General features: G+C 64.5%; 41 protein-coding genes, 2 tRNA genes and 2 pseudogenes. 28 read left to right on the forward strand and 17 right to left on the reverse strand.

What is annotated here, in order from left to right:
• Positions 1 to 527: 527 nt before the first annotated feature.
• From FEI13_RS19210 to FEI13_RS19525, 4 genes and pseudogenes are all read left to right on the forward strand, one after another.
• Positions 528 to 1,175: a hypothetical protein gene (locus FEI13_RS19210; protein ID WP_193555749.1), complete on the forward strand. Its 648-nt coding sequence runs from the start codon at positions 528 to 530 to the stop codon at positions 1,173 to 1,175.
• A 33-nt stretch (positions 1,176 to 1,208) separates the two neighbouring features.
• The gene (locus FEI13_RS16050; RefSeq protein ID WP_240036548.1) at positions 1,209 to 1,727 is read left to right on the forward strand and encodes a hypothetical protein; all 519 of its coding nucleotides are present in this window, start codon (positions 1,209 to 1,211) and stop codon (positions 1,725 to 1,727) included.
• A gap of 61 nt (positions 1,728 to 1,788) precedes the next feature.
• Positions 1,789 to 1,959, forward strand: a complete 171-nt coding sequence (locus FEI13_RS19115; RefSeq protein ID WP_158294557.1) for a hypothetical protein — start codon at positions 1,789 to 1,791, stop codon at positions 1,957 to 1,959.
• A 532-nt stretch (positions 1,960 to 2,491) separates the two neighbouring features.
• Positions 2,492 to 2,836 (forward strand): annotated as a pseudogene (locus FEI13_RS19525) (transposase); the annotation flags it as partial.
• A gap of 227 nt (positions 2,837 to 3,063) precedes the next feature.
• On the opposite strand, the pseudogene FEI13_RS16060 reads toward FEI13_RS19525, so the two are convergent.
• Positions 3,064 to 3,411 (reverse strand): annotated as a pseudogene (locus FEI13_RS16060) (helix-turn-helix domain-containing protein); the annotation flags it as partial.
• 206 nt (positions 3,412 to 3,617) lie between these two features.
• Between FEI13_RS16060 and nhaC the strand changes: the two are divergent.
• Positions 3,618 to 5,132 carry a Na+/H+ antiporter NhaC gene (gene nhaC, locus FEI13_RS16065; RefSeq protein WP_138182528.1) on the forward strand — a complete coding sequence of 505 codons (1,515 nt, stop codon included), beginning with the start codon at positions 3,618 to 3,620 and terminating at the stop codon, positions 5,130 to 5,132.
• Between the two features lie 282 nt (positions 5,133 to 5,414).
• The gene (locus FEI13_RS16070) at positions 5,415 to 5,753 is read left to right on the forward strand and encodes a transposase (protein WP_138182529.1); all 339 of its coding nucleotides are present in this window, start codon (positions 5,415 to 5,417) and stop codon (positions 5,751 to 5,753) included.
• 32 nt (positions 5,754 to 5,785) lie between these two features.
• Here the strand turns inward: FEI13_RS16070 and FEI13_RS16075 are convergent, their stop codons facing one another.
• Positions 5,786 to 6,487, reverse strand: coding sequence for a M48 family metallopeptidase (locus FEI13_RS16075; RefSeq protein ID WP_138182530.1), 702 nt, complete (start codon positions 6,485 to 6,487; stop codon positions 5,786 to 5,788).
• Entirely contained in the window at positions 6,484 to 9,852 is a 3,369-nt protein-coding gene (locus FEI13_RS16080; protein WP_138182531.1) for a type I restriction endonuclease subunit R, read from the reverse strand. The genes FEI13_RS16075 and FEI13_RS16080 overlap by 4 nt, the downstream gene beginning before the upstream one ends.
• A 163-nt stretch (positions 9,853 to 10,015) precedes the next feature.
• Here FEI13_RS16080 and FEI13_RS16085 point away from each other — a divergent pair, with 163 nt between their 5' ends.
• On the forward strand, positions 10,016 to 10,468 hold the full coding sequence (locus FEI13_RS16085) for a helix-turn-helix domain-containing protein (RefSeq protein ID WP_138182532.1): 453 nt from the start codon (positions 10,016 to 10,018) through the stop codon (positions 10,466 to 10,468).
• A gap of 32 nt (positions 10,469 to 10,500) precedes the next feature.
• On the opposite strand, the gene FEI13_RS16090 is transcribed toward FEI13_RS16085, so the two are convergent.
• From FEI13_RS16090 to FEI13_RS16110, 6 genes are all read right to left on the reverse strand, one after another.
• Positions 10,501 to 11,427 carry a hypothetical protein gene (locus FEI13_RS16090; RefSeq protein ID WP_138182533.1) on the reverse strand — a complete coding sequence of 309 codons (927 nt, stop codon included), beginning with the start codon at positions 11,425 to 11,427 and terminating at the stop codon, positions 10,501 to 10,503.
• Positions 11,424 to 12,014, reverse strand: coding sequence for a DUF6932 family protein (locus tag FEI13_RS16095; protein WP_138182534.1), 591 nt, complete (start codon positions 12,012 to 12,014; stop codon positions 11,424 to 11,426). The genes FEI13_RS16090 and FEI13_RS16095 overlap by 4 nt, the downstream gene beginning before the upstream one ends.
• Complete coding sequence (locus FEI13_RS19120) at positions 12,011 to 12,172, reverse strand: hypothetical protein (protein ID WP_158294558.1); 162 nt, start codon at positions 12,170 to 12,172, stop codon at positions 12,011 to 12,013. The genes FEI13_RS16095 and FEI13_RS19120 overlap by 4 nt, the downstream gene beginning before the upstream one ends.
• Before the next feature lie 46 nt (positions 12,173 to 12,218).
• Positions 12,219 to 13,505 carry a restriction endonuclease subunit S gene (locus tag FEI13_RS16100; protein ID WP_138182535.1) on the reverse strand — a complete coding sequence of 429 codons (1,287 nt, stop codon included), beginning with the start codon at positions 13,503 to 13,505 and terminating at the stop codon, positions 12,219 to 12,221.
• The gene (locus FEI13_RS16105) at positions 13,498 to 15,921 is read right to left on the reverse strand and encodes a type I restriction-modification system subunit M (protein ID WP_138182536.1); all 2,424 of its coding nucleotides are present in this window, start codon (positions 15,919 to 15,921) and stop codon (positions 13,498 to 13,500) included. The genes FEI13_RS16100 and FEI13_RS16105 overlap by 8 nt, the downstream gene beginning before the upstream one ends.
• A 490-nt stretch (positions 15,922 to 16,411) precedes the next feature.
• Positions 16,412 to 16,489: transfer RNA gene (locus tag FEI13_RS16110), tRNA-Arg, on the reverse strand.
• Positions 16,490 to 16,613: 124 nt separating this feature from the next.
• Here FEI13_RS16110 and FEI13_RS16115 point away from each other — a divergent pair.
• Complete coding sequence (locus tag FEI13_RS16115) at positions 16,614 to 17,945, forward strand: tyrosine-type recombinase/integrase (RefSeq protein WP_138182537.1); 1,332 nt, start codon at positions 16,614 to 16,616, stop codon at positions 17,943 to 17,945.
• A 36-nt stretch (positions 17,946 to 17,981) separates the two neighbouring features.
• Positions 17,982 to 18,167 (forward strand): helix-turn-helix transcriptional regulator, encoded by a 186-nt coding sequence (locus tag FEI13_RS16120; protein WP_240036550.1) that lies wholly within the window; start codon positions 17,982 to 17,984, stop codon positions 18,165 to 18,167.
• Positions 18,168 to 18,361: 194 nt separating this feature from the next.
• On the opposite strand, the gene FEI13_RS16125 is transcribed toward FEI13_RS16120, so the two are convergent.
• Together FEI13_RS16125 and FEI13_RS16130 are read right to left on the reverse strand one after the other, a co-directional pair.
• On the reverse strand, positions 18,362 to 19,168 hold the full coding sequence (locus FEI13_RS16125; protein ID WP_158294559.1) for a hypothetical protein: 807 nt from the start codon (positions 19,166 to 19,168) through the stop codon (positions 18,362 to 18,364).
• A 405-nt stretch (positions 19,169 to 19,573) separates the two neighbouring features.
• Positions 19,574 to 19,650 (reverse strand) — tRNA-Arg (locus tag FEI13_RS16130).
• Between the two features lie 130 nt (positions 19,651 to 19,780).
• Here FEI13_RS16130 and FEI13_RS16135 point away from each other — a divergent pair.
• Complete coding sequence (locus FEI13_RS16135; protein WP_138182540.1) at positions 19,781 to 20,590, forward strand: methyltransferase domain-containing protein; 810 nt, start codon at positions 19,781 to 19,783, stop codon at positions 20,588 to 20,590.
• Entirely contained in the window at positions 20,587 to 21,624 is a 1,038-nt protein-coding gene (locus FEI13_RS16140) for a methyltransferase (protein ID WP_138182541.1), read from the forward strand. Before FEI13_RS16135 ends, FEI13_RS16140 begins: the two co-directional genes overlap by 4 nt.
• A 59-nt stretch (positions 21,625 to 21,683) precedes the next feature.
• Here the strand turns inward: FEI13_RS16140 and FEI13_RS16145 are convergent, their stop codons facing one another.
• Both FEI13_RS16145 and greB read right to left on the reverse strand, forming a co-directional pair.
• Positions 21,684 to 21,977: an EF-hand domain-containing protein gene (locus tag FEI13_RS16145; RefSeq protein WP_138182542.1), complete on the reverse strand. Its 294-nt coding sequence runs from the start codon at positions 21,975 to 21,977 to the stop codon at positions 21,684 to 21,686.
• A gap of 308 nt (positions 21,978 to 22,285) precedes the next feature.
• On the reverse strand, positions 22,286 to 22,819 hold the full coding sequence (gene greB / locus FEI13_RS16150) for a transcription elongation factor GreB (RefSeq protein ID WP_138182543.1): 534 nt from the start codon (positions 22,817 to 22,819) through the stop codon (positions 22,286 to 22,288).
• 320 nt (positions 22,820 to 23,139) lie between these two features.
• On the opposite strand from greB, the gene FEI13_RS16155 reads away from it, so the two are divergent.
• The 9 genes from FEI13_RS16155 to FEI13_RS16195 all read left to right on the forward strand — a co-directional run bounded on the left by FEI13_RS16155 (position 23,140) and on the right by FEI13_RS16195 (position 30,531).
• The gene (locus tag FEI13_RS16155; protein WP_138182544.1) at positions 23,140 to 23,790 is read left to right on the forward strand and encodes an NUDIX domain-containing protein; all 651 of its coding nucleotides are present in this window, start codon (positions 23,140 to 23,142) and stop codon (positions 23,788 to 23,790) included.
• Between the two features lies 1 nt (position 23,791).
• Positions 23,792 to 24,235: a DUF1249 domain-containing protein gene (locus FEI13_RS16160; RefSeq protein WP_138182545.1), complete on the forward strand. Its 444-nt coding sequence runs from the start codon at positions 23,792 to 23,794 to the stop codon at positions 24,233 to 24,235.
• A gap of 79 nt (positions 24,236 to 24,314) precedes the next feature.
• Positions 24,315 to 25,049 carry a phosphodiesterase gene (locus FEI13_RS16165; protein WP_138182546.1) on the forward strand — a complete coding sequence of 245 codons (735 nt, stop codon included), beginning with the start codon at positions 24,315 to 24,317 and terminating at the stop codon, positions 25,047 to 25,049.
• 156 nt (positions 25,050 to 25,205) lie between these two features.
• Positions 25,206 to 26,177, forward strand: coding sequence for a sulfate adenylyltransferase subunit CysD (gene cysD, locus FEI13_RS16170; RefSeq protein ID WP_240036549.1), 972 nt, complete (start codon positions 25,206 to 25,208; stop codon positions 26,175 to 26,177).
• Positions 26,178 to 26,379: 202 nt separating this feature from the next.
• On the forward strand, positions 26,380 to 27,804 hold the full coding sequence (cysN, locus tag FEI13_RS16175; protein ID WP_138182547.1) for a sulfate adenylyltransferase subunit CysN: 1,425 nt from the start codon (positions 26,380 to 26,382) through the stop codon (positions 27,802 to 27,804).
• Between the two features lie 134 nt (positions 27,805 to 27,938).
• Entirely contained in the window at positions 27,939 to 28,613 is a 675-nt protein-coding gene (locus tag FEI13_RS16180; protein ID WP_138182548.1) for a zinc metallopeptidase, read from the forward strand.
• A 222-nt stretch (positions 28,614 to 28,835) separates the two neighbouring features.
• Complete coding sequence (locus FEI13_RS16185) at positions 28,836 to 29,270, forward strand: hypothetical protein (RefSeq protein ID WP_138182549.1); 435 nt, start codon at positions 28,836 to 28,838, stop codon at positions 29,268 to 29,270.
• Entirely contained in the window at positions 29,267 to 29,800 is a 534-nt protein-coding gene (locus FEI13_RS16190) for a plastocyanin/azurin family copper-binding protein (protein WP_138182550.1), read from the forward strand. The genes FEI13_RS16185 and FEI13_RS16190 overlap by 4 nt, the downstream gene beginning before the upstream one ends.
• Positions 29,797 to 30,531 (forward strand): RNA polymerase sigma factor, encoded by a 735-nt coding sequence (locus FEI13_RS16195; protein ID WP_138182551.1) that lies wholly within the window; start codon positions 29,797 to 29,799, stop codon positions 30,529 to 30,531. The genes FEI13_RS16190 and FEI13_RS16195 overlap by 4 nt, the downstream gene beginning before the upstream one ends.
• Here the strand turns inward: FEI13_RS16195 and cmoB are convergent.
• Together cmoB and cmoA are read right to left on the reverse strand one after the other, a co-directional pair.
• Positions 30,509 to 31,501, reverse strand: a complete 993-nt coding sequence (gene cmoB, locus FEI13_RS16200) for a tRNA 5-methoxyuridine(34)/uridine 5-oxyacetic acid(34) synthase CmoB (protein ID WP_138182552.1) — start codon at positions 31,499 to 31,501, stop codon at positions 30,509 to 30,511. The two genes, FEI13_RS16195 and cmoB, sit on opposite strands and share 23 nt — an antisense overlap.
• 12 nt (positions 31,502 to 31,513) lie before the next feature.
• Positions 31,514 to 32,260 carry a carboxy-S-adenosyl-L-methionine synthase CmoA gene (gene cmoA / locus FEI13_RS16205; protein ID WP_138182553.1) on the reverse strand — a complete coding sequence of 249 codons (747 nt, stop codon included), beginning with the start codon at positions 32,258 to 32,260 and terminating at the stop codon, positions 31,514 to 31,516.
• Between the two features lie 85 nt (positions 32,261 to 32,345).
• On the opposite strand from cmoA, the gene pgi reads away from it, so the two are divergent.
• The 7 genes from pgi to leuA all read left to right on the forward strand — a co-directional run bounded on the left by pgi (position 32,346) and on the right by leuA (position 43,310).
• Positions 32,346 to 34,025 carry a glucose-6-phosphate isomerase gene (gene pgi / locus FEI13_RS16210; RefSeq protein ID WP_138182554.1) on the forward strand — a complete coding sequence of 560 codons (1,680 nt, stop codon included), beginning with the start codon at positions 32,346 to 32,348 and terminating at the stop codon, positions 34,023 to 34,025.
• Between the two features lie 31 nt (positions 34,026 to 34,056).
• On the forward strand, positions 34,057 to 34,728 hold the full coding sequence (locus FEI13_RS16215; protein WP_138182555.1) for a YqiA/YcfP family alpha/beta fold hydrolase: 672 nt from the start codon (positions 34,057 to 34,059) through the stop codon (positions 34,726 to 34,728).
• 3 nt (positions 34,729 to 34,731) lie between these two features.
• Positions 34,732 to 36,612: a DNA topoisomerase IV subunit B gene (parE, locus tag FEI13_RS16220; protein WP_138182556.1), complete on the forward strand. Its 1,881-nt coding sequence runs from the start codon at positions 34,732 to 34,734 to the stop codon at positions 36,610 to 36,612.
• A 192-nt stretch (positions 36,613 to 36,804) separates the two neighbouring features.
• Positions 36,805 to 39,066, forward strand: a complete 2,262-nt coding sequence (gene parC, locus FEI13_RS16225) for a DNA topoisomerase IV subunit A (RefSeq protein ID WP_138182557.1) — start codon at positions 36,805 to 36,807, stop codon at positions 39,064 to 39,066.
• Between the two features lie 105 nt (positions 39,067 to 39,171).
• Positions 39,172 to 40,386, forward strand: a complete 1,215-nt coding sequence (gene serB, locus FEI13_RS16230; protein WP_138182558.1) for a phosphoserine phosphatase SerB — start codon at positions 39,172 to 39,174, stop codon at positions 40,384 to 40,386.
• Positions 40,383 to 41,240 carry an ion transporter gene (locus FEI13_RS16235; RefSeq protein WP_138182559.1) on the forward strand — a complete coding sequence of 286 codons (858 nt, stop codon included), beginning with the start codon at positions 40,383 to 40,385 and terminating at the stop codon, positions 41,238 to 41,240. Before serB ends, FEI13_RS16235 begins: the two co-directional genes overlap by 4 nt.
• A gap of 363 nt (positions 41,241 to 41,603) precedes the next feature.
• Positions 41,604 to 43,310, forward strand: coding sequence for a 2-isopropylmalate synthase (gene leuA / locus FEI13_RS16240; RefSeq protein WP_138182565.1), 1,707 nt, complete (start codon positions 41,604 to 41,606; stop codon positions 43,308 to 43,310).
• 158 nt (positions 43,311 to 43,468) lie between these two features.
• Here leuA and epmB read toward each other — a convergent pair whose 3' ends face one another.
• Entirely contained in the window at positions 43,469 to 44,506 is a 1,038-nt protein-coding gene (epmB, locus tag FEI13_RS16245; protein ID WP_138182560.1) for an EF-P beta-lysylation protein EpmB, read from the reverse strand.
• A 108-nt stretch (positions 44,507 to 44,614) separates the two neighbouring features.
• Here epmB and efp point away from each other — a divergent pair, with 108 nt between their 5' ends.
• A complete protein-coding gene (gene efp, locus FEI13_RS16250; RefSeq protein WP_138182561.1) occupies positions 44,615 to 45,181 on the forward strand; it encodes an elongation factor P in 567 nt (188 codons plus the stop codon).
• 17 nt (positions 45,182 to 45,198) lie between these two features.
• Here the strand turns inward: efp and FEI13_RS16255 are convergent.
• Positions 45,199 to 45,415 (reverse strand): hypothetical protein (locus FEI13_RS16255; protein ID WP_158294560.1); only part of this gene is annotated, 217 nt, incomplete at its 5' end.

A 45,415-nucleotide genomic window follows, 5' to 3' on the forward strand; every position in this document is an offset into this window, starting at 1 on the left:
CTACGGCGCCCGCGCTACCTGGGCGGCCCCATCCTTCCCCGCACTCAAAGTACGGGGCATGTCGCGCATTTTGGTCAGGATAGGTCAATCGGCCCTGATGATGGCTCTTTCTGAACCACTTCATTAGGAGGCTTATCGGGGTGTCCGCTCCAATTGGACCACTTCAGAAGCCTCGTCGTCCCCCATCTGATCAGCACCTCCTGGCCTCGTCCGTCGGTGCCCCACGGAGACGCTGTCGCTCACGGTCTGTAAGTGAAGGTTAAATCAAATCCGTTTTGATGGCTGTGAGCCTGCTCACGCTGGTGATACCCTAAGCGGGTTGGGTGACTGCATAAGGCAACAAATGGACTTAGCGGCTCGTGCGTATGATGCGCGCAATGCGACACGAGGCTTAGCGACAGGGTATGTCGGACCTGCCTGCCTACCTCTTCGGTAAAACGTCTCGCATCACGGCGGCTCCGAGCTTCCGGGCTTCCGGGGCAGAGTCGGTCGCTATAAAGGGAACGGTAGCAGCTCAGGAGGTTGGTATGCAGGGTATGCCGGCCCGGGGTATGCAGGCCAGGTACGCCCGCACCTCTGAGCTGGAAGCCGCCCGGTTCGCCGAGCTGGCCGAGGCCGAGGGTTCACAGGCGTTCCTCAACGAACGCCATAACGCCCTACGTTCCGACTACGCCTGCCGCCAGGCGCTGGTGGAGATTGACGTTCGTGTTGCTCAGGCCCTGGGTCTCACCCTGGAAGGGCTGCTCACCATCTACCGCGCGCAGTTCCCGGTGATGCGCCAGTACGAAGCCGACACCAGGTACGACCAGAACGGCCGCATCCTCTTCACCCCCGGCATGGGCCTCGTCGGCGTCGGTCTGCCTCGCCAGGCCAAGCCCGTCGAGCTGAAGGAGGGCACCCACTACTCCATCGAATTCTCGAGCGCACGAAATACGGCATCGCCCTGGGCTGGGAAGACATTCTGTACCTGGAAAGCGGCGTGGTGTGCAAGACGTATCAGGACGACACCCTCCTCGGCGGCCCCTACAAGACCACGGTGGAGTACCAGGCGCTCTTCACCCGCCCGGATAGGGAGGAAGGTTGTCGGGTCGCATGGGAGATTTTTGAGAATGAAAAGAATTTGGCATGAAGCCAAATACGTGGCCGCAAGAGCCACAGAATGGACGGCGACATGATGTCGCCAATCAACGCAAAGGAAAGAAGGGAACATGAAAATGAAAATGCTCAAGCTGACTGCTGCTATCGCTACCCTGTCTCTGATGACTGGCTGTGCCTCCATCGTCGGTGAAAAGGAGCAGACGGTGACGATCAACAGCAGCCCGAGCAACGCCAATGTGCTGATTACCGACGAGCGCAGCATGGAAGTGCACTCGGACACCACGCCGACCACCGTGCAGCTGCGCAAGGCGGATGGCAGCTACTTCGGTGGTAAGACTTACACCGTCGAGCTGTCGAAAGATGGTTATGAAAACCGCACCATGATGATCAGCTCCAACCCTAACGGCTGGTACGTCGGCGGCAACCTAATCTTCGGTGGCCTGATCGGCTGGCTGATCGTCGACCCGCTGACCGGCTCCATGTACAACCTCTCTCCGGACACCATCAATGCGTCTCTGGGGGAGAGTGTGGCTACCGCAGAAGATGGCAACTCCGAAATCACCCTGGTACTGGTCGAGGACGTGCCTTTGCATATGCTCGACAAGATGCAGTACCTCGGCAAGATCTGATCTTTCTCTGGCACCGCCTTCGGGTGGTGCCATTCTAGAAGCGTGATGAGGAGAAGCTAGCATGACAACACGCGGAACACTCGCTTTCGCCGCTATCGGTCTGGCTACTATTGGCCTGACCGGTTGCGGCTCCGTTGGCGTTCAGCCTGTTTCCATAGGGAAGGCCAAGCCACCCAACTGCCAGCTCGATAGATATGTCAACGAGCGCGATATCGAACGCACCTATTCATAGAGGCGGTCAACCCTGTCTCTTCCCTGAATCCGTGAGACTGGCCCCCTGAAGCGCTTCTAACCCACTGACCTGCATGGCAATATAGCTGATATCGCCATTCACCCAGACAGTGCCATGTCCAACGTCAAGTTCCGCGCCAGTCGCCGCACCCTCACCAGCCACGCCGGGCTATCCATCATCGGGCAGTGCTTCGAGATCGCCGGCGTCGACAGCATCGACAGCCGCTTCCCCACCACGCTGGGCATGCGCACCAGCGACGTGACCAAGAGCTACCTGGGCCTGCTGTGTCTGGGCATGAGCGACTATGACGCCATCGAAAACTTCCGCCGCGACAAGCCCTTCCAACAACTGCTGACCCTGCAGAAGGTGCCGAGCACGGCGACGCTGCGACAGCGGCTTGAGAAACTCGCCGCCAACGACCTGCAAGCGCGCACCGCCATCTGGTCCACTACTACCCTGCTGTCACTGGCGGAGGCACCGATCACCGCCGAGACGACGCACGTCTGCCTGGACATCGACACCTTCGTCATGGACAACAGAGCAATTCCACAGCGAGATCAAGACCGATCTCGATCTGGAGCGGCTGCCGTCGGGCAAGTTCGCCACCAACGACCTGATCCTGCATCTCGCCCAACTGGCCTACAACATCTTGCGGCTGATGGGCCAGCTAGGCATGACTGGAGAGCTGAGCCCGGTCCGCCATCCGGCCAAGCGGCGCCGGCTGCGTACCGTGTTGCAGGAACTGGTCCATCGTGCCGCCGTGGTGATCCATAAGGCGCGCCAGATCATCCTCGACTTCGGGCAGGACATCGGGCGCATGACGGTGTTGAACACCCTGCGAAGCCGCCTGCGCTATCCGCGAGGAACGCCATGCTGATCACCTGTCGGACAACGCCGCCAAGCAGAGGGCTGATGGTCACCAGCAGCCAGCATCATCGTGCCCGGCGGGTAGAAATGCATGACAAAACGGGGCATCGTCGCCGGCCGACGCAGCAATGGTCGGCCATAGCAGGCATGCGCTCGGCGATTGAGACGGGATCGGAGGTCAAAAAATGCTCGCTGGCGGTGATAGGGAAAGTGTCGGCGCCGGCTTCACGGCTTCAGGTCTTCTTGAAAGCGAGCCTGCAAGGATCGAATTTGATGAGGTTGCTCGGCGACCAGTTCCTGCAGTCGCTGGTGGTCGTTTCCATCCAGGATCGGCGTGCGACCACTACGAGGCTTGCCGACCAGACCATCGAGGCCTGATGTCTCCCACTGCTTCAGCCATCGCGATACGGCATATCGGCGAACCTGCAGTATCTCACTGCTCTGGTTGATCGTATGGCCTTGATCACTCAGCAGAATGGCATGAGCGCGTCTGCGTAGGGCTGGCTTCTCACCGTGGTGATAAGCCGAGGTCAGCGTCTGCTGTTCAGCTTCAGTGCGAGAGGAAACGAAGCGGCGCCTTGCCATGGGTTCATCCGTGTCAGTGATCCAAACACTGACAATCAACGAAAACTTTGGATCGGGAACTTAGGTCGAATGCTCGTTTTGTTCTAGGATAATGTCGCATATATTCAATCCGCTCGTCTATCTCTTGGTGTTTGATGACCGATGGTGGGGCCAGCATGTTGCTCTAGGCTTGCCCCCAACAAGAACAACCACTCGGAGAAGTCGAGATGTTGGACAAGACCAAGCCCCGGATCGGGCTGCAATTGGCTGTGCTGCCAATTCTTTTGACCTTCATTGTTCTCGGTATCCAGCTATTCATGTTCGATACCTTCACTCCACATGTCCCCCTGATCATGGGTATCGGGATTGCGGCCCTAGTCGGTCGCTGGAATGGCACTTCCTGGAAGGACATGGAGGAAGGCATGCTGCACGTGGTAAGTGTTGGCCTGCCTGCTATTGGCATCCTGATCCTTGTCGGGATGTTGACCGGTGTGTGGATCGCCAGCGGTACGGTGCCGACGCTGATCTATTTCGGTCTTGAATTGATCAGCCCGCAGCTATTCCTGGCGGCCGCGGCGCTGATGTGCGCCGTCGTGTCGGTGTCACTTGGCACCTCCTGGGGAACTGTCGGCACGGTTGGTCTGGCCCTGATGGGAATTGGAGCAGGCTTCGAAATTCCGGTGTACTGGACCGCAGGTGCCGTGGTATCGGGTGCCTTCTTCGGTGACAAGGTGTCTCCGCTCTCGGACACTACCAATCTGGCTCCTGCCGTCACTGGCGTGGACCTCTTCGACCATATCCGTAACCTTGTGCCGACCACTCTGCCGGCCATGCTGATTGCATTGGTGATCTATCTGGTGGCTGGCTTCAGTCTGGTGGGTGACGAGTCTTCCTCTCTCGCCAGGATTGCCTCCATCAACAATGGGCTGACAGAACACTTCATGCTGTCCTGGTGGACGGTGCTGCCAGTGGTACTGGTCATCGGCCTGGCGGTCATGCGCATGCCAGCGATGCCGGTACTGTTTACCGGTGTTCTCCTGGGCGGGTTGGCCGCTCTGGTCTTCCAGGGTGAAAATATCAAGAACCTCTTCGTCTACGCTTTCTCTGGTTACGAGATTGCGACGGGGGTAGCCGCAATCGATGGCCTCCTCAATCGCGGTGGCATCCAGTCCATGACCTGGGTCATCACGCTGCTGCTGATTGCGCTTTCCTTCGGCGGAATTCTTGAGAGTACTGGATCCATGCGGGCGATTCTCGATGCAGTCGTGAAGCGCATCAAAGGGTTCGGGTCCCTGCAGACGTCGGCGATCGGCAGTTCGATGGTGACGAATATCGTCGCCGGCGATCCCTACCTCTCGATCGCCCTGACGGGCCGCATGTTCGGTCCGGCCTATCGTGGCATGGGGTATTCGATGCTCAACCTCTCCCGCGCCACTGAGGAAGGGGGCACACTGGTCTCTCCCCTGGTGCCGTGGAATGCCGGTGGGGCCGTTGTCATCACTTCCCTGGGGCTTGGGGTCTACAGCGGATCACCCATTGATCTGCTCTATATTCCACTGGCCTTTGCCTGCTGGCTCTCACCGCTGATCGGTATTCTCTACGCGTGGACTGGGTGGTTCTCTCCGCTCGCCAGCGATGAGGAGAAGAACGTCTGGGAAGCCCAAGGGGAGGAAGTCATGGAATTCGACACTTGGGGAGATGAAAGCGTGCGTTTCAACAGGGACGTCTACCGCGTGAACTGAGTCGGTTTTCCAGGTAACAAGTTCTCACTTCCTTGCTATGACCGGCATCCACATGGATGCCGGTTGAAGTTTGTTCCAAACACACCGCGCACGGCATCAGGCTGATTGCCGCGCTACTCGCCACGGCTGCCGCCCCGGCTACGTTGCCAGAATGGTGATGAGTAGGCTACGACCATGTTTCGTGTAGAAGGACTCGCCCGCCGGGTTTGCCGTGCGGTGGCATTCGTTAAGAGCGCTTTTCAAAACCTTGATTCGCGCCCATGACAACCCCAGCTTGTCGGTATGGCCAAGAAGATCGTATCCGACGAGCTTTGGGAGATCGTGGAGCCACTTCTGCCGCTGCAACGTCCACGCAAGCTGCATGCAGACAAGGCCTTCGATGCACGACGTTGCCGCCGGGCCTGTCGCATCCGGCACATCCGTCCCCGAATTGTCCGCCGTGGCATCGAAGATGGCCAGAAGCTCGGTCGTCACCGCTGGGTGGTGGAACGTACCTTCGCCTGGATGGAGCGGATGAGGCGCCTGGCCACACGTGACGAACGCCGTGCCGACATCCACGAGGCGTTCACTCTGCTGGGCTGCTCGATGATCTGCTTCAAACGGCTCATGAAAGCGTTTTGAAATAAGCTCTTAACCCCTGTTCTATAGGAGGCTCAAACCCCCTCCACCTCGATCCCGTGTCGGGCGAGCCACCCCTTGCGCTGCTCGTAGTCGGGCATGGCGCGCTCGAGGCGGCGCCAGAAGGCAGGGGTGTGGTGGGGCTCGTGCAGGTGAACCAGCTCGTGGACGACCACGTACTCGGCGATATGCCGGGGCAGCAGGATGGTCTTCCAGTGGAAGTAGACCCGGTTGCCCTTGCCGCAGGAGCCCCAGCGGTAGCCAAGATCCTGCACCTTTACCCCGGCGGGCTCGACACCCATGCGCCTGGCGTGCTCCTTCACCTTGGCGGTGAGCCAGTCGCTGGCGCGGGCGCTGTACCAGCGGACGAAGTGCTCCCGGGCGTCGGGCAGGGCGTCCTCGCGTAGCTGGAAGCGCCCGGCGACGAGCTTGAGCGGGGCGTCCTGGGCATCGCTGGCCACCCGCTTCAGCCGGTAGCTGCGCCCCAGATAGAGGAAGCCCTCGCCGTTGACGTACTCCTTGCGCGGCAGCCGGCGCCGGCGCTCGGCCTTCTCGGCCAGTTTCCGGTAGATCCACAGCCGCTTCTCGAGCACGAAGTCGCGCAGGTGCTGTTCGTCGGTGCCGGTGGGCGCGGCGATGACCAGCTCGCCGTCGCGGTCCACGGTGATCTCCAGCGTCTTGCGGCGCGCGCTCTCGCGCACCTCGAAGGTGAGGTCGTCCACGGCCAACTGCGTCATGCGTTCACCAGCTTGTGGTGGTTGCTGCGCGCCAGGTCGAAGAGCCGCTCGGCGGTGGCTTCGGCCTGGTTCATCGGCACCAGGCCACCCATCATCAGCTGGCTGAACAGGTGCTGCTTGAGGCGCTCCTGGTCGGGGATGTGGGAGGGTTTCCAGAAGTCGGGGATGGCGATCTCCTGCTGGATCGTGGCCACCACTTCTTCGGTGGCGTCGAGCAGCGTTTGGGCGGTGGCGGCGTCCATCTGCTCGACTTCCAGGCCGGCGCTGGCCACCAGCTCACGCCAGAAAGGCTCGGCGTGAGCGGGCATCTCGGGGATCGCCTCGCCATCGACGCTGGCGCCGTCGCGCAGCTGTTGGATCAGCGTCTGGAGTGCCTCCACCTGCTCGGCCCACTGGCCATCGAGCGCCTGGAGCAGCTCTTCCAGACGCTCGCTGAGGCGGCCGTACTTCACCGGGTCCTCATCCAGGTGCTTGCGCACGTGGGAGCGCACCGCGTGTTCCATCTCCGAGGCCTTGGCGCGCTCGCCGACCTGGCGGCCGATATGCGCGTCGAACTCGGCGTCGGTGAGCTGCACCGGCGGGATGCGCGGGTCGATGCCGAGCGAGATCACGTAGTCGTCGATCAGCTTGCGCACCTTGTTGCCGATGTCGCGGCCGAGCTCCGGGGTGTCCTTGTAGCGATTGCGCGCCAGGGCGTGGATGTAGGCGAGCCGCTTGGCGTCGTTGACGAACTCGAGCCCCTCGGGGCGCGGCAGCACGTCGTCCAGGCCGCGGTTGAACTCCTTGAGCTTGACCACGAACTCGGCGCGCACCCGCTCGTCGGCCAGCGCCTGCACCCCCTCCTCGGCGTCGTCCAGGTCGTCCACGCCCTGGGCGCGCAGCACGTCGATTACCCGCAGGTGACGGTCGCGCAGCAGCGGGATCTCGTCCTTGAGGCTCTGCAGGGCGCCCTCGATGTCTTCCTCGCTGTAGGCGGCCAGTGCCTCCTTGAGGTGGTTGGCCACGCCGAAGTAATCCACCACGATGCCGTGGCTCTTGCCGTGGCCGGTACGGTTGACCCGCGCGATGGCCTGCAGCAGCTCCGCCTCGCGCAGCGAGCGGTCCAGGTACATCACCCCCTCGATGGGGGCGTCGAAGCCGGTGAGCAGCATGCTCTTGACGATCAGGAAGGCCAGCGGGTCGTGCTTGGCGAGGTCCTTGGGGATTGCCCCATCCAGCGGCGGCAGCGGCTTCTTGAAGCGCTTGATGTGGTTCTCGACGGCGGCGCGCTCGCTCCACCTGGCCCAGGTGGGGTCGTCGTTGTTGCCGCTGCTGAACACCACCGCGAACTCCAGCTCGCGCAACACGTGGCGATAGCGCCAGGCCTGGATCGCCGCCTTGACCCGGGGTGGGCGCAGCAGCAGCTCGCTATCCTCCAGCGCCTTGTCCTCGGGGGAGAGCGCCATGGCCTCCTCCAGCAGCTCGGCCTTGGCCTGTTCGAGGGCCTCGAAGTAGCGCAGCGCCGCCCGGCGGCTGTAGGCCACCAGCTGGGCCTTGTAGCCGTTGGGGAGGATATGGGTGACGTAGTGGCGCAGGATGTCCTGGGCCTTCTCCTGGATCAGCTGCGGCGCCTCGAAGATCTGCCCCTTGGTGGCGTACTTCTTCTTGATCGCCTCCAGCTCTTCCTTGCTGTGGTCGCGGAACAGGTCCTCGAACAGGCCGTCGAGGCTGGCGCCGTCCTTGATCGCCCCCTTGGCGGTGCGTCCCTCGTAGAGGATCGGCACCGTGGCGCCGTCCTGCTCGGCCTCCTTGATGGTGTAGCGGTCGATGTACTCGCCGAAGATGTCGTGGGTGCGCTTCTTGTCGCCCATGATGATGGGCGTGCCGGTGAAGCCGATGCGGGCGGCGTTGGGCAGGGCGCGCATCATGTTGGCGTGGAGGTCGCCGGCTTGGGTACGGTGGGCCTCGTCCACCAGGATCAAGATGTCCTCGCTGGTATTGAGAACCTCGAAGGGCTCGCTCAGCGTCGGCTTCTTCGGTGTGCCGCTGCCACCCGAGGCACCAGGCTCGGCGGCATCGCGTCGGCCGCTGTCCAGCCCGCCGGCGTGTGCCTCATCCGGCTCTGCCTCGCTCTCGTCCTCGGCATCCGGGTCGCGATACTTCTGGATGGTGCCGAATACCAGGCCGGGGCCATCGCGACCCAGCAGCTTCTTGAGCTGGGCGGTGTTGCCGGCCTTCTCGACGCTCTCGCCGGTGAGCTCGGCAGTGGCGGAGAGCTGGGCCTGCAGGTCCTTGCGGTCGGTGATGACCACTACCTTGAAGCGGCGCAGCGCCGGGTCGGTGCGCAGCTTGCGCACCAGGAAGACCATGGAGAGGCTCTTGCCGCTGCCCTGGGTGTGCCAGACGATGCCGCCGCGGCGATCGCTCTCGCCGTCCTGGCGGCGCGTCTTGCCGAGCTTCAGGCGCTCCACGGCCCGGGTGACACCGCGGAACTGCTGGTAGCGGCAGACCAGCTTGATCTCCTGGCCGCCGATATTCATGAACAGGGTGTAGTGGCGCACGATGTCGAGCAGGTTGGCCCGGGTGAGCATGCCGGCGACCAGGCGCTGCTGGGCGGAGAGATCCGCCACGCCGAGATCGATGGCCACCTCCGCCTCGCGCATCGGCGCTACCGTCTTCCAGCTCAGGTAGTGGGCGAAGCGGGCGCCAATGGTGCCCACGCGCGCCTCGTCGAAGTTGCTGGCCACCAGGAACTGGCTGGTAGCGAACAGCGCCGGCGCCCCCTCGTGCTCTTCGACCTCGTTCTCCAGGAAGCGCTGGTCGTGGTACCGGCGCAGCTGATCCACCGCCTGGCTGAGGCCCTCCGGCACCGTCCGGCTCTTGCACTCCACCACCACCAGCGGGATGCCGTTGACGAACAGCACCAGGTCCGGGATCACGTGCCCCTTGGCCGAGTCGTGGCCGGGCGGGCACTTTACCTTGAACTGGTTGACTACGGTGAAGACGTTGTTGGCGGGCTCGTCCCAGTCGATGTAGCGCAGTGTCTGGCCGCGACCGCCGTCCCAGCCCTCGAGCCCCTCGACGGGCAGGCCATTCACCAGCAGCTCGGTGGCCTGCTTGTTGGCCTCCAGTACCTTGCTCGCCGGCAGCCGGGTGATGGCCGCCACCGCCTGGTCCAGGCGCGCCTCATCGAGCCAGGGCTCGCCCTTGCGCAGGTTGAGCTTGCGCAGCCGCTCACGCAGCACGGGCTCCATCACCACCTGGGCGAAGCTCTCGCGGTGGGTCACGGCGGGATCGTCCACCGAGCCGGCCAGGTACTCCCAGCCCTGACCCACCAGCTGGTCGATGAAGGGCTTTTCGACGTCCGTGTACTCGGGACCTGCCATGCCGTGGCTCCCTGCTTGTATTCACTTGCCCGAGCATACCAGCCCGGAGGCCAATAGCTCGTTTCGGATATTGCGACTTTTGTTTATTTCGAATAGCCTGGCCAGTAACGATGGAACACGAGACGGCAGCCAGCAGTAGCCGGGGTTGCCTGGAGGTCATGCCATGAACCATAACGCCCGGGATACAGTGCCCCACGATGCCGAGCTCACCCGCTTGGCCAGGGCCAGCGCCACCGAGCTCAGCCAGCTGCTCCGTGAGCGGCCCGAGAGCGACCGTGCGCACATCAAGCTGGATGGTGCTGACCTGGTGCTGCCCCGTCAGGCGCTGGTGCTGCTGCGTGACCTGCTGACCGAGATGGCCCAGGGCAATGCCGTGACCATCCTCCCCACCCATGCCGAGGTGACGACCCAGGAAGCCGCCAACATGCTCAATGTCTCGCGGCCCCATCTGGTCAAGCTGTTGGAAGAGGGCGCGATTCCCTTCACCCGAGTCGGCACGCATCGCCGGATTCGCCTGCAGGATCTTCTGGCCTACAAGCGCCAGCAGGAGGAGGCCTCCGAGGCAGCTCTACAGGAGCTGGCCGACCAGGCTCAGGACCTGGACATGGGCTACTGAGTGTCATCTTGCCGCACTCATAGAGAACCCACTCATTCTCTTGCTTTACCCAGCGGCCAGGCGGGTAGTTCCAGCAGTTTGTAACGAGGTCTGCCGCGCCCGGCCTGGGTCACCAGCATCTTTACCTGGACCACCTGGCCGCGATGGTCATTGATGGAGTCGGGAGCTTCAACGCCCGGCCCTATCTTGGCCGTCAGCCACTCCTTGTTACCTTCAATCTGGAATTCGCAGCTGCCCTTATGAGGCATTGCGCCTCCAAATACTACCGAGAGCGCTTGTTCGCTCTCGGATAGATACTCCGTGCTCAGTCGTTCGAGGCTGCGTTTGACTTGGCTAGAATCCTTGAAGTGAAATGACTTGTCGGCATATTTGAAGGTGCAGAACGCTTCGTTCTCATTGAGGACGACAACGAAGTCACGGATCTTGTTCAAGGCCCGATGATCCATATCAGCGGCGGCTTCTGCTAGCTCCTCATCGTCGATGCCGACACTGCCGTCCAATAGGTTTCGGGTCGCCTCCAGGGCTCGGGAAACCGTACTGTTATCGTCTAACTCCAGCTGCGCCGACGACTCCTGAAGCTGGAAACCAAAGGAGCCTCGTGCCGTGCCGGTGATCATCATCTGGTACTGCTGACGATTTGGAACTGGTCCGGTGGGGGCCAATGTGGCATGTAGGGAGGCGCCGACCGCGGTGATTGCTTCAGAAAAAGCGGACAGTGCCTTGGTAGCAAAATCGGCAATAACTCCCTCCGATCCTGCTACCGGACGCCCGCTGAATGTCAGCACGGCTCGAGCAAGTTCTCGCTCTTGAGGAACCACTTCCTCAAGTTGTTCCTTCACAACATTCAAGCGAGTTTCTACGCTGGCCCGATCCAGGACATCCTCGGGTGGAATTTTGTCCAACATTTTCTGGAGGCTGCTGACTTCCGCCTTGAGGGTAAAAAGCTCTTTCTGATTCATTGAGAGCCCTCCTGGTCTTTAAGCCTTTCAAGGTGCTCTCTGGCGGCTTGATCTGGCAATAATGAAACCTGAAGAAACCCTTTCCATGAGTCATCTCGGCGATGTGACCACATGCTGTACCAATAAGATGAGCGCTCGACCAACCTTTCAGGAGGAATGACGTTGATGGGCACGAAATAAGCATCAACATGGTAGTTTTTCTTTATCTTAAGTTGTGCATCGGGAAGAATTCCAACGATCTCATTGAGATTGTTCAGCACTTCCTGCTGGTTTGTTCCGTCAGGAAAATTAATAAAGCTGACTACGTCGATGTCGTTGGGAGGCCGTTTTTCAAGTGCCTCGACGTGCTCCATGTAGCTTCCATCCAGCCACTGAAACCCGTTGGTCAGCCCGGCATCATGCAGACCCTGCCGGTAGCGGAGAAAACCATCGAGTATTCTGATACGCTCCTTCGAAGTGCCGAAGCGCTGGACGAGATCGACCAGCGACACCTCATAGGGAGAGCGAGTCGGCGATGTCGGGTTGTTGGCATCCACCGGCGGCAGTATGCCTTCTGCTGTCCATTCAGGAATCGGCACGTAGATCATGGGGCTTCCCTGCGCTTCTTCATTTGACTCGTTACTCTTAGTTTAGTTGCCCGCTCGAAAGCCCGCCATGCGCCACCTGACCCCTCGGGGGTCTTGCCGTTGGTGATGTCCTTGAGCAGCTCGGGCAGCGAGCGCTTGGTGCTGTCGAAGGTGGTCATGGCGGTTCCCTGTGCGATGAGGTTCTTTTGTTGTGGAAGCCCCGGTCTATGCCGGGGTGGTGATCTGGGCCTGGTCGAGAAGCGGGGTGACGCGGACGCGACCGATAAGGAGGTCGTCCATAAGACCCTGTTTTTGATTGCTCAGCTTACTCAGCTTCAGTTTTTCATCTGCCACCCGTCTCTCAAGTGAAAGAATTCTCTCTGATGCTTTTTTCTGTTCGTCAATGCTCGGCACAGGGCATGGAAGAGATCCAACTCCATCCTGCGATATAGTTGTCATGGTCACCTGCTTAGCATTACCCATAAAGTGCAAGCGGGCATTGCTCGACAGGCACCATGCGACCAAGAATCTGGGATCAACTTTAGATGATGGTCTAACCCGAATAATATGACACTCGAAGACTGCCGGCTTGTCGGCGATTTTCAGCCAGTTGCAATGAGCAATCCCTTCTAGTTTTAATGAGCTTCTAGTAAAGAACACATCCCCGGGAAGGGCGTCATACTTACCTACCTCTACTTCGTTGGCATCGAAGCGCTCGCAAGTCCCCAGATTTATATCATCCCCTTTATAAAGGTCTGCAACATTAATCAGAGGTGTCCCGATGCCTGCTCTGGATACCTCCTTGAAGACACCATTTATCATTCCATTGCTGGAAAGGTCTTTTAACTTTTCGACGCCCCACTCCTTCGGAATCAACCCCAGCGGCGACTCCTTGTAGAGCTCCGGGGCCTGCTCGGGGCTGGAGCGGAGCCGGCCATTTTCGTCGATGCCGCGGGTCAGAAGGTCGTGGAGCATGCCCTCCTTGACCTTCTCCAGCTTGGCGATCAGCGCCTCGGTCTTCTGGATCTGGGTGTCGAGGGTATCGAGGACCCTGCCGATTTTCTCCTGTTCCTTTCTGCTGTTCGGAAACAGAAGCTCATAGCGCTTCAGCTCACTTCTTTTGATGTGCTTCATGGTGCTTCCATGAGCACTTTTGTCCATCTCCGCAACAGCGTGAAAAAGAACATGATATAGGAGGCGGTGGCTTACCCCCTCTGCCGGCTTGACCTTAAAAAGGTGCTGATTAAGCCAGGCTGGACCTCCATTCCACTGCACCACGCAAAGGGTGCCACTCCATGAAAAAATGATTTCGCCGTTGTCGATTTTGAAATCTTCACTCAGGCGACCTTGATAATAGTCACAGTCGGCGCTGGAACCAGTAATCTGTGCAATCCGAACGATGGGGAGCCCATGCTCAGACCAGTCCTCGGGCTTGAAAGCGTAGCCATTGATGTAGGCGGCCAGGTCGGTGAGGTTGACACGGCTCCAGCTTGGCAAAGCGTGCTCAGACATACCCCAGCCCCTCCAGATACTGCTGCAGCTCCCTGGCGGCGGCATCCCGCTCGGCCTCGATATCGGCCAGCGTCACCCGGTACTTGTCCCACCAGGTCTCGAAAGCGGCGATTAACTGCTGGCGCTGCTGGCGGATATAGCGCTCCAGGATGCCCTTGAGGTCGTTGTGCAGGATGGTGCCGACGAGCACGGCAGCGGCGGGCTCGTCCAGGGCGTCCACGGCGGCGTTGAGGTGTTCCTCGAAGCTAGCGACCTTAGCCTTGTGGGCCTTGCGCACCTGGGTGCGCTGGCTCTTCCAGGCCTTGATCTCGGCCGGGGTGGGGGCGTCGTCCTCCTCGCCGTCGCCCGATTCTACTTCGTCGCCGTCATCGCCCTCTGGCTTGGCCTCGGCGGCCTTGATCTGCGCGTCCAGCTCGGCCTTGCGGGCGGCGAGTTCCTCCAGATCTGCCACGTACTCCTCGAGCAGGAAGTGGACCAGGCGGTGGTCGAGGGGGTTGGCCTTGCTCTGCTCGTCCTCCAAGAGGCTCACGATGCTGGTGCGCCAGGCGTCCACCACGCCCAGGCAGCCGCGGGCCTGCAGGGTGCGGAACTCGTTCTTGTTGTCGAACCAGAAGCCCGCGATGATGCCGCGCACCGCGAAGCGGTCGAGCATCGCGGTGGGCTCCAGGGCTGCGGTGAAGCTGCCCAGCAGCTCGTCACGCAGCCGAGTAAGACGACCGCCGTTGCCGGTCAGACCGGTGATGCTGCCGCCGTGCTCGGCCCACCAGGCCTCGAAGGCAGCCATCACGCTGGCCTCCTTCTGCTGCAGGCCGGTGTCGGCCTCGATGGCGGGCTTGAGCTCGCGCTTCTCGCTCAGGTGCTCGGCGAAGTCCACGTAGTCGGGATCGCTTGCCCGGGGTAGGAAGAGCGCCATGGGGTCGAGGCCCTGGGCATCGAACAGCGGTTGCCTGGCGCCGATCTCGGCCACCGGAACGCCGCCCTTCAGATGGGCGCGCACGTCCTGGGGCTCCGGCAGCGGGGTGTTATCGGCGTAGCGGCGGATGTTGAGGTTGTAGTCGTTGTCGCGCAGCTCCGCGAGGGGCACCACCCGGGCGAAGCCGGGCTCGTCGGTGAAGGCCTCATAGGTGCTGGCGATCTTCTCGATATGCTCCGGCAGCAGGTAGTTCTGGGCGCGTCCCTCGTAATACTCACGGTCGGCGTTGATGAAAAGCACCTTGCCCTTGCGCTCGTCAGGCTTGGCGCCCTTGGCGCGCAGCACCAGGATGCTGGCCGGGATGCCGGTGCCGTAGAAAAGGTTGGTGGCCAGGCCGATCACGGCCTCTACCAGGTCGTCCTCGAGCAGGCCGGCGCGGATGCGCTTCTCGTCGCCACCGCGGAACAGCACACCGTGGGGCATGACGGTGGCCAGGCGGCCGTCGGACTTGAGGCAGGCGACCATGTGCTGCAGGAACATCAGGTCGGCCTTCTTGGCGCCCTCCGGCACGCTGCCGTAGTGGAAGCGCTCAGGGAAGTTCTGGCTCGGCGTGTAGCCGATGGAGAAGGGCGGATTGGTGAGGATGCGGTCGAAGCGCACCAGCTCGCCGCCCTCGACGTGCTGCGGGTCGGTGAGGGTATCGTCGTTGCGCAGGTCGGCGCTGCTCACCCCGTGCAGCAGCATGTTCATCTTGGCGATGGCCCACACCGAGCCGGAAGCCTCCTGGCCGAACAGATTGAGCCGGCGCGGATCGCCGCCTTGTTCCTCCAGGTACTCCTTGGCGAGGATCAGCATACCGCCCGAGCCCATACAGGGGTCGTAGACGCTGTGGCCCTCCTGGGGATCCATCAGCCGCACCATCATGCGGACCACCGGGCGCGGGGTGTAGAACTCGCCGCCCTTCTTGCCGGCGGAGTCGGCGAAGTCGCGGATCAGGTACTCGTAGGCGGCGCCGAGCAGGTCGGGGAACTCGAAGTCCTCGTTGCGCAGGCGGTACTCGCTGAAGTGGACGATGAGGTCGCGGAGCTTCTTGTCCGGCAGGGTAGTGGAGCCCACCTTGCGCGTGAAGTCGATGTGCTCCAGCACCCCGGCGAGGCTGGGGTTGTGCTCCTCCAGGCCGGCCAGCGCCTTGTTCAGTGCATTACCGACGCCCTGGTGGGCCTCCTTCAGCAGGTAGCCCCAGCGCGCCTGCTCCGGCACGTAGAAGGTAGCCTTGTACCAGCTTGGCATCTCGATCACTTGGGCGATGTCGATCTCGCTCTTGCCGGCCTGCCTCAGCTGGCCGCGGACCTCCTCCTGGCGCTGCTCGAAGACGTCCGAGCAGCGCTTCAGGAACAGCATGCCGAAGATGTACTCCTTGAACTCCGAGGCGTCCATCCGGCCACGCAGGATGTCGGCCGCCTTGAACAGGTGCCGTTCGAGTTGGTTGAGGGTGAGGATCATGTACAGCGGTTCCCTGTGTTCGATGAGTCGGCCGCTTCGTGCGGCCGTGGTGACTGGTACCTATCTCATCAAACTTGGGGGCGGAAGGCCACGCGCGATTGGTGGAAGCAGGATAGGCAGCTGCCGGACAGGCCGCGATGGTGGACGAGGTGGACAGGGTGTATGGGTAAGATTGGTAGCGGCTGCTACTCTGGCTGTTGAGGAAGGCGCCCCTCTAGCCCTTAGTTGGCGGGAAATTTCGCAAAATTTTTTTTGGGGCACGGGGGTAGTACAAACAATAGGCCGGGGGAGGGGGCCCCTGCCCCTGGGGGGCTTGCTGGCTGGTCGTGAGGTGGCCGGAATCCAGACGGTGTGAGGCGGTCCCTGCCACTTCGCTATGAGGGTGCGCGCCACATCCTGCCGGCTGTCACCCATATGTCACCTGAAGCGAAAGGCAACGAAAAACCGCTACTCGGCACTGTCCGTAAGTAGCGGTTTTTACATTCTATTTTGGCGCCCCCATCAGGATTCGAACCTGAGACCTTCCCCTTAGGAGGGGGACGCTTAGATCCAATGGAGCAGGAGGGGCGTAAGGCGCAATTCATCTTTCCCCCTTAAAATCAGAAAGTTGTTCTTTGGTCGTGCCGCTTTGCGCTGCGCATGATCTTGCCCTATATTGATCAAAACTAGGGGGCAAGGTAGGGGGCGGAGCGATGACTAAGACACCTGGTCGAAAGCCTATAACCACTCCGGTGGAGGTTGCGGCGTTCCGGCCGCCGAAGGGGCGAAACAAGGCAAGGCGTCTGGTTCGCTCGAAGCACGGAAACGGTTTGGCGCTTGAGGCGAGAGCTGACAGAGAGGCCAAAAGCTGGCTCTATCGCTTCAACATCGGTGGCAAGCAGTTCGAAATGACCTTGGGTGCCTATCCGGCGATGGGGCTGCGAGAAGCCCGCGATGCGCACGGTGAGGCGGCGAAGCTGGTGGCGAAGGGAATCGACCCTCGTAAACACCGCAAGGCAGAGAAGGCGCGCAACATCTCTGCCTGGACGATGGACCAGGCTTTTGATCGGTGGATCGAGTTCTATGCGGCCTCGCCTGGACGCCGAGGTGGAATTCCCTCACCGCGGACAGTGATGAAGCAGCGTGGACGGTGGCGCGTTCATCTCCAGAAGCATCTTGGTGGTGCCTATGTTCGAGACATCACCCGCCGAGACCTCATCGATATTATTGAGCGTGTCGCCTCAAGGGCTCGAGAGGAAGCGCGTCAGTGCTTAAGTCTCTTGCGACAACTTCTTGATTATTGTGAGGAGCGCGAGCAGATCGACAGCAACCCGGCAGCAGGGCTTGAGCCCAGCAAGGTAAAGGCTAGGCCGAGTCGTCCTCGCGAGCGCTACCTCAAATTCAAGGAACTCCAGGAGCTATGGCTTGCGCTCGGTCAAGCGGCTGTTCGGGGGGGGGAGGGCGATCGCCAACGCCTTACTGCGTCAGTCTCGAATGCAGTGAAGTTGCTCATCTTGACGGGGGCGCGCCGATCCGAGGTGGCGAAGATGCGCTGGTGTGAGGTAGATGCCGACGCGTGGGTGATACCGTCTTCACGGATGAAAGCTGGCGTCGAACATCGAATCCATCTGTCTAAACCTGCCCAAATGATCTTGGAAGCGCAGAAGGATCAGGTATCAGGTGAGTATGTCTTCGAGTCGAATCGCCTGGAGGGAAGGCCAATCCACCCGGATAGCATCACGACCGCTGTCGCACGTCTGCAGGGTAGGGAGCTGAAGGAGCTTGATTCTGATGCGCCGCTCTTTCATCTGGAGCATTTCACTACGCATGACCTCAGGCGCAGTGTGGCAACGCTTTGGACTGATGTCTTTCAAGCAGACCCCCTACTTGTCGATGCCATGCTTGCGCACGCCCCGCCCAAGCTCCTTGGGACCTACAACAAGGGTAAGCGTTACCGGATGCAGGTTAATGTCTGGAATCGCTGGGGCGCACTCATCGATGGAAACGAAGTGCCAGGGGGGAATGTGGTTCCGCTTCGGGGCTGAACAATGACTTTTGGGAGAACTAGTATGAATATGCCAATGCAGCCGCGCTATCTGTCGGTTCGTCAGACCGCGGCGAGATTCAGCGTCAGCGTTCCGACGATCTGGCGCTGGGTGAAGGAGAAGAGGTTCCCTGTTCCTGTAAAGCTGGGTCCGAGTTGCACGCGGTGGTCTGTTGATGATCTCGAAAAGTGGGAGTCGTCTTGTCGTCGTCATTCGCCCTAAAGCGTTACAGTATATCTGTAGGCCTAAGGCCGCTTCGGTGGGCTGCTTCCACCTGCCATTAGGCACTATGCATATCTGCGTGAGCACTACTGTCAGGAGGCACTCCGGGCGCTGAATGGGATGGCCCCTGATATTGAGTCTTGATCCCCGTGTAAGCAACTTGGCGGCCTGTTCTCGGGCCACCATTTCAGTAGTTACAGTAGAATGTGTGGAAGCCACTGATAGGCTGCCGCGATTGCTGCTGGAATAATCGCCATGCCGAAAATTACAGACAGGCATCCTTGACGCTGGCCAGGTGTTTTAATTGAAGGTCTGGGTGGTGGCGTTTCTCTAGGGCTGGCTTGCTTATCGTGTTTTGGTTTGTCTCCGCGAGTAGAGCTCTCAGGTGCACTTTTCGCTTCTGTTTTTTTTCTTACTAGTTGAGCTGCGGCCTTATAGGCTTTTGTTCTTCGCCGATCTACGTTTTGCCGCTGTGCCGATGAGATGATTGAGGCATCATTTTCAAGTTCACTTGCGATTTCGCTGAAAACAGGGTCGTCAAGTTGACGGTTTTGGCTATTTCGTGATCCAGTTATATCAAGGTAAGTATTGTAAGCCAGCCAGGTCAGAAGCTCCCTTTCTTTTCCTGCTCGAGAAAGGTGGTGCCATATTGTTTCGGTGGCGTTTTTTTCCCCTGTGTATTGCGTTAGCTCAATTCCAAATCTGCTAGCTGCTTCTCGTGTCAGAGGAGTGGCCAGCGAGTCGTCGTCCTGAGCGAGCGAGATGAGGTCGCTAATTTCATTTTTTGTAACGTCGGCTGGTATTGTTAATCCAAGGCTGATGGCGTATTCCATCTGCCTTTCGGTTGGGGGTTCGGGCGGGAGTTCGGTTACTGCTTCTACAGTGGTTCCGTCTTTCTCGGCAGCAGCACTTGCGGCATTTTCGTCAATGGCTGAGTATTTTTTTCTTCTTTTACGTCCGCTGTCTTTGCCGACTCCGGTAACTTCGTATCTCGGCATCATGGCCTCCTTCTCGCGTGCAGCCCCATTTCAGAATCGTGATGGCGCTCTCCCCTTATGAACTGATCAGCTTAGTCTAATGTAATAATCTTGGCCAGTTATGGCTCATATTGCATTAGTTTTTGTTTATGTTATGGTGGGTGTTTTGATACCCAGGTGTCCCGAGGAGGGCTTCACTTGTCCGGTGCAGGAGCTACGACGAACAGGCTGGATGCCTTGGTCGGGCAATCTGGCTCGGGTATTCAAAAGCCCTCAACTTGATGCGTATCAGTGGCAGGGTTCGCTTGGATACGTCCTGCGTTGTGGGACGCTCTTTGCCAAGGATTACTAATCTAGGGGGCGAGGCAGGGGGCGCAAGGATAGTCCAAGGCGAGTTGGAGGTGTCTTGCGTTGTAAGTCTTTGAAAATTGGTGCCCCCATCAGGATTCGAACCTGAGACCTTCCCCTTAGGAGGGGGACGCTCTATCCAGCTGAGCTATGGGGGCGCAACGGGGCGCATTATAAGCGCCTGACCCGACGAGATAAACCCGCACCCGCCCGGGGAGGTACCGCGGGCCATGAGTCCGGCGCGATTCCCGGGTAGAATGCCTCCCATCTTCGCTTCCGGTGGCCGGCATGATCGAACCCGTCTCTCCTCTCTCGCCTGCTGGCGATCGTCACTTCGACGGCCTGGCCGACAAGTTTTCCGCGAGCCTCTATGGTGGCACCCGGGGCGAGCTGCGCCTGGCGCTGCTCGATCGCCTGCTGCCCGAGATGCTCGAGCTCGAGGGGCAGCCGCTGCTCGATGTCGGCGGCGGCCTTGGCCAACTGGCCGGCTGGTTCGCCGAGCGCGGTCACGCGGTGACCCTGGCCGAGCCCTCCGGCGAGATGCTCGTGCGGGCTCGAGAGCATCTGGCGGGGCACGACGTGAGCTTCCTCCAGGTACCGCTGCAGGCCCTGCCCGAGCAGGCGCCCGGCCCCTGGGCGCTGATCGCCTGCCATGCCGTGCTCGAGTGGCTGGCCGATCCGCGTGGGGCCCTGGCCACCCTGGCCGGCCTGCTCGCACCGGGTGGCCAGCTCTCGCTGATGGTGTTCAATCGCGATGCGCTCAGGCTCTCCAACGTCGTCAAGGGCAACCTGGAGAAGGCCGTGGCGGATCGCCTGGAGGGCAAGGGGCTGCGCAAGCGGTTGACGCCGATCTCGCCGCTGACCCACGGGCAGGTGGAGGCCTGGAGTGCCGAGAACGACCTCGTGATCCGCGAGGTAGCGGGCATCCGGGTGTTCGCCGACTATCTGCGCCAGCCGCCGGAGAGCGAGGCCGACCGGGAGCGCCTGCTGGCGCTCGAGCACCGTTACTGCCGGGTCGACCCCCATTGGCGGCTCGGCCGCTATCTGCTCTACACCCTGGAGCGCCCGATGCATGCACCACAGGAGGCTACCCCATGAGTGCCGAGACCCCCGTCTGCCAGCTGCTGGAGCGACAGGCGTTCGACTATCGCGGCTGGCTCTGGGTGGCGCCGCCAAGAGACGCCTGGCTGGAGGCGGGGCAGGGCAGCCTGCTCAGCGCCGACATGGCGCTGAGCACGGCCTGGCAGGCCCGGGGGCTCCCGACGGCCTCGCCCTTCGAGGCCGTCGACGTGGCACCCCCCGGGGCGGTGCTGTTCTGGCCCAAGAGCCATGCGCTGGGCGAATGGTGGCTGCTGTGGCTCTGCGCCCACCTGCCGCCGGGCACCCCGCTGCAGCTGGTCGGTGAGAATCAGGGCGGCATCAAGCGTGTGCTCAAGGTGCTGGCGGCGCTGGGGCTGGGCTGTCGCAAGCTCGACAGCGCCCGACGCTGCGGGCTCTACGCGACGCGCCTGGACCGGGTGGGCATCGACCCCGACGCGGCCTGGACGAGTTTCGAGGCCGAGGGTATGCGGCTAGCCAGCCATCCCGGGGTGTTCGGCCACGGCAAGCTCGACGAGGGCACCCGACTGCTGCTGGGCACGCTGCCCGAGGCGCTGGGGCTGGGCGAGGCCCCTGCGGCGGCCGATATCCTGGACCTCGGCTGCGGCGACGGCATCCTCGCCGCCTGGCTGGCGCGCCGCGGCGCCCGGGTCACCGCGACGGACGTCAACGGCTTCGCGGTGGAGGCGACCCGGCGCACGCTCGAGGCCAACGGCCTGGCCGGCGAGGCGCTGGCCAGCGACGTCTACGCGGCGCTCGGCGCCCGGCGCTTCGATGCCATCGTCAGTAACCCGCCCTTCCACCAGGAGCGGGCCATCGACTACGGCCCGGCGGGGCGGCTGATCCGCGAGGCGCCCAAGCACCTGAAGCCGGGTGGCCAGCTGTTGCTGGTGGCCAACGCCTTCCTGCCCTACCCGGACCTGCTGGAGGCTGCCTTCGGCGGCTTCGAGATTCTCGCCGACGATCGCCGTTTCCGGGTCTATGCCGCCAGCGTCTGTGAGGCCTCGCCGGCCGTCACGGCCTATAAGCGTTGAGACATGCAAGGAGGCAGCCGGAGGAACCGGCTGCCGGGTGGGGAGGTGGGGAAAGGTGATTAGTAGGTCTTTTCGCCTTCCATGCCCTCTGCGCTGCCTTCACCTTTCATGCCTTCTCCTTTCCAGTCTTTCTGGGCCGTCTTGAACTCCTCTTGGCTCAAGGAGCCATTCCCGTCCGAGTCGGCGGACTCGAACTCCAGCCCTTCAACGCCGGAGACTTCTTCCTGGCTCAGTGAACCATCCTGGTTGGCATCCAGCTCGGTAAACTTGTCTGTGCCTTCGGCGATGGCCACACCGCTACCGAACAGCAGGGCGACGGCCAGCAACATCGATTTCAGGGGTAGTGTCTTCATGGTGCTTCTCCTGAGATTTCAGTGAACACTCTTGATCGACCACGAGCCGGGTGGCTCGCTTGTCCTGCATGAAGCCATCTTTATGCCAGTTGGAGAGAAATTGATTGAAAAACAGAAGGATGGGTACGAATTCGAGAGAGGTGTCGTGGGCAGGTACCCCCGGCAGGGGGTGAATCTGTCGACGGTTGGCGACGTGTTTCGGCTCTCGGCGGCAAGTGCCTGATTCTCCACTGAAGACACTGTCATCGAACCGCTACAGGCGCGAAACGGAAGGGCTGGCACCACGGGTGGGAGCGGGACGCCCCGTACTAGGGGGGGCGGTAGTCGATTGCGGTAATGAGGTAGGTACTCTCGCCGCCCGGCGCGGCCACCGTGGCCTCGTCGTCGAGCCCCTTGCCCAGCAGGGCCTTCGCCAGGGGAGCATCCACGCTGATCCAGCGCCTGGTGGTGTCGGTCTCGTCGTGGCCGACGATGCGGATGGCCAGCTCCTCGCCTTCTTCATCTTCCAGGGTGACGAAGGCGCCGAAGAAGACCTTGCCGGTATCCGCGGGGAGCCGGTCCACCACCGTGAGCTCGTCGAGGCGCTTGGTGAGGTAGCGGATGCGCGCGATGACCCGGTTGAGCTCCTTCTTGTTGTAGGTGTAGTCGGCGTTCTCGCTGCGATCGCCCAGCGCCGCCGCCTCGCCCACCTTGGTGGAGAGGGCCGGACGCTTGACCCGCGAAAGGTGATCGAGAATGCCGCGCAGCCGCTCGGCCCCCTCGGCGGTGATCAGGTTGCTCTTGGGTTCCTGACGCGGGTCCTTGGCGGGATCGCGCCAGCGCGTCATGTTGCGGCCCTTCATCGCTCGCCTCCTCCGGGTGTCGAGAGGGGCAAGATACGCCATCGCCACGGCACACGCCACGTTGCCCGTCTCCCGTCTGGCAGTTCATTCGAACGTTCGTTACATTTCGGATGACCCGCTCATAACAATACTCCCATCGGGAGAGTCGTCATGTACCGTCGTCCGCTGTTCGCCATCGTTCTTACCACCGTTATCGGCCTGGGGTGGAGCGTCGCCAGGGCACTGCTCGCTCGCCTCTGAGGGGGCGCGGCGGGGCCGGGTGGTTGGCATTCTCGTCCGCGGTCACGATAATGGGCCCTTTGCACGATCGGGAGACCGGCATGAGCGACACGCGCCCGCCCGCGGACGATCACGACCTCACCCGCGAGGTGCCCTTCACGGCGGCCGACGTGGTGCTGGAGGAGCGGCGCTGCCTGCACGACGGGTTCTTCCGCCTGGAGGCGCTGCACCTGCGCCACCGCCTCTTCGAGGGCGGCTGGAGCGGTCGCATGGTGCGCGAGGTGCACCATCGACACGACGCGGTGGGCGTGCTGCTCTACGACGTGGAGCGCGACGCCGTGGTGCTGATCGAGCAGTTCCGCGCCGGGGCCCTCGACGATCCCGCTTCCCCCTGGAAGCTCGAGGTGGTGGCCGGGCTGGTCGAGCGCGGCGAGAGTGCCGCCGAGGTGGCTCGCCGCGAGGCCATGGAGGAGGCCGGCTGCGAGGTGGGCGAGCTGATCGAGCTGCATGCTTACTACCCCAGTCCCGGCGCCTGCGACGAGCGCGTCACCCTGTTCTGCGGGCTGGTCGACAGCCGCGGCCTCGGCGGGGTGCACGGGCTGGACGAGGAGCACGAGGATATCCGCGTGCATGTGCTACCGTTCCTTCGTGCCTGGGAACTCTTGCAGGCCGGACGACTCGACAATGCCATGTGTCTGATCGCCTTCCACTGGCTGGTCGGTGAGCGTGCATCGATGCGAGCAAGGAGGTAGCGTGCCGAGAAACGCCTATGTCACCGACCTGAAGACCCTGCAGGGCGAATGTACGGCCAACTTCATCCGCCTCAGCCGGCTGCTGGGTGACCTGGTGGCCGGCGAGACCCGCGAGGTGGCGCTGGTCAATCAGGGGCGCCGTCTGGGGGCGCTGTGTCTCGAGCTCCAGGAGCGGGCGCCCTACACCAGCATCGTGCGCGTCTCCCAGCGCGGGGTGCTCGATGCGTTGATCGAGTCGCCGCGCATGCGCGTGCACCTCTACCACGACGTGCGCATGGCCGAGGTCACCGACTTCCAGCGCCAGCGCCACTTCCACGGCCGCTACCGCTACCCGAATTCCCGCATGCACCAGCCCGACGAGAAACTGCAGCTCAACCGCTTCCTCGGCGAATGGCTGGAGCACGGGCTGGCCCACGGTCACTCCGACCTGCCGGAGCTGCCCTGACGACTGCGTCGTCGAACCGTCGTCCAGCGCCCTCATGCCGAATCCCTTCTCTTAGCCTCCGATCACGAGAACCCCTGCGATGCGCCTGATCCAGATCACCGACTGCCACCTCTACGCCGACCCCGCGGCGCGCGGTCGGATCGGGGTGCCGCTGCGCCAGCTCGAGGCCGTGGTCGAGGCGGTCAATCGTGAGCGCCCGGATCGGGTGGTGGTCAGCGGCGACATCAGCCAGGACGAGACGGCGGCCTCCTATGGGCTGGCCGAGCGGACCCTGTCGCGGCTCGACGCCCCCTGGTGCTGGCTGCCGGGCAACCATGACCGCACCGACCTGATGGCCGAGCGTCGGGCGCTGCCCGCCGAGCTCGACCTGGGCGACTGGCGTGCGCTGCTGCTGGATACCCAGGTCCGCGGTCGCGAGGGCGGGGAGCTGGGGGCCGAGCGGCTGGCGGCCCTGGACGTGCACTTGGCCGGTGACGATCGCCCGACGCTTTTGATCATGCACCACCCGCCGTTGGCCATCGGTACGGCCTGGCTCGACGCGATCGGCCTGGCCGACGCCGAGGCCTTCTGGCGCCTTGTCGCCCCGCATCGCCAGGTGCGAGCGGTATGCTTCGGCCATGTCCACCAGGCCTTCGAGGGCGCCAAGCTCCTGGCCGGCCGGCAGGTGGCGGTCTACGGCTGTCCCGCCGCCAGCGACCAGTTCCTGCCCGGCGCCACGACCTTCGCCCTCGACGAGGCCGCCCGCCCGGGCTATCGCCTCCTCGACCTGGGTCCCGGCACGCTCGAGACCCGGGTGGTGCGCGTCGCGCCCTGAAGGCCCGCGGCGTCACGCCAGGCTCTCCTGGTTAACATCGAGTAGTTAAAATAAGTATAAAAAGATAGTTATTGATTCTTTTGGGTTATTATCGACCCGGCGTTACCCTGTGTCGCATGATCTCTCCCGCCCAACGTCATGCGAGGTAGCCGGGCCATGAGCCATCTTTCCACACCGTCACGCGAGAGCGCCGTGGAGGCCGCCGTCGGCGACCCGACACCGTCGCGCCAGCGCCTCACCCATCTGCAGCAGCTCGAGGCCGAGTCGATCCACATCATCCGCGAGGTGGTGGCGGAGTTTGCCAACCCGGTGATGCTCTACTCCATCGGCAAGGACTCCTCGGTGATGCTGCACCTGGCGCGCAAGGCCTTCTATCCCGGCCCGCCGCCGTTCCCGCTGATGCACGTCAACACCACCTGGAAGTTCCGCGAGATGATCGAGTTCCGCGACCGCATGGCCGCGGAGTCCGGCATGGAGCTGATCGAGCACATCAACGAGGAGGGGCGCGCCGCCGGCATCAACCCCTTCGACCACGGCTCCAGCGGCTACACCGACGTGATGAAGACCGCGGCCCTCAAGCAGGCGCTGGACAAGTACGGCTTCGACGCCGCCTTCGGCGGGGCGCGCCGCGACGAGGAAGCCAGCCGCGCCAAGGAGCGGGTGTTCTCCTTCCGCGACCGGCACCACCGCTGGGACCCCAAGAGCCAGCGGCCTGAGCTGTGGAACCTCTACAACGCCCGGGTCAACAAGGGCGAGTCGATTCGCGCCTTCCCGCTCTCCAACTGGACCGAGCTGGATATCTGGCAATACATCCATCTCGAGGGCATTCCCATCGTGCCGCTCTACTTCTCCGCACCGCGTCCGGTGGTGGAACGCGACGGCATGCAGATCATGGTCGACGACGACCGCCTGCCGCTGGAGCCCGGCGAGGTGCCCGAGGAGAAGTGGGTGCGCTTCCGCACCCTCGGCTGCTATCCGCTGACCGGCGCCGTGGAGTCCCGGGCGGCCACCCTGCCCGAGATCATCCAGGAGATGCTGCTGACCCGCACCAGCGAGCGCAGCGGCCGTGCCATCGACCACGATCAGGCCGGCTCCATGGAGAAGAAGAAGCGCGAGGGTTACTTCTAAGCGCGCGGAGCGCGCTTAGAAAGCCGTAAGCGGAAAGCTTGAAGCTGTAAGAAAACCCAAGGGGAACTTCTGGTGGGTTTCGGGAGGCTTCAGGCATACAAGCTATCGGCAAGGCCATCCAACGAAAGATATTGGCTGTGAGCCGGGGAGCGACTGGGGTTCTTCCAGCTTCCGGCTTACAACTTCAAGCTATAGGTGTGTTATGGCACATGCGTCAGAATTGATCGCGGAAGATATCGAAGCCTACCTCCACGAGCACGAGAACAAGGACCTGCTGCGCTTCATCACCTGCGGCAGCGTCGATGACGGCAAGTCGACCCTGATCGGGCGGCTGCTGCACGACTCCAAGATGATCTTCGACGACCAGCTGGCGGCGATTACCCAGGCCTCGAAGAAGAGCGGCACCACCGGCGAGGCGGTGGACCTGGCGCTGCTGGTCGATGGCCTGCAGTCCGAGCGGGAGCAGGGCATCACCATCGACGTGGCCTACCGCTTCTTCTCCACCGACAAGCGCAAGTTCATCATCGCCGACACCCCGGGCCACGAGCAGTACACCCGCAACATGGCGACCGGGGCCTCCACGGCGAGCCTGGCGATCATCCTGATCGATGCCCGCTACGGCGTGCAGACCCAGACCCGTCGTCACAGCTTCATCGCCGACCTACTGGGCATCCAGCACCTGGTGATCGCGGTGAACAAGATGGACCTGGTCGGCTTCGACGAGGCGCGCTTCGAGGAGATCGTCGCCAAGTATCGCGCCTTCGCCGAGCAGCTCGACGCCCCCGACATCCGCTTCGTGCCGCTCTCGGCGCTGGAGGGCGACAACGTCGTCAATCGCAGCGAGAAGACGCCCTGGTACGCCGGTCCGCCGCTGCTCGAGCTGCTGGAGAGCGTCGAGGTGAGCCGCGATCGCAACCTGACCGACCTGCGCCTGCCGGTGCAGATCGTCAATCGCCCCGATCTGGATTTTCGCGGCTACGCCGGCACCCTGGAGGCGGGCATCCTGCGCCCGGGTCAGGCGATCAAGGTGCTGCCCTCCGGGCGGACCTCGACGGTGGAGCGGATCGTCACCTTCGATGGCGACCTGGATATCGCCTGGCCGGGTCAGGCGATCACCGTCACCCTGGTCGATGAGCTCGATATCTCCCGGGGCGACTGGATCGTCGCCGCCGACGCCGAGGTCGCCCTGGCCGACGCCTTCGAGGCGGATATCGTGTGGATGCACGACGAGCCCCTCGCCCCCGGGCGGCCGGTCGACATCCGCCTGGCCGGGCGCTCCGTGGCGGGGCGGGTCGGCGAGATCCTCCACCAGGTCGACGTCAACAGCCAGGCGCGCCATTCGGCCGAGCGGCTCGAGCTCAACGCCATCGCCCGCTGCCGGGTCGAGCTGACGGCCGAGGTGGCGCTGGACGACTACGATCGCAGTCCGGGCACCGGCAGCTTCATCGTCATCGACCGGCTCACCAACCTCACGGTGGGCGCGGGGATGATCCGCGGTGTCGCGCAGTCGGGCGCTCGCCCGGCGGGCGAGGTCGATTGGGCCGGCTTCGAGCTGGAACTCAATGCCCTGGTGCGCAAGTACTTCCCGCACTGGGAGGCGAAGGACCTGCGCGAGCTGCTCAAATAGGCCGATGACTCCGGCCGACAACGAGCCCGGCGACCCCGTGTCGTCGGGCTTCTTGTCGTCTAGGGCAGGCGGTTCGGAAACCGGCTCTGGTAGGCTGGGTCCAATGACCTAACTCAGCCCCGGAGCCCGACCCGATGATCGTCCTGGCAATCGCCCTGCTGCTGGCCCTCTTCCTGCTGCCCAATCTCTGGGCGAAGTGGGTGCTGGCGCGCCATGCCCGTGGGCGCGAGGAGTATCCCGGGACCGGGGGCGAGCTGGCCGACCACCTGATCCGGCGGCTGGGGCTCGAGGGGGTCAGGGTGGAGGTGACCGACCAGGGCGATCACTACGATCCCGAAGCGCGCCGGGTGCGCCTTTCCCGGGAACACTTCGAGGGCCGCTCGCTTACCGCGGTGACGGTGGCGGCCCACGAGGTGGGCCATGCCATCCAGCACCGCGAGGGCTACGCGCCGCTGCTGGCCCGCTCGCGCCTGGTGGCCGTGGCACAGAAGGCCGAGAAGGTCGGGGCGCTCTTGATGATGGCCGCGCCCTTCCTGTTCGTGCTGACACGCCTGCCTGGCGGCCTGGTCGTCGTGGTGGCCCTGGCGGTGATCAGCTTCGGCACCGCGGCGCTGGTGCATCTGGTGACCCTGCCGGTGGAGTTCGATGCCAGTTTCGGGCGGGCCCTGCCGCTGCTCGCGGAGTACATTCCGGCCCGAGACATGCCCGGCGCCCGCCACGTGCTCACCGCCTGCGCCTTCACCTACGTGGCGGCGTCGCTAGCCAGCGTCCTCAACCTGGGGCGCTGGCTGGTGATCCTCAGGCGCTGAAGGCTGGGCCTACGATGAACTGGAGGCAGGCGAGGCCTGCCAACAACGCAAAAGCCGCTCATCGGAGCGGCTTTTGCGTGTCTGCCGGCCGTCCACGTTCATTGCAGAGGTCACGACCCACTTTAACCCGAGAGGTTGGAAACCTTGAGCGGCGCCGCTGCAACCAACGGGTAGATGCGCCGCTGGTGCGCATCATCAACCCGCTGGAGGGGAGGAGTCACCATGAATACCTTCAAGAAACTGACAATCGGACTGGGAGTGGCCGGGCTGCTGGGCGGCCTCTCCTCACAGGCACTGGCCCATGATGAGGAAGCGTTGCGCCAGGCGCCGCCCACGGCGCCCTTCATCAAGGTCAGTGATGCCTTGCCGCTGCCGGAGTTTATCCCTGGGCTCGGCACGCTCTTCGTCGACCCCGATACCCTGCCGGCCGGCCCCTTCCTGGCCTATGATCGCGAGGGGCGGCTGTCGGCGACCGTCTATATGACGCCCCTGGCGGCGCTGGAGGAAGGAACGGCCTTCAATGATATGGCGGTGGGCCGGCACCATGCCGAGTCGGTGGATATCTACTACAACGCCGGCCACCCCGGCGTGGATGAGCCCCATGCCCATGTCGTGCTGTTCCACGACAGCGAAGCGAAAGCGAGGCTGTCGCCATGAGCCTGTCTCGACGCCGGTTTCTGGCCATGAGCGGCGGCATCGCCGCTCTGGCCGCGCTGCCCCTGGCCATCGCTCGGCCGGCTCCCGAGGTCGAGATCGCCATGCGCGGCACGGCGCGCGGCGAGCGGGTGTGGTTCACGCCACTGGGGGTCGCGGTGGCGCCATCGACGCGTGTGCGCTTCGTCAACCGTGATCCTGGCAATAGTCATACGGCGACGGCCTATCATCCGATGAACTTCGAGCGGCCGAACCGTGTTCCCGATGCGGCTATACCGTTTCACAGCGGGTTTCTGCTGCCGGGTGACACCTTCGAGGTGGTGCTGGACGCCCCGGGGGTCTATGACTACTACTGCCAGCCCCATGAGCGGGCGGGCATGGTAGGGCGCATCGTGGTGGGTATCCCGGAGACGCCAGGCTGGCAGAGGGAGGTCGTCGAGACGACCCACGTCGCCGCCGCGGCACTGGCGGCGCTGCCGTCGGTAGAGAAGATTCTTGCACACGGCCAGGTGATGCCGGAGGAGGCTGCATGACGCATGGTGTACGCGGTCTTGAGTCGCCCGCACAGCTGGCGTCGGCGCTTGCCGGTGAGGCGGAAGGCGAACTGGTCGCCCGGGCACGGCGTGGCGACGAGGCGGCGGTGCGCGAGCTGGTGCGACGCTTCAACCCGCGGCTGTTTCGCATCGCGCGTGGCCTACTGGACAGCGACGCCGCCGCGGAAGAGGCGGTGCAGGAGGCCTATATGGCGGCCTTCACACGGCTCGACACCTTTCGCGGCACGGCGCGCTTCTCCACCTGGCTGACCCGCATCACCATCAACCAGGCCAGGATGCAGTGGCGTCGTCGGCGTCCGTTGGAGGAGTACGATACCGTGGATGAGCGTGATACCGATGACACCGTGGTGATCTTTCCCGGTATCGGCCCCGACGCCCTCGAGGCGGGGCTGGGTCGTCGCGAGTTTCGAACGCTGTTGGAAGAGGCGCTCGACGAACTGGCGCCGGAGTTCCGGCTGCCGTTCGTGATGCATGAGGTCGAAGGCATGGGCGTCTTCGCCATCGCCCGGGATCTGGGCATCAATCCCGCGACCATCAAGACGCGTCTGTTTCGGGCGCGCCGCAAGCTGCGTGCTCGTCTGGAGGCGAAGATGAAGGGAGGCTTCGGCGAGGTGTTTCCCTTCGATGGCGCGCGCTGTGCCGGCATGGCGGAGCGCGTTGTCGAGCGGCTCGTGTCGGCGGGGAGAATCAACCCGGCCGGTCGGCGATGACCACCGCGCGACGCGGGGTCGGGTAGCCCTCCCGGGTACGGGTCGGGTCGTCGGGGTCCAGGAAATCGGCCAGCGACTGGAAGGTCATCCAGTCGGTGGCGCGCTGCTCGTCGGTGGTGGTCACCGCCTCATCCACCACCCGTACGTTCTCGAACCCGCAGCGCTCGAGCCACTGGCAGAGCGCGGCGGAGGAGGGCAGGAAGTAGACGTTGGGCATGGCGGCGTAGCGCTCCCCGGGCAGCAGCACCGTGGTGGCGTCGCCCTCGACCACCAGGGTCTCCAGCACCAGCTCGCCGCCCGGACGCAGGGTCTCCTTCAGCTGCACGAGATGCTCCAGCGGCGAGGGGCGGTGATAGAGCACGCCCATGGAGAACACCGTGTCGAAGAAGGCGAGCCGCTCGGGCACCTCCTCGATGCCCACCGGCAGGAAGTGGGTGCGGTGATCATCGGCGTCGCCGACGAAGTGGCGCACCGCCTGGAACTGCCAGAAGAAGCGCGGCGAGGGGTCGATCACCAGCACGAAGGCGGCCCCGGCCCCGGCCATGCGCCAGGCGTGATAGCCGTTGCCGCCGCCCACGTCGAGCACCCGGCGGCCCTTGAGTGGCGCCAGGTGCGGGGCCACCCGCTGCCACTTCCAGTCGGAGTGCCATTCGGTGTCGATGTGCACCCCGCCGAGGCAGTAGGGCCCCTTGCGCCAGGGCACGAGCTTTCTCAGCAGGTTCTCGGCCTGGCGGCGCTGGCTCTGGCTCAACTCGGCCTCGACGCTCACCGTGTCGCGGGTGAGGTCGACGCGTCGCGTCGCGGGCAGCGCGGGGAGCTTAGCCACGGCCTTCTCCCAGGCCGGCAGGTCGCCGAAGCGCTGGCGGTCGAGTCCCCGGGCCAGCTGGTCGGGCAGGCGGGCCAGCCAGGTGTCGAGCCCTTGGTCGAGGAAGGCGCGGTAGAGGTCGCGATGTTCCGGTGCGATCGGCACGGGGGGCTCCTTTTAGCGGCAGTCCTTGAAGGCGATCAGCGAGGCGAAGTTGAGGAACTGGAACCAGGTCTGGCTGCGCGGGAAACCGGCCCGGGCCAGGCGGGCGTGATGGCCCTCCAGGGTGTCCGGTACCAGCACGTTCTCCAGCGCCGTGCGCTTCTGGCTGATCTCCATCTCGCTGTAGCCGTTGGCGCGCTTGAAGTCGTGGTAGCGCTCCACCAGCCAGGCGTTCTCCTGCTCGTCGGCGGCCTGGATCTTCTCCGATAGGACCAGCACGCCGCCGGGCTCCAGGGCCGCGAAAAGCGTCGCGATCACCGCGTCGCGGTCCTCAGGGGCGAGGAACTGCAGGGTGAAGTTGAGCACGATCATGCCAGCGGGGGTGTAGTCCAGGTGGCGGATATCACCCTCGAGCACCTCCATGGCGTGATCGGGGCACTCCGCCGCCAGGGTCTCCCTGGCCCGCGCGACCATGGCCGGGGAGAGATCCACCCCGGTGTAGCGGAAGGCGTCCGGCGCCAGGGTGCCGGCCAGTGCCAGGCCGGCGGCGCCCAGCGAGCAGCCGAGGTCATAGACCTGGGCGCCGTGGCGCAGGTGGCGACCGGCGATCAGGCCCAGCATGCCCAGTATCTGGCCGTAGCCCGGCACCGAGCGGCGAATCATGTCGGGAAAGCAGGCGACGACCTGCTCGTCGAAGGAGAAGCGCGCCACCCGGTCCAGGGGTGTCGAAAAGATCGCGTCACGGTAAGATGCGTCACTCATGGAACAGGCCGGATATCGTCAGAAAGGGGCGTTATTCTACGCCTCGCCTACGCCGGCTGCACGACAGGACGTCAAGGAGGAAGCCATGACACACCCCACGATCGACCAGCGCGATGCCTGGCAGGCCCTGGCCAGGCACGCCCGCGAGATGCGTACCACCCACCTGAGCGAACTCTTCGCCGGCGCGTCGGGGCGCCACGGCGCCTTCACCCGCCGGGCGGCGGGGTTGACCCTGGATCTCTCCAAGCAGCGCTGGAGCGACGAGACCCTGGACCGACTGCTCGACCTGGCCCGCGAGGCCGAGGTGCCCGAGGCGATCCGCGCCCTGCTTGCCGGGGAGCGGGTCAATCGCAGCGAGGATCGTCCGGCCCTGCACACCGCCTTGCGGCTGCCGGCCGAGGCGAGCCTGGTGGTGGAGGGCGAGGACCTGGTGCCCTCGGTGCACGCCACGCTGGATCGCATGGCGACCATGGTCGAGCGCTTCCATGCCGGGCAGTGGCGGGGCGCCACCGGCAAGGCGATCCGCGACGTGGTCAACCTCGGCGTCGGCGGCTCCGACTTGGGGCCGCTGATGGTGACCCACGCCCTGGCCGACTACCGGCCCCGGGGCGTGCACGCCGTCGACGTGCACTTCGCCTCCACCATGGACGGCTCCCAGCTGGCCGACTACCTGGCGCGGCTCAACCCCGAGACCACCCTCTTCGTGCTCTCGTCGAAGTCCTTCACCACCATCGACACCCTCTCCAACGCGCGCACCGCCCGTGACTGGCTGATGGCGCGCCTGATGGGCGAGGGTGGCGAGGAGGGCGTCGATGCCGAGCTCGTCATGCAGCAGCACTTCATCGGCATCTCGGCGAGTCCCGAGAAGATGAGCGAGTGGGGCATCGCCGAGGCGCATCAGCTGGAGTTCTGGGAGTGGGTCGGTGGGCGCTACTCCCTATGGGGCGGCATCGGCCTGCCCATCGCCCTGGCGGTGGGCATGGCGAATTTTCGCGAGCTGCTCGCCGGGGCCCACGCCCTGGATAGCCACTTCCGCGAGGCGCCCCTCGAGGACAACCTGCCGGTGCTGCTGGCCCTGGCGGGGATCTGGAACGTCAACTTCCTCGACATCCGCGCCCACTCGATCCTGCCCTATGATGGCCGGCTGGAGTACTTCGCCGCCTATCTCGAGCAGCTGGAGATGGAGTCCAACGGCAAGTCGGTGACCCATGATGGCCAGGCCGTCGGCTACTCCACTTGCCCGGTGCTGTGGGGCCAGCTCGGCCCCAACGCCCAGCACGCCTTCTACCAGCTGCTCCACCAGGGCACCCAGGCGGTGGAGTGCGACTTCATCGCCCCCCTGGTGCGCTACGAGGACGTCGAGGACCCGGCCACCCGGAATCACCTGATGGGCCAGCATCGCCTGACGCTCGCCAACTGCTTCGCCCAGTCGCGGGCGCTGATGCTCGGCGACGAGGCCATCGAGGAGGACGGGCCGCGCCCGGTGCACAAGCGCTATCGCGGCAACCAACCCTCCAGCACCCTGCTGCTGGAGCGGCTGACCCCGGCGACCCTGGGGGCGCTGATCGCCCTGTATGAGCACAAGGTGTTCGTCCAGGCGACCATCTGGGACGTCAACCCCTTCGACCAGTGGGGCGTGGAGCTGGGCAAGAAGATCGCCGGCGAGACGCAGCGGATCCTCGAGCACCATGCCGACATCACGACCATGGACGACTCTACACGGGGCCTGATCGAGGCCGCCTGGGCGGCGGAACGCGGTTCGTGATGACACTGGCTGCATGTACAGGGGTTGCGGTATGCTGAGCGCCGCCTCGAGAAGGCCGGTGGCCAGCGGGGTGCTCTACCTGCACGGGTTCAACAGCGGCAGCGGCTCGCCCAAGGCGGGCCTGGTGCGCGCGGCCTGCGCGCGGCTCGGGCTGCCCTGCGCCACGCCGCAGCTGCCGCACCGGCCGCGGGCCGCCCTGGCCTGCGCCGAGGTGCGCCTCGCCGAGCTGGGGCCCGCCCCGCTGGTGGTGGGCAGCTCCATGGGCGGCTTCCTGGCCACCCTGCTCGCCGAGCGCCACGACCTTGCCGGGGCGCTGATCAACCCGGCGGTGGCCCCGGCGACGCTGGTGGCGGGCTGGGTCGGCCAGCGCTTCGACAATGCCTACACCGGCGAGCGCTTCGCCATCGAGCCTGAGCATCTCGAGGAGCTCGAGGCGCTGACGCCCGCGCAGGTGACGGCCGAGCGCTACCTGCTGCTGCTGGGCACGGCCGACGAGACCCTGGATCCCCGGCGGGCCTTCGCCCTCTACCGGGGCGCGCGAGCCATCTTGCACCCCCGGGGGGATCACGGCTTCGCGGCCCTGGCGGACTACCTGCCGGCGATTCTGGCCCACGGCGGCCACGCCCTGGCGTCGCCGCGGCTCGCCGGTCACCAGTCCGCCGGTGTCCCGGGCGAAACGAACGATCGTAACCATTTTGGGTGATGCATGACGCAATACAGTGCCAGCTCCATCGAGGTCCTCTCCGGCCTCGAGCCGGTGCGCAAGCGCCCCGGCATGTATACCGATACCTCGCGGCCCAATCACCTGGTCCAGGAGGTCATCGACAACAGCGTCGATGAGGCGCTGGCCGGTCATGCCGGGGCGATCACCGTCCGCCTCTTCGAGGACGGCGGCGTCGAGGTCTCCGACGATGGACGCGGCATGCCCATCGACATCCACCCGGAGCATGGCGTCTCCGGGGTCGAGCTGATCATGACCCGGCTGCACGCCGGCGGGAAGTTCTCCCAGTCGAGCTACCGCTTCTCCGGCGGCCTGCACGGCGTCGGGGTCTCGGTGGTCAATGCCCTGTCAAAGCGCCTGGAGGTCGAAGTACTGCGCGAGGGCAGCCGCCACGGCATGGCCTTCGAGCACGGCGAGAAGGCCTCCCCCCTGCAAGTGATCGGCAGCGCCCCCAAGCGGGCTCGCGGCACGGTGTTGCGCTTCTGGCCCGAGGAGGGCTACTTCGACAGCCCTCGGCTCTCGCTCTCGCGGCTCAAGCACCTGCTGCGCGCCAAGGCGGTGCTCTGCTCGGGCCTCGAGGTCACCCTGATCGAGCCCGACGGCAACCAGAGCGTCTGGCAGTACGCCGACGGCCTGCGTGACTACCTGGCCCAGGCCACCGACGGCTATGAGGTGCTGCCCGCCTCGCCCTTCATCGGTCATTTCGCCGATGACGAGCACGGGGTCGACTGGGCGATCCAGTGGCTGCCCGAGGGCGGCGAGGCGCTCCTGGAGAGCTACGTCAACCTGATTCCCACGCCCCAGGGCGGCACCCACGTCAACGGCCTGCGCGCCGGTCTGCTCGATGCGCTGCGCGAGTTCTGCGAGTACCGAAGCCTGCTGCCGCGGGGCGTCAAGCTCACCGCCGAGGATCTCTGGGAGCGGGTCTCCTACGTGTTCTCGGTGAAGATGCTCGACCCGCAGTTCGCCGGCCAGACCAAGGAGCGGCTGTCGTCGCGCACCGTGGCGGGCTTCGTCTCCGGCGTGGTCAAGGACGCCTTCTCGCTGTGGCTCAACCACCACGTCGACCAGGCGGAGGCGCTGGCCGAGCTGGTCATCAGTGCCGCCCAGCGCCGCCAGAAGAGCGCCAAGAAGGTGGCGCGCAAGAAGGTCACCTCGGGCCCGGCGCTGCCCGGCAAGCTGGCCGACTGCTCGGGTCAGGACCCGGCCGGCAGCGAGCTCTTCCTGGTCGAAGGCGACTCGGCCGGGGGCAGCGCCAAGCAGGCACGCAACCGCGAGACCCAGGCGATCCTGCCGCTGCGCGGCAAGATACTGAATACCTGGGAGGTGGAGTCCCATGATATCTACGGCTCCCAGGAGGTCCACGACATCGCCGTCGCCGTGGGCATGGACCCGGGCAGCGATAATCTCACCAAGCTGCGCTACCACAAGATCTGCATCCTCGCCGATGCCGACTCCGACGGCCTGCATATCGCGACCCTGCTGTGCGCGCTCTTCGTGCGCCACTTCCCGGCGCTGGTCGATGCCGGCCATGTCTTCGTGGCCATGCCGCCGCTCTACCGCATCGACCTGGGCAAGGAGGTGCACTATGCCCTGGACGAGAGCGAGAAGGCCGCCATCCTGCGCAAGCTCGAGGGCAAGCGCGGCACCGTGAACGTGCAGCGCTTCAAGGGCCTGGGCGAGATGAGCCCGCTGCAGCTGCGCGAGACCACCATGGCCGTCGAGACCCGTCGCCTGGTGCAGCTCACCCGCGAGGTCGGCGACGGCACCATGGAGATGATGGACATGCTGCTGGCCAAGAAGCGTGCCCCCGACCGCAAGAGCTGGCTCGAGGACTACGGCAACCTCGCCGATATCGAAGTATGACCCGGCTGCGCCGGGAGCTGTAAGCCAAGCAGGCTTCGCCTGTAGCTGTAAGCCGTAAGCTTTAAGCTGTAAGTAACCCCATGAACCCCGGTTTTTCTTACAGCTTACGGCTTAAAGCTTACAGCTCATCACAGCGGTTGAAGGGGGCGCAGTCCTCGATGACTCCACAAGTGTGAACAAGGCCACCGAGCTATGAGTATGGATATCCAGGTGGCGGAGGGCGACGTCGAGCGCCTTTCGCTGCGCGAATACACCGAGAAGGCGTACCTCGACTACTCGATGTACGTCATCCTCGACCGAGCCCTGCCCCATATCGGCGATGGCATGAAGCCGGTGCAGCGGCGCATCGTCTATGCCATGCGCGAGCTGGCGCTTGGTGCCAACGCCAAGTACAAGAAGTCGGCGCGCACCGTCGGCGACGTGCTGGGCAAGTTCCATCCCCACGGCGACAGCGCCTGCTACGAGGCGATGGTGCTGATGGCGCAGCCATTCAGCTACCGCTACCCGCTGGTCGACGGCCAGGGCAACTGGGGCAGCCCCGACGATCCCAAGTCCTTCGCGGCGATGCGCTATACCGAGGCACGGCTGTCGAAGTTCGCCGAGGTGCTGCTCGCCGAGCTCGGCCAGGGTACCGTCGACTGGACCCCCAACTTCGACGGCACCATGAACGAGCCGGTGGTGCTGCCGGCGCGCCTGCCCCATGTGCTGCTCAACGGCGGCACCGGCATCGCCGTGGGCATGGCCACCGACATCCCGCCCCATAACGTGGGCGAGGTGGTCGAGGCCACCTGCCACCTGCTTCGCCATCCCGAGGCGACCACCGTCGATCTGCTCGAGTACCTGCCGGCCCCGGACTTTCCCACCGAGGCGGAGATCATCACCTCCCGGGCCGACCTGCGAAAGCTCTACGAGGGCGGGCGCGGCTCGGTGAAGCTGCGCGGACGCTACGTGCGCGAGGAGGGCAACGTGGTGGTCACCGCGCTGCCCTACCAGGTCAGCGGCGCCAAGGTGCTCGAGCAGATCGCCGCCCAGATGCAGGCCAAGAAGCTGCCCATGGTCGCCGACCTGCGCGACGAGTCGACCCACGAGGAGCCGACCCGGCTGGTGATCGAGCCGCGCTCCAACCGCGTCGACATCGAGGCGCTGATGGCGCACCTGTTCGCCACCACCGACCTCGAGAAGAACATCCGCGTCAACATGAACGTGATCGGCCTGGACGGCCGGCCGCGGGTGATGGCGCTGCCCGACCTGCTTGGCGAGTGGCTGCGCTTCCGGCGCGCCACGGTGCGCCGGCGCCTCGAGCACCGCCTGGGCAAGGTCGAGGACCGCCTGCACATCCTCGAGGGCCTGCTGGCCGCCTACCTCAACCTCGACGAGGTGATCCGCATCATCCGCGAGGAGGATGAGCCCAAGGCCGCGCTGATCGAGGCCTTCGGCCTCAGCGACCGCCAGGCCGAGGCGATCCTCGAGCTGCGCCTGCGCCACCTCGCCAAGCTCGAGGAGATGAAGATCCGCGGCGAGCAGGATGACCTGGAGGCCGAGCGCAAGCACCTGCAGGCGCTGCTCGGCAACGAGGCCAAGCTCACCGATCTGATCGAGGCGGAGCTGCGCGAGGCGGGCGAGGCGCACGGCGACGCGCGCCGCTCGCCGCTGGTCGAGCGCCAGGAGGCGAAGGCGCTTTCCGAGGTCGAACTGGTCGGCGCCGATCCGGTCACCGTGGTGCTCTCCGAGAAGGGCTGGATCCGCAGCGCCAAGGGTCACGAGATCGATCCCGCCGGGCTCTCCTACAAGGCCGGTGACCGCTTCCACCTCGCCGTCCGGGGCAAGACTAACCAGCCGCTGGTGCTGCTCGACGACACCGGCCGCGCCTACACCCTGTCGGCACACAACCTGCCCAGCGCTCGCGGCCAGGGCGAGCCGGTCACCGGCCGCGTCAACGTGGTGGCCGGGGCCCACATGGCGGGCCTGATGCTGGCGCCGCCCGAGACCCGCTACCTGCTCGCCTCGGACGGGGGCTATGGCTTCGTCGCCCGGCTCGAGGAGCTCACCGGCAAGAACAAGTCCGGCAAGGCGATCCTCAGCGTGCCCAAGGGCTGCAACGTGCTGCCGCCGCTGGAGGTGTCGTCGCTGGAGGAGGCCAGCGTGGCGGCGGTCTCCAACGAGGGACGACTGCTGGTCTTCCCCCTCGCCCAGCTGCCGGAGATGGCCAAGGGCAAGGGCAACAAGATGATCGATATCCCCGGCGCCCGGGCCGCGCGTCGCGAGGAGTTCCTGCGCGACCTGGTGATGCTGCCGGCCGGCGCCGCCCTGGTGGTGCACGCCGGTAAGCGCAAGCTGACCCTCAAGGCGGCGGACCTGGACTATTATCGCGGTGAACGCGGCCGGCGGGGCAGCAAGCTGCCTCGCGGGCTGCAGAAGGTCGATCGATTGGAAAGCTTGAAGCCGGAAGCTTGAAGTCCCAGGCTTCGCCGGAAGCCGTAAGCTGTAAGAAAAACATGCCTATCATGAGGTTACTTACAGCTTATAGCTTACGGCTTACAGCTCATCAAAGGGGTTGCAATGACTAGACGACTGTTGATTCGCGCCACCGGTACGGCGCGCCCCGGCCAGCTGGCCGGGCTGGGCAAGGCGCTGGCGGCCAGCGGCGCCCGCCTGCTGGACATCAACCAGAGCGTGACCTTCGGCATCCTGTCGCTGGAAGCGCTGGTGGGGCTCGCCCACGAGAGCGACCTGGAGGGGGCGCTCGCCACGGCCGGCGATGCCCTGGGGCTCGATATCCAGGCGATCCAGGTCAGTGCCGAGGACTACCAGCGCTGGAGTGCGGCGGCCAGTCAGCCGCGGCTGATCCTGACCCTGCTGGCGCCGCACCTGCCCGCCGGGATTCTCGCCGAGGTGGGCGCGCTCACCGCCGAGCACGGCCTGACCGTGGAGCTGATCCACCGCCTCTCCGGCCGCGAGCCGCTGGACGGCGGCGTGCCCGAGCATGGCGCTTGCGTGGAGTGCTGGCTACGCGGCGAGGAGGTCGACCTGGAGTCGCTACGTGAGAAGGCCCTGGCGCTGGGCGCCATGCACGGCGTGGACATCGCCATCCAGGAGGACTCCATCTGGCGTCGCCACCGTCGCCTGGTGTGCTTCGATATGGACTCCACCCTGATCCAGGCCGAGGTAATCGACGAGCTGGCGCGCCGTCATGGCGTCTATGACGAGGTCGCCGCGGTCACCGAGCGGGCCATGCGCGGCGAGCTGGACTTCCAGCAGAGCTTCCGCGAGCGCATGGAGAAGCTCAAGGGACTCGACGAGTCGGTGCTGGCCGAGATCGCCCGGGAGCTTCCGCTGATGGACGGCCTGGAACGGCTGATGAAGCACCTCAAGCGGCTGGGCTATCGTACCGCCATCCTCTCCGGCGGCTTCACCTACTTCGCCCGCCACCTCCAGGAGACGCTCGGCTTCGACGAGGTGCACGCCAACGAGCTGCTGATCGAGGATGGCAAGGTGACCGGTGAGGTCCGCGAGCCGATCATCGACGCCGATCGCAAGGCCGTGCTGCTGCAAGAGATCGCCAGTCGCGAGGGGCTGGTCATGGAACAGACCATCGCCGTGGGCGACGGCGCCAACGACCTGAAGATGCTCGCCGCCGCCGGGCTCGGCATCGCCTTTCGCGCCAAGCCGCTGGTCAGGGCCCAGGCGCGCCAGTCGATCTCTACCCTGGGGCTCGATGCGGTGCTCTACCTGATCGGCTATCGCCAGGGCGACCTGGAGGAGCCGCCGCGGTGAGCAAGACCTTCCAGGCCTGGCAGGCGAGTTTCGAGCGCCTGCGCGCCCACAAGGCCTTCGAGCTGACGGTCATCGCCATCATCATCCTCTCGGCGCTGTTGATCGGCGCCAAGACCTACGAGGAGACCAGCCGCTTCCAGCAGTGGCTGCTGGCGATGGACGTGGCGGTGACGGTGTTCTTCCTGGTGGAGATCCTGATTCGCATGGCTGCCGAGAAGCGCCTGCGCGACTTCTTCCGCCAGGGCTGGAACGTTTTCGACTTCCTGATCGTGACCGCCAGCCTGATTCCCCTGGACGACTCGGAGATGGTGCTGCTGGCGCGGCTGCTGCGCATCTTCCGGGTGCTGCGCCTGGTGTCGATGATCCCCGAGCTGCGCCTGCTGATGGCCGCGCTGGTCAAGTCGATCCCGCGGATGGGCTATGTGGCCCTGCTGATGTTCATCATCTTCTACATCTACGCGGCGCTCGGCAGCTTCCTGTTCGCCGAGGTGGACGACTTCCTGTGGGGCAATATCTCGACGGCCATGCTGACCCTGTTCCGGGTAGCGACCTTCGAGGACTGGACCGACGTGATGTATGCCACCCAGGAGCTTTATGCCTGGAGCTGGATCTACTACCTGACCTTCATCTTCCTCACCGCCTTCATCTTCCTCAACATGATGATCGGCATCGTGCTCGACGTGATGCAGAAGGAGAGCGTGCAGATGGAGATCGAGAGCGGCGAGGGCGAGGCCGCGGAGCTGCATGGGCTGCGCCACGACGTGCGCGCGCTGCGCGACCAGCTCGACCGCATGGAGGCGGCATTGGGCCCCCGTCGTGAGGGGAGTGGAGTTGACAGGCGCGGCGAAGACTGATCTTCTAGGGGCATGAAAATGACATCGCGCCACTTCGTTCTCGACCTACGACTACCCCTAGCCCGCCGCTGAGCGCGACGGGCGGTGCAGTCTGCATCGCCGTCGCTTCGCCCGCCGCTAGCGAGCACGTCCCGGTCGAAACGAGGTTGTAGCATGTCCACCACCCGCAGTATCCGCGCCATGAACATTGCCGTTGTTGCCATCGCCCACGGGTGCCACCAGGCATCGCGTCCGGTCGTGTGCAATCACGTTGTACCCTCGACGCCCCGTCCGCCCTTGGCCGACGGGGCGTCGCTGTTTCCGACTGATCGTTGTTGACGAATCGCCTTCTGAATGCCGCCGCACACCTGGGAGAACGCCACCATGATGCTCGATAACCCCGCTACCAAGTACCGCCCCTTCGTGGCCGTCGACCTGCCCGACCGCCAGTGGCCAAGCCGGCGCATCGAGACGCCGCCCCAGTGGTGCGCCGTCGACCTGCGCGATGGCAACCAGGCCCTGATCGACCCCATGGACCAGGAGCGCAAGCAGCGCCTCTTCGACCTGCTGGTCAAGATTGGCTTCAAGCAGATCGAGGTGGGCTTCCCCTCGGCCTCCCAGACCGACTTCGACTTCGTGCGCGCCCTGATCGAGGAAGACAAGGTGCCGGACGACGTGCATATCCAGGTGCTCACCCAGGCCCGCCCGCACCTGATCGATCGCACCTTCGAGTCGCTGAAGGGCGCGAAGAACGCCATCGTTCACGTCTACAACGCCACCGATCCGGTGTTTCGCCGCGTGGTGTTCAACGTCGACAAGCCCGAATGCATCCAGATCGCCGTGGACGCCACCACCCGGATCCGCGAGCACATGGCGACGGCGCCGGAGACCCACTGGACCTTCCAGTACTCCCCGGAGCTCTTCTCCACCACCGAGATGGACTTCGCCGTGGAGATCGTCGACGCGGTGGAGGCGGCCTTCGGCGCCAGCGTCGAGGCGCCGATGATCGTCAACCTGCCGGCGACCGTGGAGTGCGCGACGCCCAACAACTACGCCGACCAGGTGGAGTGGTTCTGTCGCCACGTCGACCATCGCGATCACCTGATCGTCAGCGTGCACCCGCATAACGACCGCGGCACCGGCGTGGCCGCCGCCGAGCTCGCCGTGATGGGCGGTGCCGACCGGGTCGAGGGCTGTCTGTTCGGCAACGGCGAGCGCACCGGCAACGTCGACCTCGTCACCCTGGCCATGAACCTCTACACCCAGGGTGTGCACCCGGGGCTCGACTTCTCCAACATCACGCCGATCATGCGTGAGGTGGAGTACTGCAACCAGCTGCCGGTGCATCCGCGCCACCCCTACGTGGGCGACCTGGTGTTCACGGCCTTCTCGGGCTCCCACCAGGACGCCATCAAGAAGGGCATGGCCGCGCGCCGCGAGGCCGAGAATGACGTCTGGGAGGTGCCCTACCTGCCCATCGACCCGCTGGATGTCGGCCGCAGCTACGAGGCGGTGATCCGCGTCAACAGCCAGTCCGGCAAGGGTGGCATCTCCTACCTGCTCGAGCAGGAGCACGGCATCGAGCTGCCGCGCCGGCTCTCCATCGAGTTCAGCCAGGTGGTGCAGGAAGTCGCCGACCGGCTGGGTAAGGAGATCACCTCGCAGATGATCTACCAGGCCTTCCTCGACGAGTACCTGGAGCAGCGCGAACCCTTCGCCCTGATCAGCCATCGCATGGCCTCCGAGCCGGACAGCCCGACCGTGAGCCTCGAGGCGACCATCGAGGAGCATGGCGAGCGCCGCATCATTCAGGGGCAGGGCAACGGCCCGCTGGCTGCCTTCGTCAAGGCGCTGGCCGCCGAGGGCCATGACGTGGAGATCATCGACTACCACGAGCACTCCCGTGGTCAGGGCGCCGACGCCGAGGCGATCGCCTACGTGGAGGTGCGCGTCGGCGGCGAGGCGGTGTTCGGCGTCGGCACCGACGAGAGCATCACCAGCGCCTCCATCAAGGGCGTGATGAGCGCGATCAACCGCAAGCTCTCCACCGAGGCGCCGGCCCCCAACGTCACCGCCGCTACGTTAGCTTGAAGCTGGAAGCCTGAAGCTTGAAGAAAGAACAACCCCATCGGGCCGTCCCGGTGGGGTTGCTTCTGTCTGGCCCACTACCATGCTGGTCTTCCAGCTTCCAGCTTCCAGCTTCCAGCTTCCAGCTTCCAGCTTCCAGCTTCCAGCTTCCAGCTTACGGCTCACAAGGGTGTCTTACTGGCCTCGCCGGGAATCTCCCGGACCAGTCGCGGCATCAGGAAGCCGGGCAGCACCTCGCGCAGGCCCGCGACCAGTTCGCGGGCTTGGTCGTCGCTTACGTCGAAGTGCGCCGCCCCGGCCACCGGATCGAGCACGTGCAGGTAGTAGGGCAGAACACCGGCCTCGAAGAGCCGTTCGGAGAGCGCGGCCAGGGCCTCCACCGAGTCGTTGACCCCGCGCAGCAGCACGCTCTGGTTGAGCAGGGTCACGCCGGCGTCGCTCAGCCGGCGGCATGCGGCGATGACGGCCTCGTCGATCTCGTTGGCATGATTGATGTGCAGCACCATCACCTTCTGCAGGCGGGTGGCGGAGAGCCAGCCGAGCAGGGCGGCGTCGATGCGCTCGGGGATCACCACTGGCAAGCGGGTGTGGATGCGCAGGCGCCTGAGATGCGGGATGGCGTCCAGCCGCTCGACCAGCCAAGCCAGCTGACGATCGCTCGCCGCCAGGGGGTCGCCGCCGGAGAGTATCGCCTCGCGGATCGTCGGATCCTCCCGGATATAGTCGAGGCTCTCTTCCCACTGCGCCCGGGAGGGGGCGTTCTCCGCGTAGGGGAAGTGACGGCGAAAACAGTAGCGGCAGTTCACCGCGCAGGCGGGGCTCGCGATCAGCAGCACGCGGCCGGCGTACTTGTGGATCAGTCCCCTGGCCGGGGTGTGCTCGGCCTCGGCCAGGGGATCGGCCACGTAGCCGGCCACCGGGTGGTCCTCCTCAATGAGCGGCAGCACCTGGTGCAGCAAGGGGTCCGAGGGGTCGCCAGGGCGGATGCGGGCCAGATAGGCCTCGGGCACCCGCACCTCAAAGAGCGCGTGGCCACGCGCGGCGCCGTCCTGCCAGGCCGTGTCGAGGCCCAGGCGGCGGCACAGCTCGCGGGGATCGCGGATTGCCCCGGCCAGCTGAGTCTGCCAGCGAGCCTGTACGGGGAGGGGCTGGGTCTCCGGGGCGGGGCGCTGCAAAAGGGCGCTGCTTCGGGTTATCATGCGGCACACCAGTCAATGCGTACGGGGGCCAGGCCCCCGTGACACTTCATCTGCTTGCGCGTGCCGCCGGTCTCGGCCGGTGGCACGCTCGAATATGGATAAGCGATCATGGCCAACTATTCTACCAACGAATTCAAGGGCGGTCTGAAGGTGATGCTCGACGGCGATCCGTGCAGCATCGTCGAGAACGAGCTCGTCAAGCCGGGCAAGGGCCAGGCCTTCAACCGCGTCAAGTTGCGCAACCTGATGACCGGTCGCGTCCTGGAGCACACCTTCAAGTCCGGCGACTCCCTGGAGGCCGCCGACGTCATGGAGCTGGAGATGGAGTATCTCTACACCGACGGCGACATGTGGTACTTCATGAAGACCGACGGCTCCTTCGAGCAGTACGCGGTCGAGAAGCGCGCCCTGGGCGACACCGAGAAGTGGCTCAAGGAGCAGGTGCCCTACACCGTGACGCTGTGGAACGATAACGCCATCAGCGTCACCCCGCCGAACTTCATCGAGCTCGAGGTCACCGAGACCGACCCGGGCCTCAAGGGCGACACCGCCCAGGGCGGCTCCAAGCCGGCGACTCTCTCCTCCGGCGCCGTGGTCCGCGTGCCGCTCTTCATCAACGAGGGCGAGGTGCTCAAGGTCGATACGCGCAGCGGCGAGTACGTCTCCCGCGCCTGAACCGGGTTTCGCCCGGGCTAGAGCTTGAAGCTGGAAGAGCGGCGCTTCGCGCCTGGAAGCTGGAAGACAACTCGACCCGGCTTCGCCGGGAGCTTGAAGCTATAAGCTTGAAGCGGGAAGAAAAACCCTTGACTCCAGGGTTGGGCGGCAAGCTGTTTTCCAGCTTCCAGCTTCCAGCTTCCAGCTTCCAGCTTCCAGCTTCCAGCTTCCAGCTTCCAGCTTCCAGCTTCCAGC

This window comes from Halomonas urmiana (genome assembly GCF_005780185.1).
GTDB classification, from domain to species: domain Bacteria; phylum Pseudomonadota; class Gammaproteobacteria; order Pseudomonadales; family Halomonadaceae; genus Halomonas; species Halomonas urmiana.

What these genes read in the sequence shown, in the direction of transcription:
- FEI13_RS19210 (WP_193555749.1), top strand. Translation starts at nt 528, where the DNA reads ATGCAGGGTATGCCGGCCCGGGGTATGCAGGCCAGGTACGCCCGCACC.
- FEI13_RS16050 (WP_240036548.1), top strand. Translation starts at nt 1,209, where the DNA reads ATGAAAATGAAAATGCTCAAGCTGACTGCTGCTATCGCTACCCTGTCT.
- FEI13_RS19115 (WP_158294557.1), top strand. Translation starts at nt 1,789, where the DNA reads ATGACAACACGCGGAACACTCGCTTTCGCCGCTATCGGTCTGGCTACT.
- nhaC (WP_138182528.1), top strand. Translation starts at nt 3,618, where the DNA reads ATGTTGGACAAGACCAAGCCCCGGATCGGGCTGCAATTGGCTGTGCTG.
- FEI13_RS16070 (WP_138182529.1), top strand. Translation starts at nt 5,415, where the DNA reads ATGGCCAAGAAGATCGTATCCGACGAGCTTTGGGAGATCGTGGAGCCA.
- FEI13_RS16075 (WP_138182530.1), bottom strand. Translation starts at nt 6,487, where the DNA reads ATGACGCAGTTGGCCGTGGACGACCTCACCTTCGAGGTGCGCGAGAGC.
- FEI13_RS16080 (WP_138182531.1), bottom strand. Translation starts at nt 9,852, where the DNA reads ATGGCAGGTCCCGAGTACACGGACGTCGAAAAGCCCTTCATCGACCAG.
- FEI13_RS16085 (WP_138182532.1), top strand. Translation starts at nt 10,016, where the DNA reads ATGAACCATAACGCCCGGGATACAGTGCCCCACGATGCCGAGCTCACC.
- FEI13_RS16090 (WP_138182533.1), bottom strand. Translation starts at nt 11,427, where the DNA reads ATGAATCAGAAAGAGCTTTTTACCCTCAAGGCGGAAGTCAGCAGCCTC.
- FEI13_RS16095 (WP_138182534.1), bottom strand. Translation starts at nt 12,014, where the DNA reads ATGATCTACGTGCCGATTCCTGAATGGACAGCAGAAGGCATACTGCCG.
- FEI13_RS19120 (WP_158294558.1), bottom strand. Translation starts at nt 12,172, where the DNA reads ATGACCACCTTCGACAGCACCAAGCGCTCGCTGCCCGAGCTGCTCAAG.
- FEI13_RS16100 (WP_138182535.1), bottom strand. Translation starts at nt 13,505, where the DNA reads ATGTCTGAGCACGCTTTGCCAAGCTGGAGCCGTGTCAACCTCACCGAC.
- FEI13_RS16105 (WP_138182536.1), bottom strand. Translation starts at nt 15,921, where the DNA reads ATGATCCTCACCCTCAACCAACTCGAACGGCACCTGTTCAAGGCGGCC.
- FEI13_RS16115 (WP_138182537.1), top strand. Translation starts at nt 16,614, where the DNA reads ATGACTAAGACACCTGGTCGAAAGCCTATAACCACTCCGGTGGAGGTT.
- FEI13_RS16120 (WP_240036550.1), top strand. Translation starts at nt 17,982, where the DNA reads ATGCAGCCGCGCTATCTGTCGGTTCGTCAGACCGCGGCGAGATTCAGC.
- FEI13_RS16125 (WP_158294559.1), bottom strand. Translation starts at nt 19,168, where the DNA reads ATGATGCCGAGATACGAAGTTACCGGAGTCGGCAAAGACAGCGGACGT.
- FEI13_RS16135 (WP_138182540.1), top strand. Translation starts at nt 19,781, where the DNA reads ATGATCGAACCCGTCTCTCCTCTCTCGCCTGCTGGCGATCGTCACTTC.
- FEI13_RS16140 (WP_138182541.1), top strand. Translation starts at nt 20,587, where the DNA reads ATGAGTGCCGAGACCCCCGTCTGCCAGCTGCTGGAGCGACAGGCGTTC.
- FEI13_RS16145 (WP_138182542.1), bottom strand. Translation starts at nt 21,977, where the DNA reads ATGAAGACACTACCCCTGAAATCGATGTTGCTGGCCGTCGCCCTGCTG.
- greB (WP_138182543.1), bottom strand. Translation starts at nt 22,819, where the DNA reads ATGAAGGGCCGCAACATGACGCGCTGGCGCGATCCCGCCAAGGACCCG.
- FEI13_RS16155 (WP_138182544.1), top strand. Translation starts at nt 23,140, where the DNA reads ATGAGCGACACGCGCCCGCCCGCGGACGATCACGACCTCACCCGCGAG.
- FEI13_RS16165 (WP_138182546.1), top strand. Translation starts at nt 24,315, where the DNA reads ATGCGCCTGATCCAGATCACCGACTGCCACCTCTACGCCGACCCCGCG.
- cysD (WP_240036549.1), top strand. Translation starts at nt 25,206, where the DNA reads ATGAGCCATCTTTCCACACCGTCACGCGAGAGCGCCGTGGAGGCCGCC.
- cysN (WP_138182547.1), top strand. Translation starts at nt 26,380, where the DNA reads ATGGCACATGCGTCAGAATTGATCGCGGAAGATATCGAAGCCTACCTC.
- FEI13_RS16180 (WP_138182548.1), top strand. Translation starts at nt 27,939, where the DNA reads ATGATCGTCCTGGCAATCGCCCTGCTGCTGGCCCTCTTCCTGCTGCCC.
- FEI13_RS16185 (WP_138182549.1), top strand. Translation starts at nt 28,836, where the DNA reads ATGAATACCTTCAAGAAACTGACAATCGGACTGGGAGTGGCCGGGCTG.
- FEI13_RS16190 (WP_138182550.1), top strand. Translation starts at nt 29,267, where the DNA reads ATGAGCCTGTCTCGACGCCGGTTTCTGGCCATGAGCGGCGGCATCGCC.
- FEI13_RS16195 (WP_138182551.1), top strand. Translation starts at nt 29,797, where the DNA reads ATGACGCATGGTGTACGCGGTCTTGAGTCGCCCGCACAGCTGGCGTCG.
- cmoA (WP_138182553.1), bottom strand. Translation starts at nt 32,260, where the DNA reads ATGAGTGACGCATCTTACCGTGACGCGATCTTTTCGACACCCCTGGAC.
- pgi (WP_138182554.1), top strand. Translation starts at nt 32,346, where the DNA reads ATGACACACCCCACGATCGACCAGCGCGATGCCTGGCAGGCCCTGGCC.
- FEI13_RS16215 (WP_138182555.1), top strand. Translation starts at nt 34,057, where the DNA reads ATGCTGAGCGCCGCCTCGAGAAGGCCGGTGGCCAGCGGGGTGCTCTAC.
- parE (WP_138182556.1), top strand. Translation starts at nt 34,732, where the DNA reads ATGACGCAATACAGTGCCAGCTCCATCGAGGTCCTCTCCGGCCTCGAG.
- parC (WP_138182557.1), top strand. Translation starts at nt 36,805, where the DNA reads ATGAGTATGGATATCCAGGTGGCGGAGGGCGACGTCGAGCGCCTTTCG.
- serB (WP_138182558.1), top strand. Translation starts at nt 39,172, where the DNA reads ATGACTAGACGACTGTTGATTCGCGCCACCGGTACGGCGCGCCCCGGC.
- leuA (WP_138182565.1), top strand. Translation starts at nt 41,604, where the DNA reads ATGATGCTCGATAACCCCGCTACCAAGTACCGCCCCTTCGTGGCCGTC.
- epmB (WP_138182560.1), bottom strand. Translation starts at nt 44,506, where the DNA reads ATGATAACCCGAAGCAGCGCCCTTTTGCAGCGCCCCGCCCCGGAGACC.
- efp (WP_138182561.1), top strand. Translation starts at nt 44,615, where the DNA reads ATGGCCAACTATTCTACCAACGAATTCAAGGGCGGTCTGAAGGTGATG.